This is a genomic window from Streptomyces sp. NPDC048255 (genome assembly GCF_040652415.1).
GTDB lineage: Bacteria > Actinomycetota > Actinomycetes > Streptomycetales > Streptomycetaceae > Streptomyces.
On sequence record NZ_JBEZMA010000018.1, the window covers coordinates 55,073 to 112,090 of the forward strand.

Below are 57,018 nucleotides of genomic sequence, written 5' to 3' on the forward strand. Positions count from 1 at the left end.
CGTGTCCGCCGACGACACCGAGCGGACCAAGCCGCACCCGGACCCGTACCGGACGGCCGCCCGGCGCCTCGGCCTGCCACCCGGCGCCTGCGTGGCGGTGGAGGACTCGCCGGACGGCGCGGCCTCGGCCGAGGCCGCCGGATGCGCCGTACTGGTGGTCCCGTCGCTGCTGGCGGTGCCGGACTCGCCGCCGCGCACCTTCGCCGGGTCCCTGGAGGAGGTCACCCCCGACGTGCTGAGGGCCTGCCTGCTGCCGTGACGCCCGGCCGGACCCGCGCGGAACCGTGCCGTCCGGCGGGGCCGTTCAGGTCCGCAGGCCGAGGATGTCCACGATGCCCTCGGCGTAGGCGGCGGTCACCGATCCCGGGGCGGCCGCGGCCTCCCGGTGGAGCTCCGGCAGGCCCCGGCGGATGAACGCGGAGCACTGCCCGTACAGCCCCGCCTCGTGCGAGGTCCCGTCGTCCTCCGTGCCGAGCAGGGCCAGCAGCGTCCACAGCAGCGCCTCGCGGGTCGACTGGCGCGGCGGGCCCGCCGTCCACACGGCCATCAGCACCCCGGCCACCGCCGGAGCGGGCGGCGCCAGCCGGGTCCCCGCGAAGGCATGCCCCTGCAGCGCCCGGAACGCGGCCGGATGCCCCTCGGCCGCGGCCCACAGGGTCTCCTCCAGATGCAGCGCGGAACGCCCGCAGCCGCACTCGATGCGATCCCAGTCGTGCCGTGCGATCTCCGCCGCCACAGCGTCGGGCACCAACGGGCTGCTGCGCTTGTCCGTCCCTCTCATGGGAGGAGTATGCGATTCGGCCAGGCCGGGGGCCAGCGGCACTCCGCGCGGACCGTTCGCCAGGGCCCGGAACCGGATCCCCCGGGCTCTCGTCTGAGATCCCGTGCGTATGAAACGAAGAGTCCTCGCCCTGCTGTTCGCCCTGCTCGTGACCCAGCTCGGGTCGCTGATCAGCCCCGCGTACGCGTGCGGCTGCGGGGCGATGGTCCCCGACGGCCGGTCCCGGATCGGGGTCGACCGGGAGACGTCCGTCGTGCGCTGGGACGGCCGCACGGAGCGGATCGTGATGCGGTTCACCGTCGGCGGGGACGCCCACCGCGCCGCCTGGATCATGCCCGTGCCCGGGCGGGCCACCGTGGAGCTCGGCGACGGGGAGGTGTTCGACGAACTCGCCCGGATGACCCGGCCCGAGCGCAGGACCCGTAGCTACTTCTGGCCGCGCAGCGGCGACTGGCCCTTCTCCTCCGGCCGCGGCGACGGAGCCGCCGCCGCGCTGCCGGGCAGCGCGGGCAGCGGAGTCGGCGTCGTCGGCCGCGAGCAGCTCGGAGACTTCGACGTGGCCCGCCTCACCGCCACCGACCCCGACGCCCTCAAGAACTGGCTGGAGTCCAACGGCTTCCAACTGCCCGACCGCCTCGCCGCAGAGGTCAAGCCCTACGTCGACCAGAAGTGGGAGTACGTCGCCGTACGCCTCGCCCCGCGCGAGCCGGGCAAGCCGCTGCGGGGCGACCTGGACCCGCTGAGCATCCGCTTCGACAGCGACCGGCTCGTCTACCCGATGCGGTTGTCGCGGATGGCCAGAACCGGCCAGTCGCTCGGCCTGTACGTGCTGGCCGACCACCGGATGGAGCCCGCCTCCCCGATCGGCGGGAACGCACCGAAGGTGACCTTCGCAGGAACCATCGCGCCCGAGAAGGGCCCGCTGTCCGAACTCACCGGCGGCGAGAAGGTGTTCCTGACCGCCATCGACCAGAGCTTCCCCGAGCCGGGCCGCATCGACGGAGACCACGAGCTGCGCGCCACCCCGAAGGACACCCCGTACCGGCGGGTGATCTACCGCAACGAGCTGCTCACGGTGGGGGACGGCATCCCGGTCTGGCTCCTGACGGTGTCGGCAGCCCTGCTGCTCGCGGTGACGGGCACCGCCCTCACCGCCCCCCGCCGCCGTCGCCGCCGCCTGGCCCGGACGCCGTAGGGGGCGTACCCGAAGTCCCGCCCGCCAGGCCCCGGTTCCGGCCGTTCCGCCTCCCGACCCGGCCTGATCGGCCGGACGCACCCTAGGCTGCCTCCACCATGACAGCGGAATCCAGGGGGGATCCGAATGGTACGGAGCTCGATGCGCCACAGGCTCGTGCGCGCCGTCGCGGCGGCGGGACTGCTGGTGGGGCTCGCGGCCGGGGGAGTGGCCGCGGGAGGCACCGCGCAGGCCGCCGCGCAGGCCACCGCCGTGGTGACGGCGCCCGGAACCGGGGAGCGGTCCACCACGGCGGACCACGGCCCGAGGTACGCCCGGGCGGCCGCCGCCGCGGCCGCGGACGACCCGCCGGAGCTGCCCACCATCGAACAGCCCGTCTCCGAAGGAACGTTCACCTTCAGCGGTGACCCCGGTGACGAGGTCACCCAGGGCCGGTCGGAATCCTTCGGCACCCCCGGGCAGAGCTTCCTCGTCTACCGGAGCACCGGCAGCAACATGGCGGAGATCCGGGTCCGGGACGGCGACACCTGGTGGTACGTGGCGTTCGGCGCCCCGGCGGGCCGGCGGCTCACCGCCGGGACCTACGCCGGAGCCACCCTCTTCCCGTTCCACGAGAACGCGCCCGGGATCGACTTCTCCGGCGACGGCCGCTACTGCACCGGCCTCACGGGCAGCTTCACCGTGCACCGGATCGACTGGAGTCCGCAGGGCTGGCTCAACTTCCTCGACGCCGACTTCGAGCAGCGCTGCGAGGGCAGCGCGGCGGCCTCCCGGGGGTCGGTCCGCATCCAGGCCCCGCCCGCCTCGCCGCCGCTGGCGCTGGCGGTGACGGCCGCCCGGATCGGCAGCGTCACCCCCGAGGGCGAGGCCGTGCTCCACGGCACCCTGCGCTGCAACAAGTCCGTGTGGGCCGCGGTGCACGTGTACGTGGTCCAGCAGCAGGGCGGCAGGAAGGTCGGCGGCTGGCTCCGGCAGTCGGTCGACTGCACGGCGGGCGCGGCGGTCGCCTGGCAGGGCAAGGCGACGGCCGACGGTTCCGCCCGCTACCAGGACGGCTGGGCCGACACCGTGGTGGGCGCCTCGGCCCACGACTGGGAGTACATGACCTACACAGAGGCACCGGAGAAGAAGCCGAGGGTCTGCCTCGGCAGGTGCGGCAGCTGACCTGACCTGACCTGACCTGACCTGACCTGACCTGACCTGACCTGACCTGAGCGGACGGCCCGGCGCCGGGCCGTCCGCTGACGTCTGTACGGGCCGGCGTCGGCCCGGGCGACGGGGACAGGCGCGGCGGTCGGGCCCGACGCGCCGCCGCCCCGCGTGCTCAGGCCCTCGTACGGGAGCCCGGCAGGATGATCGTGACGCCGCGCCCCGGGGCCGTGCCCATCGCCGCCAGGGCGGCCGGGGCCGCGTCGAGCGGGATCGTCGAGGTGACGAGCAGGTCCGGGCGCAGCAGACCGCCCCGGACCATCTCCATCATCGGCGGGTACGCGTGCGCGGCCATCCCGTGGCTGCCGAGGATCTCCAGCTCCCAGCCGATCACCCGCTCCATCGGCAGCACGGCCGGGCCGGCCGCCCGGGGCAGCAGCCCGACCTGCATGTGACGCCCGCGCCGGCGCAGCCCGGCCACGGAGGCCGCCGCCGTCGCGGGCGATCCCAGGGCGTCGAGCGAGAGGTGCGCGCCGCCTCCGGTCGCCTCCCGTACGGCCTCGGCCGTATCGGCGCGGTCGGAGGCGTCCACGCAGTGCGCGGCGCCGAACTTCCGCGCCAGCTCCAGCGCGCCGGGCGCGGTGTCGACGGCGACGACCCGGGCCCCGGCCGCTGCCGCGACCATCACGGCGGAGAGCCCCACCCCGCCGCAGCCGTGCACCGCCACCCACTCGCCGGCGGCCACCCGCCCCTGTGCGACCACGGCCCGAAAGGCCGTCGCGAACCGGCAGCCCAGCCCGGCGGCCGTCGCGTACGAGAGCTCCTCGGGCACGGCCACCAGGTTGACGTCGGCGTGGTCCAGGGCCACGTACTCGGCGAAGGAGCCCCAGTGCGTGAAGCCGGGCTGCGTCTGCCGCGAGCACACCTGGTGGTCACCGGCCGCGCAGTCGGGGCAGCTTCCGCAGGCGCAGATGAACGGAGCCGTCACCCGGTCCCCGGGCCGCCAGCGGGTCACGCCCGATCCCACTGCCTCGACCACGCCCGCCAGTTCGTGCCCCGGCACGTGGGGCAGCACGATGTCCGGGTCGTGCCCCATCCAGCCGTGCCAGTCGCTGCGGCACAGTCCGGTGGCCTCCACCCGCACCACCACCCCGCCCGCCGCCGGAACGGGATCCGCCACCTCCGTGACCCCGGCCTGCTCCCCGTACCGTTCGAAGACCACCGCGCGCACGATCCCGCCCTCCGTTCGACTGGCCCCGCACGTTACCCGGACCCGGCCTTGTCCGGCCGGTGTGCCGGTGGCAGGCTGCCGGGCACTGCCGCCTCGGACGGGGCGGGCCCTGGCGGGTCACGGCGCGTCCTCCTCCGCCCGGGCCAGGGCGAGCACCCCGGCGCAGATCAGGGCGATGCCCAGCAGCTGGGGGACCACCCACCAGTGGGCCCGCAGGTGCTCCTCGTAGAGGACCACGCCCAGGGCGACGCTGACGCCCGCGTCGCCGAGGGTCAGCGCGGGCTGCGAGGCGACCAGCGGGCCGCCCTGCATGGCGTGTTCGAGCAGGAGCAGGGCGCAGATGCCGGTCGCGCCGAAGGCGTAGGTCTGCCAGGTGGTCAGGAACGCGCCGAGGCCGCGCTCGTCGAGGATGTGCACGGCGGACTTCATCAGGGCGGCCGTGAGCGCGTAGCAGACGGCCGTGGCGGCGCCGAGGCAGCCGGCCCGGGCACGACCCGGCGGGCGGCTCAGCCCGGCCGCGGCCAGGGCGACGACCGCGGCCGCGCACACGGCCAGGGACAGGCCCCACCGGTCGAGCGGTACGTGCGTACGGTTGCCCTCGGGAGAGGCGGCGAACAGGACGGTCCCCAGCCCGGCCACCACCCCGGCCACGGCGAGCCACAGCGCCCCGGACAGCCGTTGCCGGGCCATCAGCGAGGCGATCAGCAGGGCGAGCGGCAGTTCCAGTACGAACAGCGGCTGTACGAGGGCCAGCGCCCCGGTGGCCAGTGCCAGGGCCTGCCCGACGCCGGCCGCGATCACGGCCAGGATCCCGGCGAGCCACAGCGGCCTGCGCAGCAGGTCGAGGACCAGCCCGATGCGGAAGCCGTCGCTCTGCGGCACGGTGAGCGCGGCCCGCCGCTGGAGCACGGTGGCGAGCGCGTTGCTCAGCGCCGCGAACAGCGCGAAGAGGACCGGCAGGACGACGCCCATGCCCCGATCCTCGCGGCGCCCGCCGCCCGTCGGCGCCGCGACACCGTCCCGGACGCCGGCAGCCCGGGGCCGTTCCCCCGTCCGGTCCCTTCCGGGACCTAAGCGGAGCTGGACACCCCTGACACCCCTGACGCCCCCGACGCCTCGTGCGCGCGGCGCAGTGTCAGGGCCGCCAGGGCCTCCGGGGCGCCGTCCTGGCCGCGGATGCCCGGGAAGGCGTTGACGTCGACGATCAGCGGTGTGCCGTCGCCGGTGTCGAGGATGTCCACGCCGTAGACGTCCAGCGCGAACACCGCGCCCACCTCGCGCACCAGGGCGGCCCAGCCGGCCGGCAGCGCGTCCAGTGGCAGCGGCCGGTTGGGGCCGCGCCCCTGCGGGGACAGCTCCGAACGGCGCGTGGCCGCGAAGACCCGGTCCCCTATCGCCCACAGCTTGTGGTCCCAGCCGCTGTTGGGCGCGAACTCCTGGACCACCACCGGCTCCCGCGACCAGACAGCCGCCAGCCGGGCCAGCTGCCCGGCGTCGTCGACGCGGGCGACGAGGTCGCCCCGGCGGTTGTGCCGGCTCTTGACCACCACGGGGGAGGAGAGCGGGGCCTCGGCGGCCCACGCGGCGAGGGAGCCGAAGGTCCGGGTCGCGGCGAAGGGCAGGCCGGAGCGCCGGGCGAGCTCCGCCATCCGCGTCCGGTCCTGGCACAGCGTGGTTGCCGCCGCGGAGTTCACCACGGTGGCCCCGCGCCGCTCCAGGCGCCGTGCGAGGGCCACCGCGTGCGGCGTCCCCGACTTCAGCAGGTACACGTCGGCCAGCTGCCGCGGCACGTCGGCGGTGACCGGATCGAGCGCCTCGACGGTGTGCTCGCGGGCCAGCAGGCCGGTGGTCGCGGCCAGCAGCGGATGGCCGGGCTCCGGCGTGATCAGGCCGATCCTCACGCGCTGTCACCGGCCCCTGCCGAGGCCTGCGCCGGTATCGGCAGGGGCGGCGAGGCGTGCGGCCGGAGGTACGGGGCGGTGGAGCCGCCCGCCCGGGCCAGCCCCAGGACCGCCCGGGCCACCCGGGCCGCCGCGTCCGGCACCTGACGGAAGCTCGGGAAGTCGTTCACGTCGACGACCACCGGCCCCTCCGGGCCCAGCAGCACGTCCACCCCGTACAGGTCGAGCCCGTACACCGAGCCCACCTGCGCGGCGATCGCCGCGACCTCCGCGGACAGCGGCACGCGGCGCTCGCGCACCGCGGGGTCGGGGTGCAGCGGCGAGCAGCGCTCGGTGGCGAACAGCTCCCCGCCGACCCCGTACACCTTGATGTCGGTCCCCGAGTTGGGCACGTACGGCTGGGCGATGAGCATGCCCTCGCCCGCCAGTCCGGGCAGCATCTCCTCCAGCCGCCCCGGCGAGGGCACCAGGTGCACGGCCCGCCCGGAGCTGCCGTCGGCGGGTTTGACGACCAGGGGGTACTCCGCCGCCGGTATCTCCCGGAGCAGTTCGGGGCGGGCCACCGCGTACGTGGGCGGCAGCGGGAGCCCCCGGCCGCGTCCGATGGCGGCGGCCAGCGCCTTGTCCCGTACGCCGCGGATCGAGCGGGCGTCGTTGACCGTGGTCGTCCCGGCCGCGGCGGCGGCTTCGAGCAGGGTCAGTCCCGGCCCGCCGGAGACCGTTTTGAGCACCCAGGCGTCGTGTGCCCCCGCGTCCACCACCTCGGACATGCGCAGCAGCGAGCCGCCCGGCCGCACCACGTCCACCTGGTGACCCCACGCGGTCAGTTGCCCGATCACCGCGTTCGGCATGCCGTCGTGGCGGTAGTGCTCCTCCACCAGGAAGCAGAGCCTCATCGACCTTCCCCAAATTCCCCGGACGTCCGCCGATTCCGCCCGGCGAGTTGTGACGTCACAGGATGTCATGGACCGCAATGTGATGATCGGTCCGCGTCGGTCCGTGTGGATCCGCGTCGAGGTCGGCGCCGGGGGTCGGTATCGGCCACACCAAACGTTCGTATAGAGATGCAGAGCGTTCTTTATTGGTCACTACGGAACGTGATGAGGGTCAAGAGCTTTCCAAATGGATCAATAACTCTCCTATAGTTGGGCCTCGTTACCCCAGGAAACCATCTCCTCCGTTCCCGCCCGGTATGAGGCCTTGATCGATGACGGTGCCCCGCTCACCTCTCCGCCCCTCCGCGCTCGCCCTGCTGATCACCACAGCGGTCACCGGTGCGGTCTCGACGGCGGCGGTGGCCGCGGCCCCGACGGCCGTCCGCACCCCGCTCGCCTGGTTCTCCGGCGCGGGGGTGGTGCTGCTCGCCGTAGCGGCCTTCGCCGTCGTCTGGTCGACGCGCACGGCCCGGCAGCTGCGCCGCCGGATCTCCGGTCTGGAGGGGGAAGCCGCCGCCCGTGACGCGCACATCGCCCGGCTGACCGCCGACGCCGCGCGCGACGCGGCCGCCCGCACAGCCGAGCGGAACAGGCTGACGCACGCCCACACCGCCGAACTGGACCACCTGACGGCCGCCCACGCCGCGGAGCTCGACGCACTGGCCGCCACCGGCGCGGCCTCCCGCGAGCAACTGGCCGAAGAGCTGCGCCTCGCCCGGTCCGCCCGGGCCGCCGCCATGGCCGCCGCCGCCAACGCGGCCGGCCGGATGCAGGCCTTCGCCACCGGAATGCTCGCCGACCTGCGCGACATGGAGCACCGGCACGCCGACGAGGACGTCCTCGGCGACCTGCTCCACCTCGACCACCGCACCGCCCAGGCGGGCCGCCTCGCCGACTCCATCGCCGTGCTCACCGGGGCCCGCTCGGGCCGCCGCTGGGCCAAGCCGATCGTGATGGAATCGGTGCTGCGCGGCGCGATGGGCCGGATCGGCGGCTACCAGCGGGTCCGGCTGCACTCCACCAGCGAGGCCGCCGTCGCCGGGCACGCCGCGGAGGGCGTCATGCACGCCCTGGCCGAACTCCTCGACAACGCCGCGAACTTCTCCCCGCCGACCGCCGAGGTCCACGTGTACGTGGAGGAGGTGCCGGCCGGGATCGTCATCACCGTCGAGGACAGCGGACTGGTCATGAGCGAGGTTCAGCTGCGCCGCGCCGAACAGGCCGTGAGCGCCGGGTCGCTGGACCTGGCCGGACTCTCCGGCACCCGCCTCGGCCTCGCCGTCGTCGGCCGTCTCGCCCGCAAGCACGGGCTCACCGTGTCCTTCCGGCCCTCGGCCCGCGGCGGTACGGGCGCCCTGATGATGCTGCCGCAGGAGCTGATCAGCCGCACCCCCGCCGAAGCCGCCCCCGCGCCGCGGCCCGCCGCCCTGCTGCAGCCCGCGCCCGCCCCGCAGCCCGCCGCCCCGCGGCAGCCCGTCCCCGCCCCGGCCCCCGGGGCCGCGCCCACCGGCGCCGGCCGCACGGGGGACCGTACGCACGCCCGGGCCGACACCGACCCCACCCCGGACGCCGGAACCCCCGCCCCGCACGGCGAACCCCCCGCCCCGCACACCGGATCCACCGAGCCGGACGCCACCACCGGGACCGGCGGCAGCGGGCTGCCCCAGCGGCGGCGCGGCCGCACCCTGGCCGCCGCCCGGCCCGAAGCCGGGCGCGCCCCCGACACCGCCGGCCCGGAGCCCCGTACGGACGCCGGCCCCGGCGAAGCGCCCCGGCCGGGCACCCGCTTCGGCAGCTTCCGCCAGGCCGTCCGCGGCACCTCGCCGCACCCCAAGAACCCCCAGAACCCGGAAGGCACCGCGCAATGACCGGCTCCACCACCGACGAGACGCTCAGCTGGCTCCTGGAAGGCCTCCTGGAGCGCACCCCCGGCGCCCGGCACGCCCTCGTGCTCTCCCGCGACGGCCTCAAGCTGTGCCGCACCCCGGAGCTCTCCGTCGACCAGGCCGACCAGCTCGCCGCGATCGCCGCCGGCATCCAGAGCCTCTCGCACGGGGCCTCCATCGAGTTCGGCGACGGAACCGGCGGAGTCCGCTCCGCCATGGCCGAGTTCTACGGCGGGATCCTGTTCATCGTCGAGGCCGGCGAGGGGGCGCACCTGGCGCTCGTCGCCTCCGAGGAAGCCGACGCGGGCCTGGCCGGGCACAACATGGCCGAACTGGTCGAGCAGCTCGGCGAGCACCTCGTCGCCCGGCCCCGGGGGTGAGCAGGAGCAGACCGGGCCGGGACGACTCCCCGGACCGGCTCTACACCCTCACCGGCGGCCGCAGCCGCTCCGGCTCCGACGCCTTCGACCTGGTCACGCTGATCGTCTCCGAGTGCGACCCGGTCCCCGGCATGCAGTCGGAGCACGCGGCGATCCTGCGCATGTGCCGTTACCCGACGGCGGTGGTGGAGATCGCGGCCGAGCTGGGCCTGCCGGTGTCCATCGTCCGGATCCTCCTCGCCGACCTGCTCGGTACCGGGCGGATCAGCGCCCGGCACCCCCGTACGACGTACCGCCTTCCCGACCCCGACATCCTGGAGCAGGTGCTCGTTGGACTCCGTAGCCTCTGACGCGGTCCCCGGACCGCGTCGCCGGCCCCTGCACAGCACCGCCGACAACGGCCTGAAGATCGTGATCGTCGGCGGTCTCGGAGTCGGCAAGACCACCCTGGTCCGCTCGGTCAGCGAGATCCGCCCGCTGAACACCGAGGAGACCATGACCCAGGCCGGCGCGGCCGTCGACGACACCGACCAGATCGCCTCGAAGACCACGACGACCGTCGCCTTCGACTTCGGCCGCATCACCCTCGACGCGCACAACGTGCTGTACCTCTTCGGAGCCCCCGGCCAGGAGCGGTTCTGGTTCCTGTGGGACCGGCTGTTCTCCGGCACCCTGGGGGCCGTCGTCCTCGCCGACACGCGCCGCCTCGCCGACTCCTGGTACGCCATCGACCGCCTGGAACACCACGGCACCCCCTTCGTCGTCGCCTGCAACGACTTCGGCGGACCCCGGCACACGCCCGAGCAGGTCCGCGCGGCCCTCGACCTCCCGCCCGGCGTCCCGCTGGTGTTCTGCGACGCCCGCTCCCGGGAGTCCGGCAAGCAGGTCCTCATCTCCCTCGTGCAGCACCTCCAGACGGCCGCCCGGTCGCACCAGCCGAAGACCCCGGAGGCCACCCCGTGACCACCCCCGCCGCACCCGAGCCCCAGCCCGTCCCCCTGAGCGGTCCCCGGTTCCAGACCGACCCCGTCGGGCTGTACCGCGAGATGCGGCGCGACCACGGCGCCGTCGCCCCGGTCGTCCTCGACGGAGACGTACCGGCCTGGCTGGTCCTCGGCTACCGCGAACTCCACCAGGTCACCAGCGACCCCGTGCTCTACTCCCGCGACTCCGAGCTGTGGAACCAGTGGGACCGCATCCCCGCCGACTGGCCGCTGCTCCCGATGATCGGCCGCAAGCAGCCGTCCATCCTCTACACCGTCGGCGAACGCCACCGCGAGCGGGCCGCGGTGATCAGCGACGCGCTGGAGTCCGTGGACCCCTTCGAACTCAGGGGCCACGCCGAGCGGTTCGCGGACGAGCTGATCGACGGCCTGTGCGGCAAGGGCGCCTGCGACATCGTCGGGGAGTACGCGATGCTCCTGCCGCTGCGCGTCCTCGCCCGGATCTACGGCTTCCCCGACGGGCAGGGTCCCGGCCTCGTCACCGCCATGAACGACATGATCAACGGGCGCGAAGGGGCCCTGGAGGGCCAGCGGCACCTCGGCGGCTCGATGTACGCGCTGCTCGCGGCCAAGCAGGCCGAGCCCGGCCCGGACGTGGTCTCCCACATGCTCGCCAACCGGGCGGACTTCACCGTGGACGAGATCGCCCAGGACCTCATGGTGATGATGGCCGCCGGCCACCAGCCCACCGCCGACTGGATCGGCAACTCGCTGCGCCTGATGCTCACCGACCCCCGCTTCGAGGCCTCCCTGGCGGGCGGCCGGCACAGCGTCGGCGAGGCCATGAACGAGGTGCTGTGGGAGGACACCCCCACCCAGAACGTGGCCGGCCGCTGGGCCTCCCGCGACACCCACCTCGCCGGACGCCGCATCGCCCGCGGCGACCTGGTGCTGCTGGGACTCGCCGCCGCCAACGCCGACCCGCGGGTACGTACCGACGCGGGCGCCCTCACCGGCGGCAACAGCGCCTTCCTCTCCTTCGGCCACGGCGAACACCGCTGCCCGTTCCCCGCCCAGGAAGTGGCCGAGATCATCGCGCGCACCGGCATCGAGGTCCTCCTGGACCGGCTGCCCGACGTCGACCTCGCGGTACCCGCCGCGACGCTCTCCCGGCGCCCGTCCCCCTGGCTGCGCGGACTGTCCGCACTGCCGGTGACCTACACCCCGACCCCCGCCCTTGGAGCCACCCGATGACCTGCCCGATCGACCACTGCGGCCCCGGCGATGCCGCGCCCGTCACGCTGGACCCCTTCGTCACCGACCTGGACGCGGAGAGCGCCGTACTGCGCGCCGCGGGCCCGCTCGTACGGGTCGTCCTGCCCGGCGGCGTCGGCGTCTACGCCGTCACGCGCCACGCCGAGGCGCGGGCCCTGCTCACCGACTCCCGGGTGGTCAAGGACATCAACGTCTGGGGTGCCTGGCAGCGCGGCGAGATACCTCCGGACTGGCCGCTGATCGGCCTCGCCAACCCCGGCCGCTCGATGCTCACCGTCGACGGCGACGAGCACCGCAGGCTGCGCACCCTGGTCGCGCAGGCCCTGACCGTACGCCGGGTGGAGAAGCTGCGGGCCGGCATCGAGGCGCTGACCGCCGGCATGCTCGACCGGCTCGCCGCCCTGCCGGCCGGCGAACGCGTCGACCTGAAGGCCGAGTTCGCCTATCCGCTGCCGATGAACGTGATCAGCGAGCTGATGGGCGTGGACGCCGCCGAACACCCCCGCCTGAAGGCGCTCTTCGAGAAGTTCTTCTCCACGCAGACCCGGCCCGAGGAGGTGCCGCAGATGATGGCGGACCTCGGCGCGCTCTTCTCCCGCATCGTGGAGTCCCGGCGCGAGAACCCGGGCGACGACCTGACCAGCGCGCTCATCGCCGCCTCGGAGGACGGGGACCACCTCACCACCGAGGAGATCACCAACACCCTCCAGCTGATGGTCGCCGCCGGCCACGAGACCACGATCAGCCTGATCGTCAACGCGGTCGTCGCCCTGCAGACCCACCCCGAGCAGCGCGCCCGCGTCCTCAAGGGCGAGGTCCCCTGGGAGAACGTGATCGAGGAGACCCTGCGCTGGTCCACCCCGACCTCGCACGTCCTGATACGCTTCGCCACCGAGGACATCGAGGTCGGGGACCGGATCCTGCCGAAGGGCGAGGGCCTCGTCGTCTCCTTCGGCGCCATCGGCCGCGACGAGGAGCAGCACGGCCCCACCGCGGGGGAGTTCGACGTCACCCGCACCCCGAACCGCCACATCTCCTTCGGTCACGGCCCACACGTCTGCCCCGGCGCGGCCCTCTCCCGCCTGGAGGCCCTGGTCGCCCTCCCGGCCCTGTACGCCCGCTTCCCGGACCTGACCCTGGCCGTCGCCCCCGAGGAGCTCCGCCACAAGCCGGTCCTGACCCAGAACGACCTGTTCGACCTGCCGGTCCACCTGGCCTGACCGGCGAAAACCACATGTACGGGCGTCCGGACTCCTGTTAGGTTCATCGTGTGCCGAAGCTGAATCAGATCATCGCAGTGGAAAAGGGCGTCAAGTCCAAGTCCCTCCAGGAGCTCTCGCAGGCTCACCACGACGTCCAGAAGCCCGCCCTGCTGGCCGGCATCTCCCGGACGTACCAGCCCAAGGACGAGGAGGGCGAGCAACTGCCCCCGGAATCCACGCGGGTTCAGGTCAAGGCGGAGGACGTGCTGCGGGCCACGGCGGGGACGCTGACGCGGCTGTTCGACGTGACGGCGACCAAGGACTGGGCGAACCGCTCGGCGGCCGCGGACGTGGTCGTGGACGGCTCGGTGCTGCTGGAGCAGGTGCCCGTGCCCTACCTGCTGTTCCTGGAGAAGCAGCTGACGGACATGCACACCTTCGTACGGAAGCTGCCGGTGCTGGACGCCTCCGAATCCTGGAACCTGGACCCGTCCACGGACTCCTGGAAGACGGACCCGGTCCGCACCATCCGCACCAAGAAGGTGCCGCGCAACCACGTCAAGGCGGAGGCGACGGAGAAGCACCCGGCGCAGGTCGAGGTGTACTACGAAGACGTCCCCGTCGGGTACTGGACGACGGTGAAGTTCTCCGGCGCGCTGCCCGCCCGCAGGGTGAACGAGCTGCTGGACCGGGTGGAACGGCTCCAGCAGGCGGTCAAGTTCGCCCGCGAGGAGGCCAACAGCACCGAGGTCAGCGACCAGCGGGTCGGCGACGCGGTGTTCGGCTACCTGTTCAGGTAGCCCCATGATCGCCCCCCGTTGTGAGCGGGGGGTGCGCGAGAGCGCAAGCTGAAACTGATGTTGAAGCTGAAACAAGGGGTGTCAGTTGGGGGTTCGAATCCCTCCCCCGGCACTGCGTGCCGGGGTGGCCCAAGCCTGGCAGAGGCGGCCCCGATCAAATTCAGATTCTCGCTCCAGTCTCAGTATTCGCCGCCGAACACCGGATCGACCGAGCGTGGACGATCACCGACGGATGGGGGTTCAAGTCCCTCCTGCGCCTCTCTCGTGGCGCGGTAGTTCAAAGGCAGAACACGTCGGTCTCAATATGATCCGCGACTCTTAAACGCCGCCGGTGTGCGCAATTGGGTGGCAAGCAGGAGCCCGGGAGCTGGACATGCTCCCGGGCTCTGTCACGTTCCCGTCCCCACCGCTCGGACGGGGTCCGCTACACCGGTACGGACACGAACGCCCTGCCCGCCTCGTTCTCGACGAGGACCGCCTTTACGTCCGAGGGATCCACGGCCGCCGAGCCGTCCAGCGACGCGCCCTTGCCCTCGCCGTTCTCCTGGCTGCCCACGACCCAGCCGCCGGCGGTGGTACGCGTACCGTCCTTGGCGACCACGACCAGCCGGCACCGCTCGCCCGGGGGAATCCCCGTCACGGCGGCGTTCACCCGCACCCACTGCGTCGCGGGCGTCATCTGTACGGTCATGCGCGCACCCGTGCCCCGGTCGGTGGCCGAGGCCACCTTGGTCCCGGCCGGGAGCGTCGAAGGGGCCGTGGAGACCGACGGGGACGGCTGCGGAGGCAGCGCCCGGGCTTCCGGATCCCCGCCGCCGAGCTGCGCGCCGGCCCAGAACACCGCGGCCATGGAGGCCGCCGCGGCCAGCCCCGCAAGACCCAGCCGGCGGCGCTGCGCACCGGCCCGCTCCCCGCGCATCTGCCGCAGCGTGCGCTGGAGCAGCAGATCCCCGCCCTGGGGCGGTCCGTCCAGAAACGCCTCCTCGGGCACCTCGCCGAGCGCCAGCTCCATCTCGCGCAACGCGGCCACCTCCTCCCGGCACTGCACACATCCGCGCATGTGCTCCTCGACCCGTCGGGTCTCCTCGTCGTCCAGGACGCCGAGCACGTACGGGCCGAGCAGTTCCTCCTCGTGTCGCTGCCGGTTCATGCCACCACCTCACGCAGTCCGGCGGGCTGCTGGGGCGGCCTGCCCGTTCGTTTTCCTGTTCTGGAGCCGTTCTCCCTGGCACCGATGTCCGTGAAGACCTCGCGCAGGGCCTTGAGCGCGTAGTGCGAGCGCGATTTGACCGTGCCCGCGGGGATTCCGAGGCTGTCGGCGGCCTCCGCGACGCTGAGCTGCCGGTAGTACAACTCCTTGAGCACGTCACGGTGTTCCGGCGACAGCTGGTCGAGGGCCCCCAGGACCGTCATCGAGTCCACCACGGAGTCGGCGTGGTCCGCCTCCACCGGGGGAGCGGACGCCTCCCCGGAGACCTCCGCGGGCCGGGCGGCCTTGGCCCGGTACCGGTCGGTGATGATGTTGCGGGCCACGGTGAGCAGCCAGCCGCGCACCGAGCCCTTCCCGTTGACCAGGACCTCGGAATGCCGCCAGGCCCGGATCAGGGTCTCCTGGACCACGTCCTCGGCGGCCGCCCGGTCTCCGGTCAGCCGGGTGGCGTACGCGAGCAGGGCGTGGCCGTGCTCCTCGTACACCGACTTGATCAGTGCCTCATCGGTCCAGCCCCGCCGAGTGCGGGGCCACAGTGGTCCGGCCATCTCACCCTCTCCGTCTTCCTCGCTTACCAGGTGCGGTCGGAACACGCCCTGCGCGCACGGGCGGTTCACGTGACGTACGTCACTCAGGTCCGGCAGGCACGGCCCGTGTTGAGGCAGTCGACCACCGAGGCCATCTGCTCGTCGGTCATCGCGTTCACGAACATCGCATGGTCCGTCTTCGGGCTGTGCCGCTGCTCGGGGAAGGAGTCGAGCGCGACCGGCACGCCCGCGGGGAGCTCGTAGGTGAAGGAGACGCGCAGCTCGGGCACCGGGAAGGTGCCCTGCGGGCAGACGCCGCCCGCCGCCGGGAACCGCAGGTGCGAGCGGTGCCCCGCGCTGGTGGTGTCGATGCCGTTCCAGCAGCTGGGGAAGGCCAGGGTGCGGGTGAGCAGGTCGCCCTCGGGGCAGCGCGGATAGCGGGTGGTGGACCGGTCGGGGGAGCCGGAACAGCCCCAGCGGGCCCGGACGTCGGCGTCGCTGCCCGCCGTGTACGCGACGGCGTCGCCCGTCATGCCGCGCAGGAACCGCGGCATGGGCACCACCTTGCTCGCCGGGTTGCCGCGGAACTCCACCAGGACGGAGGCCTCCGGCACGACCTCACCGGTGTTGCCGTGGCCCGCCGAGGTCTCGTGCGGGCGGGTGCCCGGCCGGTCCAGGCGGCGCAGGACGGGCCAGTAGTACGTGGACCGGTCGCCGCCCGCGCAGCTGGTGGTGGCCGCGTCCAGGGACTCGTCGGTCGACATGGCGTCGGTGGAGAGGTTCCCCACGTACGCGTGCGTGTGGTGGGCCCCGGACCGCAGTCCGGGCGAGACGACCAGGTTGTCCTCGTTGTAGTGGCCCTGCTCGTTGCGGCCGCAGTCCACCGCCACCGAGCCGGTCGAGGCGTCGGGCCCCGGCGCCGGCCCTCGGTCCTGGATGCCCGGAACATCGCGGATGTCCACGTAGTCGGAGGGTGCGGGACCGGCGGCGCCGGCACCGTGCTGCGGACCGGCCGCTCGCGAGGCACCCAGGACGGCGGCGAGCAGCCCGCCGCCCAGGACCAGGCAGATGACGAGAGTGAGCAGTCGGTGTTCGTTCCCCATGGCGGTCACGTTTGCCGGTGGCGCCACCGGCGTCAACCTGGCATCCGCATGGCGAGCGCCGGTCCACCGCTTTCCCGTCAGATCCCGCCATTGCGCCACAAGTCATGTCCTGTACGCATCGCGGGTGGTTGCCGGGCCGGGGACGGACCGAGCACAGTACGCCGTATGACTCCCGCTGAGCTCCTGCACGCGTTCGCCCGCACCCGCGCCTCGCTCGACGGCCGCGAGGTGACCTTCTGGTGGTCCGGCGACGTCCACTCCTGGGCCCCGGGCGAGCCCTACCAGCGCCTCTTCGGCTTCGAAGGGCTCAATGTCGCCCGGCTCGTCACGGACGAGGAGAGCGGCGGCTACCAACTGCTCTCCAGGGAAGCCGCCTTCTACCTGGACCCCCTCACCCGGGAGATCATGGAGATCTGGGAGGACAAGCCGGTGGTCCACGTCTGGAACGACCCGGCCAACCAGAAGTGGCGCCCCTTCCCCGTCCCCCTCACGGACCTCGGCGATCAGGTCTGCTTCAGCCTGGAGATCCCGCTGGCCTACCCCTCCCCGCTGCCCGTCGAGGAGTACCCGGAGAACTCGGCCGACGACACCTACCGGGCGCTGGAGCTCTTCCAGTTCTTCGCGCCCGCGTCCGTCCTCACCACCGGGGCGGCGAGCGTCCCCTCGACCATGTCGTGGACGCGGATGTCCCCGTGGCTCCCCTGGATGGAACGGGGCGGGCGCGCCGGCGGCCTCACCTTCCACTGCCGGGGCCGCAAGCTGGACTCCTACGCCGAGGTCCCGGAACGCACCCGCGCGTACATCGCCGAGCGGCACCCCGAATTCGCCCACGCGCCGGAGAAGTGGAGCGAGCCGAACGAAACCAGCTGGACCTACTTCCGCAAGCTGTCCAGCCCCCGGTAGCAAGCTGTCCGGCCCCCGGTAGCAGGCCTGCGAGGCCCGGCCCCGGCCCGGCCCTCGGGTCCCGCCCGGCCCGGCCCTAGGTCCCGCCCGTTCCGGCCCTCGCGTCCCTCCCGCCCGGGCCCTCGCGTCCCTCCCGCCCGGGCCCTCGCGTCCCTCCCGCCCGGGCCCTCGCGTCCCTCCCGCCCCGGCCTTCGGGTCCCGCCCGCCCCGCCCGGGGGACGCGGGGGGAGCGGCAGGGGCCGGACAAGGGTTTTCCCCGTATCGAGTTCATCCCCGTGTTGCCTACTGTCTGCCCACCGGCGATCTCTCCCCTGCCCGACAGCCCACGCTCCAACCCCACATGGCGCGATGCCGTCGGGACGGGCGGATCGCCGGTCACGCCGTTGCCCGGCCCCACCGCCGTGGACGGGCAGCGTGGCGCGCGGCGGTGGCCGGGGCGGGTTCGACCAGCCCTTCCCGGTCCCGCGGCCGCCGGAACCTCCCACACTGCACCGACCGGCCGTTCCGGCCTGCCCGGAAACGGCCCTCGAAGGGGAACAAGTGCACGCTTCCAGACGTCGGCTCATATCCGTGGTGGCCATGTCCGTCACCCTGCTCGCCGGCTCCGCCACCGCCTCCGTCGCCGTGGCCGTCGAGACCCCCGGCGCGGCCCCGGCCGCCACGGTCGCCGCCACCGCGTCGGTCGAGAACCTCATCGTCGGGTACAAGCCCTCGGCGACCGAGGCCAGCTCGAACACCGCAGCCGCCGACGACGCCACCGCCAAGGGCAAGAAGGCCGGCAAGAAGGCGAAGTTCGACCGCCGCCTCGGCACCGGAGCGGCCCTGGTCAACCTCGGCGGGACCGTGGCTCCGGCCGACGCGGCCGACGTGATGGCCCAGTTCCGCGCCGACCCGGACGTCGCCTACGTCGAGCCGGACACCCGCGCCTACGCCCAGGCCGTCACCCCGAACGACACCGAGTACGCCAAGCAGTGGGACCTCTTCGAGCCCACCGCCGGCATGAACGTCCCCGCCGCCTGGGACAAGACCACCGGCTCCGGCGTCACCGTCGCCGTGATCGACACCGGCTACGTCGCGCACTCGGACCTCGCCGCGAACGTCGTCGCGGGCTACGACTTCATCTCCAGCTCCGCGGATGCCCGAGACGGCAACGGGCGTGACAACAACCCCGCCGACCAGGGCGACTGGAACGCCACCGACGGCGAGTGCGGCCTCGGGTCCAAGGCCAGCAACTCCTCCTGGCACGGCACCCACGTCGCGGGCACCATCGCCGCGGCAACGAGCAACTCCAAGGGCATCGCCGGCATCGCGTACGGTGCGAAGATCCAGCCCGTCCGCGTGCTCGGCAAGTGCGGCGGCGCCACCTCGGACATCGTCGACGCCATCACCTGGGCCTCCGGCGGCTCCGTGGCCGGTGTCCCGGCCAACGCCACCCCGGCCAAGGTCATCAACATGAGCCTCGGCGGCTCGGGCGCCTGCGGCACCAGCTACCAGAACGCCATCAACGCCGCCGTCGCCCGCGGGACGACCGTGGTCGTCGCCGCCGGCAACAGCAACGCGAACGCGGCGAACTTCTCGCCCGCCAGCTGCAACAACGTGATCAACGTCGCCGCGAGCAACCGTGCGGGCGACCGCTCGTACTACTCGAACTTCGGCACGGTCATCGACGTCGCCGCCCCGGGCGGTGAGACCCGCCGCGCCACCGACACGCCCGGCACCGTCACCACCCCCGAGAACGCGATCCTCTCCACCCTGAACGCGGGCACCACCACTCCCGGCGCCGAGAACTACAAGCCCTACCAGGGCACCAGCATGGCCGCCCCGCACGTCGCGGGCCTCGCCGCGCTGCTGAAGTCGGCGAACTCCGCGCTGACCCCGGCCCAGATCGAGTCGGCCGTCAAGGCCAATGCCCGCCCGCTGGCCGGCACCTGCACCGGCGGCTGCGGCTCGGGCCTCGCCGACGCGGCCGCGACCGTCGCGGCCGTGACCTCCGGCCCGGTCACCCCGTCCTTCGAGAACACCGCGGACTTCGCCATCGGTGACAACACCACCGTGGAGAGCCCCCTCACCGTCAGCGGGGTGACCGGCAACGCCCCGGCCACCCTCAAGGTGGGCGTGAACATCGTGCACACCTACACCGGTGACCTCAAGGTCGACCTCGTCGCCCCCGACGGCACCGTCTACACCGTGCACAACCGGACCGGCGGCAGCGCCGACAACATCAACCAGGTCTTCACCGTCAACGCCTCCTCCGAGGTCGCGAACGGCACCTGGAAGCTCCGCGTGAACGACAACGCGGGCGGCGACACCGGCAAGATCGACTCCTGGAGCCTCGGCTTCTGATCCGGCCGACCCGGCCCCGATCCGGCGCCCAACTCCGGCTGACGGGTCGATAGTACGGACCAATCTCCACCCGCGGACCTGCCTATACACCTCGTATCGGCAGGTCCGACGGCTTTTCCCGACGGCTGACTGAATTCTGCGTCACAATCCGGGTCCGCCCGGCATCTGACCTCGTATTGTCGCGTCTCACAGGAAAGGCACAGGAGCTGGGGACCGAGAGGCTGGTGGCTGTGCGTGGTGGCGGCGACGGGGCACGCTGACACGAGCGTCGGACACGATGAACTGATCAAGGCGGTCGACCGCGCGCTGACCACGCACGGCCGGGCCCTCCTGACGGGACCCGCCGGCGCGGGCAAGACCGAGGTGGCGCGCGCCGTCGCGGCCGCCGCGGAATCCCGCCGCGAGACGGTGCTCCGCCTCTCCCCCGAGGCCGCCGACCAGTGGATACCCGAGGCCTCCGCCGCGGCCCTGCTGGCCTCCGTCCCGGGCACCGCCCTGGACCGGCTCTCCGGCCCCCAGCGCACCGCCATCGCCCTGCTGCGCCGGGAGGCCGACGCACCCCGGGCTGGCCGCGACCACGTCGCGCTGCGCCTCGCCGTCGTGGAAGTGCTCCGCACCCTCGCCGCCCGCCAGCCCGTCCTGCTCGTCCTCGACAACGCCCAGTGGCTCGACGCCGAGAGCACCGACCTGCTCCGCTTCGCCCTCCGCCTCACCCCGCCCCGGGTACGGGTCCTCGTGGCCGAGTGCGTCCAGGGCGGAGCCGCGGTCGGCGAGCCCCTCTGCGGCCCCGGCACCCCTGCCATCCCCGTCCCCCCGCTCGGCGCCGACGAGGTCGCGGAACTGCTGGTGCGCCGGGGCCTGCCCGCCCGCCTCGCCGGCCGCATCCACCAGGCCAGCGGCGGAAACCCCCGCCTCGCCCTCGCCCTCGGCCAGTCCCTCGCCGACGCCCGCGACGGCAGCGCCCACCACGCCGACACCCTGCCCGTCTCCGGACCGGCCCGCGAGGTGGCCCGCCGGCTCCTCGCCGCGGCCCCCGCCCGGGCCCGCCGGACCCTGCTGCTCGCCGCCCTCGCGGCCCGCCCCACCACCGCCCTGCTGCGCCGCGCGGGACGGCCCGACGCGGAGGCGGAGCTGGCCGAGGCGGAACGGGCCGCGCTCGTCAGCGTGGGCGAGGACGGCGCCGTGGAGTTCACCGCGGGCGCCCTGCCCACCGTGCTGGCCGCCGACGCGGGCTGGCCCGAACGCGCCGCCGGACACGCCGCCCTGGCCGCCGCCGTGGACGACCCCGTCCAGGCCGTACGCCACCGCGCGCTGGCCGTGGACACCCCCGATCAGTGGCTCGCCGCGGAGATCACCGAAGCCGCCGCCGCCTGCCGCCGCCGCGGCCAGCGTGCCCTCGCCGCCGAACTGGGCCTGCTCGCCGCGGAGCGCACGCCCTCCCAGCTGGCCGGGGAGGAACTGGCCCGGCTCGTCGCCGCCGCCGAGGACGCGGGCTGGGCGGGCCGCGCCGATCTCGCCCGCCGCGCCACCCGCGCCGTACTGGCCCGGGACGCCTCCCCCGCCGACCGGGTACGGGCCCGGCTCGCCGTGATCGACGCTGCCGGGCAGGCCCTCGGCACCCTCGAGGAGACCTTCGCGCACGCCATGGACGACGCCGCCGGCGACCCCGCCCTGCAAGCGGCCGTCCAGCTGCGGATCGCCTGGAAGCACAACCTCAGCGACGGCGACCCCGTCCGCTCCCGCGACGCGGCGGCCGCGGCCGGCGAGCTCGCCGCCCAGGGCGGGGACCAGGTCGCCGAGGCCATGGCCCTGACCGTACGGGCCCGCATGGGCCGCATCCTGGGCGACTGCGACGCCGAGGACATCCTGGCCGAGGCCCTCGCCCTGCCCGCCCCCGAGGTGCCCCTCGGCATGCGCAACGCCCCGCGCTACCTCGCCGTGCGCCACGCCCTCTTCGACGACCGCCTCGCCGACGCCCGGCGCCAGCTGATGGTCCTGCTGCCCGCCGTCCAGCGCACCGGGTCCGCCGAGGACGTCTTCGAGGTCCTGCGCAGCCTCACCGAGGTCGAACTGCGCGGCGGCCGGTGCGAGGCCGCCTCGGCCCACGCCCGGCGCGCCCTGGAACTGACCATCGAGGCGGGCCTGTCACCCGGTCCCGCCTGGTACGTGGCCGCGATGGCCGAGGCCATGGGCGGCGGCTTCGCGCGCGCCGCCGGATATGCCCGGCGCGGTATCCAGGCCTCGGAGGAGGAGCACGACCAGGTGTTCCTCTCGCGCAGCCTGCACGCGCTCGGGCTGGTCGAACTGGCCACGGGCGAGGCGGCCAAGGCGGTGGCCACCCTGCACCGGGTCGCCGCGCTGGAGGGCGCCCAACAGGTGGTGGACCCCTCGATCCTGCGCTGGCACGGGGACCTGGCCGAGGCGCTGGTCGCCGCGGACGCGCCCGAGGAAGCGGCCCGGCTGATCGACTGCGTCCGCGGCGTGGCCCTCCGCCTCGGACGCGCCGGGGTGGTAGCCGCCCTCGACCGCGCCCAGGGCCTGTGCCTGTCGGCGCAGGGCGACGCCGACGCGGCCGTCACCCTGCTGGAGGCCACCGAGCAGCGGTTCGCCGCCCTGCGCCTGCCGCTGGAACGGGGCCGCACGCTGCTGGCCCTCGCCCGGGTGGAACGGCGCCGCCGCCGGCGCGCACCGGCCCGCGCCGCCCTCCTGGCCGCGGCCGGGGAGTTCGAGCGGGCCGGCGCGACCCCCTGGACGGAACTCGCCGGGGAACCGGCCGCCGCCCCGGGTGAGGGGAGCGGCGCGGAACCGGTCGCCTCGCTGACCGAGGCCGAGATCCGCCTCGCCGTCCTCGTCGGCCAGGGGGCCAGCAACCAGGAGGCGGCGGCGAAGCTGTTCCTCAGCGTCAAGACGGTCGAGGCCCGGCTGACCCGCATCTACCAGAAGCTCAACGTACGCTCGCGGGCCCAGCTGGCCACCGCCCTGCACGGCGGCCGCTGAGCCCTGGGCCGGGAGCGGTCAGCAGGTGAGGTTGTTACCGGGCGTCACCCCGAGCAGCTGCGTGAAGCGCTGGTAGGTGGAGACCCGGCTCTGGACCTGGGCCGGGTTGCCGCCGTTGCACTCCAGGGAGCCGTTGATGGAGCGGATGGTCTCGCCGAAGCCCGCGCCGCTCACCATGGCGGTGTGGGCGGTCATCGTGCCCGGCCCGTTCTGCGTGTTCCAGTACCAGAGCGCCGTCTTCATGGCGACGGCCGGGTCCTGCTCGACGATGTAGGGGTTCGCGAGCAGGTTGATGCCGAGGGCGTCACCGGCCGCCTTGTAGTTGAAGTTCCAGCTGAGCTGGATCGGGCCGCGCCCGTAGTACGCGGCCCGGCCGGCCGGGCAGCCGTAGGGCTGGGTCGCGTCGCAGTAGTGCGGGTAGTTGGCGGTGTTCTGTTCGACGATGTGCACCAGGCCGCCCGTCTCGTGGGAGGCGTTCGCGAGGAAGGCGGCGGCCTCGCGGCGCTTCACGGTGTCGTCACCGGTCTGCGCGAAGGCCGGGTACGCCGACAGCGCCGCGACCAGGCCGTTGTAGGTGTAGAAAGAGTTCCGGTTCGGGAACATCTGGTTGAACTGGGCCTCGGAGACCACGAATCCGGACGGGTTGCCGGGGTCGGGGTCCTGGCCCCCTCCGCCACCGCAGGCGCCCTGGTCCGACCAGACGCCCCACTGCCCGGTGGTGCCGGGCGTCTCGCCCTGGGTCCACCACTTGGCCTGCCAGTTGTGTCCGTTGAACGAGGCGCTCATGCCGTTCGTGTAGACGGCGGAGGAGGCCCATGGGGTGACGCAGGCGGCGGCCGCCGCGGCGGGGGAGGAGGGAAGGGTCAGGGCGAGGCCGGCCGTGACGGCCGCGGCGGCGACCAGGGACAGGACACGGCGGCGAAACGCACGTATCACGTAACTTCTCCTTCAGTGGGGGGAGTTGCCGTGGGGGCGGCAACTACGCCACTGAAGCGAAAATGGTCTGGACCTGTCAAGGTCTAGACCAAGGGGATCTCGTGGTGGTCACATGCCGGGGCCCCGGCGTGATGGTCGCGCCGGGGCCTCGGTGGGGCTTCGATGGCAGGTCAGCTGCCGGCGGAGAGGTTGCCCGAGAGGACCGGGATGTTCTCCAGGATGTGCGAGGCCGAGTCGTCGCCCTTGGCCTGGGTGGAGTTCTCGGTGCACTGCTGGTTCTGCGGGTTGGCGAGGACGTTGATGTCCTGGACGCCGATGTTGGCGATGATCGCGAACAGGGACTGGGCGTTGACCTTGGCCGGCAGGCCGATGCAGAGCTTGTTCAGGGAGCCCTGGACCGCGCTGAGCTGCGGGCTCATCTTGCCGTGGGTCTCCTGGTTGCCGTAGATCTGCGCGGCACCGTTGCCGTTCACGGTGTTGACGCCCTGGTCGTTGCCGATGGCCATGGCCGGGGTGGCTACGGCGGCGCCCGCGCCCAGCACGGAGGCGGTGACCGCGGCGGTGGCCATGAACTTCTTGAACATGTGGGGGATCCTTCTGTCGCACTGTCGCATGAGATAGCTGCCCTCGGCGGGACGCGCTGATCAACTGCTGTAGGCGCTCATGGTTATCCCCACTCACCCGGGTGGCTCATTTGGCACACTGCCCGCCCCGGGGTCCGGCGGGTGGCCCGGTCCCGCCGCCGTGGCGGCGAGACTGAGCTCCTCGGGTCCGAGGGTCAGCCGGTCTTGCGGCGGACCTTCTTGTTCTTGCCGCCGGGGCCGCTGCTGGAACCCTGGACCTTCGCCCGGCTCTGGTGTGCCTGCTGGGACTGGGCATTCGCCGCGTTGCGCTCCAGCGCCTCCCGGAACTTGCGCTTGGCCTCCTCGGCCGGCGATTCGTCCTGCGGGGTGTCTGTTTCGTCTGCCATTCGTCCTCCTGGGGTGATCAAACCGTTTCAGTCTGTCAGCTTGTGTGCCTGCTGACCAGCGAGTTCCCCCGGGGCGGCGCTCTGCGGCCGGGGCCCGCCTCCGGCGGGACGCGACCGGAACCCGAGACTCCAAGGATGGCTTGGGGGTGTCATAAGTTTTAATTATGAGGCCATAACCTGCCACCGGGTGCTGGATTAGGGTTACCTCAGTTTAAGGTCTTCCTTGATCCAGCTTGTAGTCGCTCGAAGGGAACTTCGTCATGCCTCGCCCCCTGCGGGTAGCAATCGTCGGTGCCGGTCCCGCAGGGATCTACGCGGCGGACGCGCTGCTGAAGTCCGAGACCGCCGCCGAGCCAGGCGTGTCCATCGACCTCTTCGAGAAGATGCCCGCGCCCTTCGGCCTGATCCGCTACGGCGTCGCCCCCGACCACCCGCGGATCAAGGGCATCATCACCGCCCTGCACCAGGTGCTCGACAAGCCGCAGGTCCGCCTCTTCGGGAACGTCGACTACCCGAACGACATCGGCCTCGACGAGCTGCGCTCCTTCTACGACGCCGTGATCTTCTCCACGGGCGCCACCGCCGACCGCGAGCTGAGCATCCCGGGCGTCGAGCTGGCGGGCTCCTACGGCGCCGCCGACTTCGTCTCCTGGTACGACGGCCACCCGGACGTCCCCCGCACCTGGCCGCTGGAGGCGGAGAAGGTCGCGGTGCTGGGCGTCGGCAACGTCGCACTCGACGTCGCGCGCATCCTCGCGAAGACGGCCGACGAGCTGCTGTCGACCGAGATACCGCCGAACGTCTACGAAGGCCTCAAGGCCAACAAGGCGCTCGAGGTGCACGTCTTCGGGCGCCGCGGTCCGGCCCAGGCCAAGTTCAGCCCCATGGAGCTGCGCGAACTGGACCACTCGCCCACCATCGAGGTCATCGTCAACCCCGAGGACATCGACTACGACGAGGGTTCGATCGCCACCCGCCGCGCCAACAAGCAGGCGGACATGGTCGCCAAGACCCTGGAGAACTGGGCGATCCGGGACATCGGCGACCGCCCCCACAAGCTGTTCCTGCACTTCTTCGAATCCCCCTCCGAGGTGCTCGGCGAGGACGGCAGGGTCGTCGGCCTGCGCACCGAGCGCACCGAGCTCGACGGCACCGGCAACGTGAAGGGCACCGGCCAGTTCACCGACTGGGACGTCCAGTCCGTCTACCGGGCCGTGGGCTACCTCTCGGACGAGCTCCCGAAGCTTCCCTGGGACGTGGAGTCCGGCACGGTCCCCGACGAGGGCGGCCGCGTGATCGAGGCCGGGGGACACCTGCAGTCGACGTACGTCACCGGCTGGATCCGGCGCGGTCCGGTCGGCCTGATCGGCCACACCAAGGGCGACGCCAACGAAACCGTCGCGAACCTCCTCGCCGACCACGCCGAGGGCCGCCTGCACAGCCCGGCCGCGCCCGCGCCGGAGGCCGTCGAGGCCTTCCTCGCCGAGCGGAGCGTGCGCTACACCACGTGGGAGGGCTGGTACCGCCTGGACGCCGCGGAGAAGGCCCTCGGCGAGCCCCAGGGTCGCGAGCGCGTGAAGATCGTCGAGCGCGAGGACATGCTGGACGCGAGCGGAGCCTGACCGGAGGGAGGGGGCCGGGACCCGGCCGGGTCCCGGCCCCCTCGACGCGGACGGCGGTGAAGGCCCGGGCGAAGGCCGGGCGCGGACCGGAGTGCGGACCCGGTCCGTGCGCCGGTGCGGGGGATCAGTCCGTGACGGACACGATCTTCCGGGTGGCGAGGTCCGCCTGGACGAACACCTCGGTCGTGTCGCTGCCGCCCCAGGCCAGCGTGACCGTGGCATTGGCCTTGCCCAGTATTTACGGCGCTGGAGCCGCCAGGCAGGTGAGGGCCGCCGCCGTCAGCGCCCGCACGCCCGCCGGGAGCGCCGTGCGCGCGTCCGGCGCGAAATCAGGCGCGTGGTTGGCGGGCAGCGCCGCGAGTTTCTGCGCCGCGGTCGCCCCCGGCGCCGCCGACCAGGCCGCGGGTCCGACCACTCCGAGCATCCAGTAGGCGAGCCGGACCCCTTCCGCGCCGTGCAGGTCGCGCCCCGCGTCGCCGAACAGCCCGAAATCCTCCGTCGCCAGGGACGGAGGCCACATGGCCACCCGCTCGGGGCCGAATTCCGCCACATGGGCCTCCCGTACCGCGGCCGTCGTCGCCGGGTCGGGATGGGTGACGGGAGACTCGGACTCGCGGACGACCTCCGGCTCCCGGGGGCAGTCCGCCGCCGCGCACTCGGCGCGGACGATCCGCTCCACCGCCGCGGCCGCGCGCGTGAGCGCCGCCTCACCGGCCGCCCGTACGGTGACGGCCAGTTCGGCCCGGTCGGGCACGATGTTCGCCCGGTCGCCCGCGTGGAACGAGCCGACCGTGACGGCGACCTGTTCCGAGGGGGCGGCCTCCCGGGCCACCACCGTCTGCAGCCGGGTCACCACATGAGCCGCCGCCACCACCGGGTCCACGGTCAGGTGCGGGGCCCCCGCGTGCCCGCCGCGGCCGTGCAGCACGATCCGGAAGGTGACGCTCCCGGCGGTCATCGGCCCGTACCCGTGCGCCACCATCCCGGCGGGCAGCGGGGCCGCGTGCTGCGCCAGCACGGCGTCGGGCCGGCCCGTCCGCTCGTACAGGCCGTCCGCCAGCATCGCCCGGGCCCCCTCCAGGGTCTCCTCCGCCGGCTGGCCCACCACGATCAGCGTGCCCCGCCGGGCCCGCGGCGAGCGGGCCAGCAGCGAGGCCGCCCCCGCCGCCGCGGCCAGGTGGAGGTCGTGCCCGCAGGCGTGCGCCGCCTCGCCCTGGCTCGCGTAGGCCAGGCCGGTCGTCTCCCGTACCGGCAGGGCGTCCAGTTCCGCCCGCAGCATCACGGTCGGCCCCTCGCTGCCCCGCAGCACCCCGGCCACGCCGTGCCCGCCGATCCCGCGCGTGGTCTCGTACCCGGCGGCCTCCAGCCAGTCGGCGAACCGGCCCGCCGTGCGCTCCTCGGCGCCCGAGAGCTCGGGATGCCGGTGCAGGTCCAGGTAGAGGGTGGTGAGCGGCCGCACGATTCCGGCCAGTCCGGGAAGTTCGGCGAGTTCGGTCATGCGCCCATGATCGGGCAGCGGTTCCGGGCGGGGGACGCCAGGGCGCTGACACTTTCTGTCAGTGAGGTGTCAGCGGTACGCCGGGTCAGGTGCAGGTGCGACCGGTTCTGATGGAAAGGCACCACCCCGCATCACCGCACCACCCACCGACCGCACCAGCTGAAGGAGTCACCATGGAGAAGTCGCCTCTCGCCTCGCTCGCCGACGAGATCCTCGAGCTCGAGTCCGAGACCTTCGAGATCTCCGACTACTCGGACGCCAGCGAGGTCGTGCTCGCCGGTTCCACGAGCTGCAGCTCGACCTCGACCTGTTCCTCGACCACCAGCACGACCTCCTGCAGCGCCTGACCCTTCAGGGCGTACGCACACCGGTGCCCCGGCCCCCGCGCGAGCGGGAGCCGGGGCACCGGCCGTACCGCCTGGACCCCGGCTTCCGGACCGCGCCCGGGCGGCGGGGATCAGGGGAAGGGGTGGGGGACCAGCCGGACCTCCGCCTCGTCCAGGTCCGTCCCGCGCAGCCCCGCCCGGCGGGGCGCGGTGCGCAGCCGCGGCATGAACGGCGCCCGCTGCCGCGACCAGCCGAAGTCGATCGGCAGCAGCCCCGGCACGACCGCGCACACCGTGCGCAGCCCGATCCGCCGCTGCTCCGGCGTCGTCTGGTCGACGACGATCACGTCGTGCCCGGACTGCGTCAGCTCCTCCACGCAGTACATGAGGTCGTCGCGCAGGTCCGCGGTGCGCGGCCGGCCCTCCGCGTTCCACGTCCGGTAGACCTCGGCCATCGGCCGCACGGACACCGGCTCCAGGTAGGGCCGCACGTACGGGGCCATCACCGGCAGCCCGTACAGCTGGGCGTGGTCCTTCAGATGCCGTACCTGCCGGAAGTCACCGGCCATCGCCTCCAGTTCGGTCCGTCGCTCCGCCACCTGCCGGGGCAGGTGCGGAATGTAGGTGAGGACCTCCGACAGCGCGGCCTCGGCGGCGACCGCCGGATCCAGCGCCGCGCCCGCCCCGAAGGAGAACAGCCCGGGTCCTCCGTCGCGGCGCACCGCGAGCGCCGTCACCACCGGCACCGACAGGTCGATCCGGTTGTCGAAGACGTGCACGTCGTAGCCCTGAAGTGCCGCCCGGTCGGCCATCATCCGCACGGCCGGCCCCGGTACGGAGGCCAAGTCGATCTCCGTCAGGGGCAGTCCGGCGTACCAGGCCACCAGGAAGGCGTCCCGCTCGATCAGTTCCAGCAGTGCGCCGAGCAGCGCCTCCTCGGTGCAGCTGCCGATCGCGCAGCCGTTGGAGCACTCGAAGACGAAGTTGTCGGCGGCCAGCCCCGCGCTGTAGTGCACCAGCCGCGCCGGGACCAGCACCGGCCGGTCGTCGCGCAGCGAGTGCCCGTACACCCAGGGGATCGGCCGGTCCGGGTCGAAGGGGGACACCATCGGGTCGTCGCGGTAGGTCTCGGGCGGGTAGAAACCGCACAGCGCCGGATCCAGGGCCCGCTCGCCCAGCTCCGCGTACGAGGCCGTGAGCAGCGAGCTCCCGGTGCGCCGGTGGGTGCCCGCGTACCGCTCCAGGCCCTCCAGGTACGCCAGGTCCCGGCTCGCCGAGAAGCTGTTGGCCTGCCCGCTCCAGGTGACGTCGGTCAGCCCCGCGTAGCCGCGCATGAACACGCTGCCCGCGACGGGAGCGGTCGTCGGCGAGGTGACGTTGATCCATGTGCCCCCGCCGAGCACCCCGGTCTCGGGATTGGCCAGCGCCGCGTGCGGCACGGGGTACGAGGACGCCGTCCGCAGGCGTTGCGCGCCCGGCGAGGGCGTCGGCCGGGGGACCGGGACGAAGGGAGCCGGGGCGTCGGTCCCGCGCGGCCCGCAGTCGGGGCAGAGCGGATCGGCCGCCAGCGGGTAGGTCCGCACCTGGAGGGTCTCCAGGTCCAGCCGGGAGACCTGGGGCAGGGCCCGGTCCGCCGCCGTGGGCCCGGGGGCGGCCGCGGAGCCCTCGAACACCGCGCCGTGCAGCGCCCGTACGGCGTCCAGCAGGTACGGGGTCAGCCGCGGCCAGTCCCCGGCCACCGGGGTGACGGTCCCGGTGCCGGTCTCCAGGGCGTCCCGTTCGCTCCGGCTGCGCAGCCGCTGCCGGCGCATCGCCAGGCACTGGCCGCAGGCGGCCGAGGTCCCGTCGCCGCCCCAGGGGCCGACCAGGACGGCGCGGGCGCCGAGATGGACGGTCGCGGCCGCCCGTACCGCGGCGAACGGGTCGGCGGCGCGCGGCCCCAGCGCGTCGTGCACACCGAGGGTGACCACGTACGCGCCGAGGTCCTCCAGGGCCCCGGCCAGCTGGCGCCGCGCCGCCTCCAGCGCGGTGCCGTCCGGGGCCTGGACGGGGCGCGTACGCACGGAAGTCGGGGTCATGTCCGGTTGCTCCAGCGGAAGGTCTTGAGCCCGATCCCGCCGAACAGCACGGCGAAGCCGAGGAGCACCGCGCACCCGGTGCCGATGGCGGACAGCGAGCCCGAACCGGTCAGCGCCCCGGTCGCGGCGTCGTTGAGGTAGCGCAGCGGCAGGACGCGGGAGACCGACTGGAGCCACGACGGCATCATGTCCAGCGGCAGGAAGGAGCCGGACAGGAACGCCATCGGCACCATCATGCAGTTGGCGATCGCCGCGACGGCCTCCGGCGTGTTCGCGTAGGTGCCGACGATCACGCCGATCGCCATGAACGCGGTGATCCCGAGGACCAGCGCGGGCAGCACCAGCGGCCAGCGCCCGTCCAGCACCAGCCCGAACCCGGGCAGCATCGCCACCGCCACGAACACCGCGGCCTGGACGCCGCCGACCACGAGCGCCAGCACGTACCGCGAGGCCAGTACGGTCGTCAGCGGCGTCGGCGTCAGCCGGATCAGCCGCAGCAGGTCGTCGCGGCGCCACTGCATCAGCGTGAACGCGATGCCGAACACGGCGGCGTTGGCCACGCCCCACGACATCACGCCGGGAGCGATGTACGAGATGTAGGGACGGCCGCTCTCCTCCACCTCCTGTCCGCTGAAGATCAGCCCGAAGACGACGAGGAAGAGCAGCGGGAAGGCGAAGGTGAAGAAGAGGGTGGCCTTATCCCGGACCTGCGCCCGGTAGCCGGCTGCGGTCAGGGCCGTGTACGCGCTCATGCCTGGGACTCCGTGGGGTGGGTGGTGGCGTGGCCGGCGGCCGTACCGGTCAGTTCGAGGTAGACGTCCTCCAGCGTGGCCGTACGGGTCATCACCCCGTCGAGCCCGGTGAGCGCGTCGACGGCCTGGAGGACCTTGCCCGGGGAGGCGGTCTCCAGGACCAGCGAGCCGCCCTGGAGGCTGGCCCGGTCCACGCCCGGCAGGGCGGCCGCGTCGTCGAGCGCGATCCGGCCGGCGGGCAGCAGCAGCCGGGCGGGGGCGCCGGCGGCGGTGACGAGCCGGTGCGGGGAGTCGAGGGCGGCTATCGTCCCGCCGACGAGGATGGCCACCCGGTCGCACAGGGCCTCGGCCTCGTCGAGGTGGTGGGTGGTGTAGACGATGGTGCGGCCCTCGCTCTTGAGCGTGCGCAACACCTGCCACAGATCGCGGCGGGCCTGCGGGTCGAGGGCCGCGGTCGGCTCGTCCAGGAAGATCAGCTCGGGGCTGTGGACCAGGGCGGAGGCGATGGCGAGGCGCTGGCGCTGGCCGCCGGACAGGTTCTCGACGAGCACGTCGCGCTGTTCGGTCAGGCCCACGGTCTCCAGGGTGCGGTCCGCCGCGCCCCGTTCGGCGCGGTAGAGCCCGGCGACGGTCAGGAGGTGCTCGCGCGCGGTCTGCCGGACGAAGAACGCGGACGCCTGCGTCTGTACGCCGATCCGCGGCAGCAGCGCGGTGTTGCGCGGCCAGGGGCTCTGGCCGAGCACGCGGACGGTTCCGGAGTCGGCCTGCCGCAGACCCTCCATGATCTCGACGAGGGTGGTCTTGCCCGCCCCGTTGGGGCCGAGGAGGCCGAAGAACTCGCCGCGGCGGACGTCGAGGGAGACCCCGTCCACCGCGGTGCGGTCGCCGTAGCGCTTGCGGATCTCCGACACGGTGACGGCGGCCTCGGGGCCGCTGCCGGGGGGCTGGGTGGTGCGGTCAGTGCTCATGGGGAGTGCGGTTCCCTCGTTCTCGGTGGTGGTGGGGGGACGGGTGTCGGGGAATCGGGAGGCGGCGGACGGATCGGGTGACGGGGTTTCAGGAGGCCCGGGCCACGGCGTACCAGAGGGTGCCCGCCGCAGCCGCGACGAGCAGCACGACCAGCAGGGCGGAGCCCGCACCGTACGCCAGGTAGAGCCTGCGGGCCCGGGCCGGGTAGGCGCCGGCCGCCGCCCGGTCGCGCAGCCGCAGCCGCAGGTAGGCGGAGCTCGCGGGCGCGAGCCGGGTGACCCGCAGGGCGTGGCCGAGCATCGTGTAGCCGTCGAGCGGCGGCAGCGGCAGGAGGTTGACCAAGGCCTGCGCGCTGCCGAGCAGCAGCAGCGCGCCCAGCACCCGGCCGGTCGCGTCGGCCTCGGGCAGGGCCGCCCACCAGCCGAAGAAGGGGAGGAGGAAGAGGAGGTTGGCGAAGGCCCCGGCCGCGGCGACGGCCAGCTGGTCGCGACGGCGGCCCAGATAACGGTAGTTGTCCACGGTGCAGTACATGATGGCCACCGGCAGCCGCCAGCGCAGCCCGATCTCCCCGACCGTTCCCCCGACATGACGGGCGGCGACCCCGTGCGCGAACTCGTGCAGCGCCGTGCTGAGCCACAGCAGCGTGGCCACCGCCAGCAGCGGCACCGGATGCGACAGCAGCCACCACAGATCGCGTACGAGGCCCCCCGCGGCGGCGGCCAACACCCCCTCCATCGCCAGGCACACCAGGAGGAGCGCGCCCAGCACCACGGGACGCAGCGCGGGCCGCAGGAGGCGGTGCAGCCGGGCCGTCGCGGCGTCGGCGTCGGCGACCAGGCGCAGCGTGCCGCGCAGCAGGGTCCCGCTGCGCGGCGGACCCGGCGGGCCCGGAGCCTCGGGAGCGGGCCCGCCCGCGAGCAGCCGGCGGCTGCCGAGGAGGGCCAGCAACTGCTGCCAGTTGCCCTCGCCGAGCCTGCGGCCGAAGGCCTCCCCGTACGCGGCGCCGATCTCGGCGAGGCTGCGGGAGCCGTCGAGACGCGAGACGAGGAAGAACTCCTTCGGGCCGATCTCGAAGGAGGCCCCGGAGACCGGGTCCTTGACGAGGTGGACGACGGCCGGACCGTTCAGCAGCGGCGGGGACAGCAGGATGCCCGGCCGCAGGGCGGGCCGGTGCGCCAGCAGCCCGGTGGGGCCGCTCACGGGCGCACCGGCTCGGCCCCGGCGCCCTCGCGCAGCACCCGTCCGAGCAGGTGTGCTAGGTAGGCCTCGTCGCGGATCGTCACATGGAGCCGGTTGTTGGTCATGTGCATGTACGGGGAGAGCAGCAGCGGAAGCGCCACGGCCGGATCGGTGACCTGCTCGTCCCGCGTGCCGTCCCAGGAACGGAAGACCAGGTCACCCGCGACCGCCAGGGCTTCGGCCCGCCCGCGCAGCTCACGGCAGTGCTCCGCCCACCCGGCCAGGAAGGCGGGCAGCCGGCCCGTCTCGCCGGAGGCCAGCGCCTCGCGGACGGCGGCGAACCGCCGGGCGAGCCCCGGGCCGGTCTGCTCGAAGGTGCGGTCGTATTCCGCCGAACCGATGAAGCCCGTCCCGGGGAAGGCCGTGTGCCAGAACTCGTAGTAGCGGTCGAGATAGCCGCCGAGCTCCTCCCGGTCGGGCAGGAACACCCCCGCCATCACCATCATCAACTGCGCCGAGGTGCCCAGCAGTACGGTGCGCAGGTGCAGGTTCATCCGGCCCAGGGCGTCCATGACCAGATCGCTGGAACGGGAGAAATGCCATTCGGCGAGTTCGATTCCGGCCGGGCCGCCGTACTTTCCGAATTCCGGCTCGTAGGGCTCGTACGCGTAACTGTTGTTGGGCCGCAGGTTCATCCGGCCGTCGGCACCCATGAAGGCCGCCCGGTCGCCTTCGGGGAACTCGATGTCGAAGAGGGTGTTGTAGAACTCGTTGAGGAATCCCGAATCCACCTCGTAGAGGGCCGGCCGGGCCTTCAGGAAGGCCGAGACGGCCTCCTCGGCGCGTCTGCGCACCTCGGGGGCGGCCGCCTCGCTCGACGGCCGCAGCCGCAGCCGCACGTGCGGGCCCTCCAGCCAGTAGTTGATGAAGAAGTGCCCGGCGAGCAGCCCGTCCGCGGTCAGCGAGGCGATCAGCGGACGTACGCAGTGCACCAGCAAGGGCTGCGGATTGGCGGCGTAGAAGATGTGCATGGCCTGCCATGCGCCGCGCCGGTCCGTGCCGGGGTCGGTCAGCTCTGACATCGGGGTCCGCCTTCCGGGCGTCGCGGGGTGGGGGTGCGGGTGGTGAAGGTCTCGACGGCGAGCTCCGCGACATGGGCGCCGCGTGCGGAGACTGCGTGCAGGGCGTCCGGGGCGGGCAGCATCTCTCGGAACACGACCCGGTGGCCGGGCTCGCGCAGCAGCGACTCGAAGGACGCCAGCGAGAGCAGGCTCTCGAAGTCGACGTACTGAGGTTTCGCGCCCAGGGCCGACGGCCCCGCGGACACGGTCGCGAAGACCTGGCCGGGCAGTCCGTGCGCGCGGCGCCACCGCTGCCAGTCCAGGAAGTGCCCGGCCTCCAGCGCCCCCGCCACCGGCAGCTCGGCCGCCTTGGTCGTCCAGCTCCGGCGGCTGAGCACGACGTCCCCGTGCACCACCCGCGGCCGCGAGGTCACCCCGCCGTGCGGGGCGCCCTCCGGCACGCCCGCCCAGACGTCCAGCGGCGACATCGAGGACGGGGAGAGCAGCAGCAGCGTGCGCGGGATCGCGGGCAGCGCCAGCGGTACCAGATAGCCCAGGTAGACCGGGATGACCTCCAGGCCGAGGCGGCGCGAGCGCAGTACCACCCGCCCGGACTCCGCCACGTGCTCGGCGTACAGGTCGTCCAGCCGCAGCCGGCGGTCCTCGGCCAGGGTGCCGCTCTCGCCCGGACAGACGATCTCGTAGTCCGTCAGCTGTCCGTGCAGATTGAGGTTGGTGGTGACCGGACCGCCGGTCACCTCGGCGAACACGGCCCCCTCGGGGGTGACCCGGGCGGCGGTCCCGCGCAGCTCCTCGGCGAGGCCGCCCGGCGCGTGCGGCCCGTCCTGTGCGTCCGGCCCGTCCGGCTCCTCGTAGACGTGCGTGAACCGGCTGAAGGGGAAGGACAGGCCGCCGTAGGACCGGTTCAGCACCGTCAGCGGCTCGCCGCCGTCCGGGTCACGGGCCAGCTGCACGTGGTGGCAGCGCGGCGCGAACCCCGGTACGACCGGTTCGAGTTCCCCGGCCACCGCGTCGATGTCGGCCTCCGTGAGCCGGAGTTCGCCGTCGGCGCCCCGCTCCTCGTACGCCGACCAGTGCGCCCGCATCCGGCCGATGAAGGCCCGCCGCGCCGCGTCCAGGGCGCGGATGCCCGGCAGCCCCAGCCAGTTCTCCTCGGGCACGTACTCCCCGCGCGCGTCGAAGGGCGTACGCCGGGCGGTGAAGGACAAGTACTGGTCGAAGAAGTCCTCGTGGAAGTCGTGGACCAGGCCGAGCAGGTCGTCGCAGCGGCCGCCGGAGCCGTAGCGGGCGGTGAAGAACCCCTCGAAGGTGATCCGCTGGGCGAGGGTGAGGTCGAAGGCCGGCAGGATCCGCTCGACCTCGCGCAGCGCGCCGCCCCCGGCCGCCGCCCAGGCGGGCGCCGCGGCGCGGACGTCACGGCCCGCGCTCACGTCCTCGTACAGCAGGGTCTGGGGCAGCGCCGCCCCCCGCTCGCCCAGCTCCTCCTGAGCCGCCCGCAGCCCGGAGCGCAGCGCGCGCAGCAGCTCCGCCCGCTCGCTCTGCCCGGCCGCCGGATAGCGCTCCAGCGCCTCGGCGGGCCCGTCGAGGAGCGCGCCGAGGGTGTGGGCCCAGGGGCGGTCCAGTGCGGCCAGGGACCGCTGGAAGGCCCGCAGCGGATCGCCGTCGTGGACCTCGGTGTCCAGGCACGGCACCCGGACCATGCCCAGCTGGAGCAGGGCGCCGACGTACGCCTCGCATTCGGCGGGCGGGGCTCCGTGCTCCGCCGCCAGCCAGTCGGCCAGCTCCTGGTGGCGCAGCTCGGGCCGTTCGCCGAAGAGCGCGAGGAGGCGGTCCAGGGTGCCGCTGCGCCGCAGGAAGAACAGCCGGTCCTTGACCGCGTCGAAGGTGACGGCGGCCGAGTCGTCGCCGGCCGTGACCGAGCGGCGGACGTAGCGGATGCGGTCCTCGTCGCGGCCCCAGCCGGAGGCGAGCCGCAGCGGCAGGTCACGCCGCCGGACCGGGTCCGCGAGGATCAGCTCGGCCAGGCGGGCCAGTACGACGACATTGAGCCGGACATGGCTGCTCCAGGTGTCCGCGACCCGGATCACGCCCGCGTCCTGCGGGTCCGCGTCCTGCCGGTCCGCGCCGTCCGTGCCCGCGCCTCCCGCGTCCGCGCCGTCCGCACCGGTGAAGCGGCCCGTGGCCACCCCCGTGAAGGTGGAGAACGGGCTGGTCTTGCACGCCGTGCGGTAGAGGTACGAGAGGACCGAGCGCTCGGCCTTGCGGGCCCGGCCCGTCGGGGCGCCGGTCTCCGCGGTGGCCTTGGCGTAGGCGTCGAGCTGCCCCTCCAGGACCGGCGAGGCCAGCAGCAGGCCGTGGCGCAGCCGATCGTCCCCCAGCAGGTGGCGCAGGGCCGCGCGACCGCGGCCGAGGTCGGCCGCGAGCAGCGGCGCGCCCTCGGCGAGCAGCCGTTCCATCCGGCGGCGCCGGCTCAGCCAGGCGGCCAGCTGCTCGCCCGCCCCGGGGACGGCGGCGAGGGCCCGCACGACCGTGTCGGGGGGCTCGGGCAGCCGGTTGTTGTGGATCTGGCGGCGCAGGCGCAGCAGTTCACGGCGCAGGGCCGCGCCCGGCCCGTCCGCGGCGGGGTCGGTCGCCGCCACGGCCCGGTGCAGCAGCTCGCTCAGCCGCTCCCCGTCGGCGCGCAGCGCCTCCTCGCCGGCGAGCACGTCCTCGGCCCAGCGACGGGTGTCCGGGCAGCGCAGCGCCTCGACCGCGGACAGGGGCAGGCCGGCCACGCGCAGCATGAAGCGGTCGCCCGCGTGCCATTCGGTGGTGGTGTTCATCGGGATCGTCCTGGTTCTCTCGTCGGCCCGGTCAGGCGATCTCGTGGCGGAAGTCGGCGGGCTCCGGCCGCTCGTGGCCCAGCAGCATGATCAGCAGCGGCGCCTCACCGGTGCCCGTGAGGCCCAGCTCCTCGATGTACGAGACGTTGTCGAAGCCGAGGGCCACGCCCGCGCCGAGCCCGTGCGCGGCGGCGGTGGTGTAGAAGGTCTGCGCCACGGCGCCGACGGTCGCGTTCACCAGGCGGTAGCCGCGGTCGCCCACCGCGTCGAGCACCGCGGTGGTCCGTACGGTCGGCACGACGACCACGCCCGCCTGCTCCAGGTTGTAGTTGGACAGGAAGTAGTTGCGCTGGAGGAACGGGCCGGGCGCTCCGGGAACCACCGGGCGCAGGGCGTGGGCCGCCGGATCGTAGGCGTACGCACCGGGGGCGACGCCCTCCACGTGGTTGACGAAGGCGTACAGGGCGGTCAGCCGGGGCCCGCCCGGACGCTCCGCCTCGCTGCCGACCGAGGCGGCGGCGCAGTCGGCCAGGGCCGCGGCCAGCTGCTCCGCCGTCACCGCACGGCTCGCGTCGAAGCGGCCGAAGCTGCTGCGCCGGGCGCGCAGGGCCCCGTCCACCCCGAGCGGGGCGGCGGCGGGCGGGGGCAGCGGCACCGGGTCGCCGCCGCGCGGCGGGAAGGCGGCGGCCGCGTCGAGCGCGCCGGGGGCCGGGCGGTCGGCGGCGAGGCCCAGGGTGGCCTCGTGGATGCGCTCCAGGGTCTCGAACTCCAGCACGGCGCGGGAGCGCTCGGAGTCCCGGCGCCGCACGGCGGCGCCGGTCCCCGGCTCGCGCCCGGCAGGACCGGAGCCCCCCTCGCCCTCGGCGCGGCCGGCCTCCGGGGTGCGCCCGGGGCTCGCGGACTCCTGGGCTCCGCCCGCCCACTCCAGCGGGACGACCGCGAAGATCCCCTCCTCCCGCGACGCCACCCCCAGCAGCCGCGCCAGCCGCTCCTCGTCGAACCAGAGCGCGGGCGCGACCCGCAGCCCCCGCGGCGCCGCCCACAGCCGCCAGGTCTGGAGCAGCGCCCCGACGTCCATGCTCACGGCGTGGAAGGAGAAGCTGTTGTACTTGAAGGAGTTCTGCCAGTACTTGACCCCCAGGACCAGGTATTGGGTACAGCCCGCGGCGGCAGCGCCGTCCGCGCCCTCAGCCCCCAGCGCTTGCCGCACCTCACCGGTGACATCGCCCGTCAGCAGCCTCCGTACGCCGTGCTGGTGCGGCGCGTAGTGGTACAGGCCGGGGGTGAGCGGGCCGCCCGCGCCCGCCGCCCAGTAGACGCTGACCGGGTAGAGCCCGCCGCCCGAGGCGGTGCCCCGCGACCAGTTGGCCTGCGTGTAGTGGGGGAGCGCGGCCAGGTCGGTGTTGGCCTGGACGCCCAGCCGGCGGCCGGTCAGCCCGTACGAGTCCTGGAGCATCCCGGAGAGCAGCGGCAGGGTGAACTCCGGCCCGGCCCCGGCCCCCGTGGCGGGCGCGGCCGGCTCCGGCAGCGGCAGGGTCTCCGCGCCGGGGTAGAACTTCGCCTTCCGCGGGCGGTCCACCCAGTCGGGCACGAAATCGACCGGCTCCATCGGTGTCCGGCCTCGGTGCAAGATGGCGTCGGCGTAGTCATGGGCGTAGCCCACGGGGTCCTCCTACGGTCGGTCGCGGGCGGTCAGGGGAAGGGGTGGGGCGCCGGGTTGAGGTCGCCGGGCTCCAGGTCGCGCTCGCGCAGACCCGCCGCGCGCAGCGCCGTACGCAGCCGCGGCATGCCCAGCGCGCGCTGGCGCGACCACCCGAAGTCGATCGGGAGCAGCCCGGGCACCAGCACGCTCACGGTGTGCAGCCCCAGGGCGCGCTGCTCGGGCAAGGTCTGGTCGACCACCACCACGTCGAAACCCTCGGCGGCGACGGCGGACACGCAGCGCTCCAGGTCGTCGAGCACGTCGTCCGAGGAGTCGGAGCCCCACCCGTCGGGCCACCGCAGCGCGTCGACCGGCCCCGGGGCCGCACGCACCGCCCCGGCCGGGGGCCGCAGCAGGAAGTCCGCGTGGCGGCCCATCTCCGGGACCCCGTACACCAGCGGATGGTCGTGCAGCGCGGTGACCAGGTCGAAGTCCTCGGCCATCGCACGCAGCCGGGCCTCGTCCCGCTCGGTGCGGCCCGGGAGGTTGACGGCGTCCGTCGCGATCTCGCACAGGGCCGAGTCCAGCGCCGACTCCGGGTCGAGGCCGGCGCCCGCACCGAAGCACATCCGGCCCGGGCCGCCGTCGAACCGCTCGGCGACGGCGGTGACCACCGGGATCGGGAAGGTGATCCGCGTGTCGAAGAAGCGGGCGCGGTAGCCGTACAGGGCGAGCCGGTCCACCATCGCCCGGGTCGAGGCCCGGGAGCTGGTGGCCGGATCGATCTCGGGCAACGGCTGCTGCCCGTACCAGGTCAGCAGGAAGGCGTCCCGTTCGACGACCTCCATCAGCCCGAAGTACGCTGCCTCGGCCAGACTCCCGCCCGAGGCACAGCCGTTGGAGCTCTCCTGCACGAACCGGTTCTCCAGCCCCGGCGCGTGGTAGTAGGTGAGGACCTCGGGAACCAGCCGCGGCGTCCGGTCGCGCAGCGACCAGCCCCATACCCACGGGATCTCCCGGCCGGGGTCGAAGGGCCGCACCCGCGGGTTGTCCCGGTAGAACTCCGCGCTGTACAGGCCGACTTCGCGCGGATCGACGGCGTCCTTGCCGAACCGCTCCAGCGATCCCGTGACGCTGGTGGTCCGGGCCCGGGCCCGCATGCCGGCGTACCGCTCCAGTCCCTCCAGCACGCCCACGCGCGCACTGTGGTCGAAGGAGTTGGTGTGGCCGCCCCAGAACGTCTCGCGCAGGTACTCGCCCGCACGCATCGAGAAGCACCCGATGGTCGCGGAGGTGGACGTGGAGGAGACGTCCTGGACGACCGACGGCCCCAGCGCTCCGGCCAGCGGATTGGCGTAGGCCGCGATCTCGATGCCGTACGACCCGATGGGCCGGGTGCGGAACACCCCCGGCCGGTACTTGGGCGAGGGCAGCAGTTCGAGCGGCCCGGCGGTGTCCGCGTACGGGGCTCCGCACCGCGGGCACTCCGGGTCGGGCACCAGCGGATACCGCCGGACGGTGCCACCGCGCAGGTCGAGCAGCCGCACCTCGGGGTACGGCCCGGCCGCCGCGGGCCGGGCGTGGACCGCGGCGACGAGTGCGGCCAGGGCGTCGGCGGCGAAGGCGTGGGCGTACGGCCAGTCGCCCGCGGCCCGGGTGGGCCCGCCGAGCTCCAGCGCGTCCCGCAGCGCGACGGACCGTACGGCCTGCCAGCGCCGCCGAAGGCAGTGCGCGCACCCCGGATCCCCGGCGGTGACGACCGGACCGACCACGGCCTGGTGGCCGTACAGGTGCACCGGCACGCCCGGCTCCGCCTCCTCCCCGGCCTCCCCGGCCCCGCCCGGCTCGGCGAAGGCGTCGCCCAGGCCGAGGACGGACAGGGCCACGCCCGGTCCTCCGACGGCGGCCAGCGAGTCCTCCAGCAGGGCGGCGAACCGCTCGGCCGCCCCGGCCCCGAGCCCGTCCGCGCGGGCCACCGTGACCCGGCTACGCGTCATCGCCCGGCTCCCCGACGGCCGAGGTGAGGAGCACCCGGACGGTGTGGAAGCCGGCCGAGGCGAGGTCGGGGGAGCCCGTCGGGACCACATAGGCCTCGCGGCCCGCCGAGGCCAGGCGGGCCAGCACCTCGGCCCAGCCGGGAGCGGGTCCGTCCGCGAGCGGTGCGCCCGCGCCGGACACCGTCAGCGCGCGGGCGTCCAGGTCCCGCAGCAGCGGGTCCCCGGTGTCCGCCGGGCCGGCGCCCGCCTCGTCCTGCTCGTACTGCACCGCACCGAGCAGCTCCCGCAGGGCCGCCACCGCCGCCGCCCGCCGGTCCAGCTCGCTGCCGACCGCCCAGCGCTCCCCGGACCGGGCGAGCAGCACCTGAACGCCGCTGCGCGCGCCCTCGCCGAGGTCCAGCAGCTCGACCGGCACGCCCAGCCGGTCCGCCGAGCGCACGAGGAAGAGGAGTTCGGGATCGGCTCCCGCCGCGGTGCTGACGGCGGGCGAGGGCAGCGGCACCGGGGCCGCCGCCGCGCCCCGTACGGTCCGCGTCAGCGCGTCGTGCGCGAGCGCCGAGAGCAGCCCCGCGGCGGCGGCGTCCGCCGGGGCCGGACCCGCGCCCGCTCCCGCCCGGGTGCGCTCGAAGAGCCCGTCGGCGTTGTGCGGACCGAAGGGGCGCACGGCGCCCGCCGGGACCAGCACGGGCTCCTTCGTCAGGAGCGAGACGGCCTGCTGGTGGACGGCGGCCTCGCCCGGCAGCCCGGAGGCCGTGGTCAGCGCACCCGCTGCCCCCCGCTCCCCGGCTCCGGTGACGAGCGCGCCGGCCGGCACCACGTGCTCGGCGTACACGAGCGCCGCCGCGTCCAGGGCGCGCATCCGGGCCCCGGCGACGTGGTGGACGTCGGAGGCGACGACGGAGCGCGCGCCCGAGTGTCCGATGCCCAGCTCGACCACACCCAGCTTGAGGGGGATCTGCGTCAGCGGCTCGTCCGCGAACCGGGTGAACACCCCGGCGTACGGGCGCACCAGCGCGGACCGGCGGTTCAACTCCTCGACCAGGGCGTCCGCTTCACGTGCCGTCTCCAGCGTCGGCAGCCCGGGCGTGCCCGACGTGCCCGCCGCCGCGAGGTCCACCGGCGCGGGCTCGGTCCCGCCGTCCGCGCAGAACGGGCAGCGGGGGTGCGGGAGCAGCGGCTCGGCGGTGACGTCGAGCGACTCCATGTCCTGCACGATCAGCCGGCCGGCCGTCTCGGCGGGCAGCGCGCCCGAGGTGGCGCGGAACACCTCGTAGCCGAGCAGGTTGCCGATCATCGCGGCCAGCGGCCGGCCCGGCACCGGGCCGGCGCTCCCGGGGCCGACGCCCAGGGCCAGCGCGCTCCACAGGTCGGCGGCCGCGCCCGCGCCGCCCTGCGCACCCGTACCCGTGCCCGCCCCGGCTCCGCCGCGGTCCGTGCCGAGCCGCAGCGCCGCACAGGCCCAGCAGCCCGCCCCGCCGTGCGTCATCAGCGGGCCGATCACGGCGTCGGACCCGTAGGACCAGGCCGGGAGCAGGGTGCGGCCCTCGGGTATCCCGGCGCGCAGCAGGGGCAGCACCACCGCGGGGGCGCCGCGTCCGCCGGTCACCACGACGGTGCTGTAGTCGGCGAGTTCGGCCCATCCCAGGCCCGCCGCCCCGGCCGCCAGGGTGCGGATCTCCACCGGTGCCCCGTCGGCCACCGCCTCCGCGACGTCGGCGTCGAGGGCGGTGCGGTCCAGTCCCGCCAGGACGCCGATGACCGCGCAGCCGTTGCGCACCAGGCTCGCGGCGCACCAGCGCGCCACGGCGTCGTCGCCGAGTACGGCGACCCGGGAGGACCGGAAGCGCTGGAAGCGGGCCTCGGCGTCGTCCGCGTAGTGGTCGACGTAGGCGATCTGGGGGGCGAACCGGCGGGCCACGTCGGGCGGGAGCGCCGTGCCCGGCTCGGCCTGCGCCGGGGCGGCGGCGCGGGCGAAGTCCCGTTCGTAGAGCGTTCTGACGAGTTCGCCGACCATCGCCCGCTGCGCGTCGCCCAGTCCCCGGCAGAGCTGCTCGACCGTGTGCTCGCCGGTCAGGTGCGGGACGATCAGGGTGGCGAAACGATACGCCGCCTTGGCGGTGAGGCGGAACCCGCCGTCGGAGTTGTGGAAGAGCACGCCGTCGGGCGTCTCGGTGAAGAGCACGTCCCGGCGGATCCGGGGCCGGGTCGTCGCGACGGACGTGTAGCTGGCTTGGGACATGGGACACCCCTGGGTGCGGTCTGGGCGGGATGGAGCGGGAGAGGTGTGGTGCGGGTTACCGGCGCGGTGCGGCGGCTGCCGCGGTCTCGAGGCGTCCGCCGGAGAACCAACGCGCGTAGATGCGAAGGAAATCGTGCATGCGGTAAGGCGTCGTGGGCGGCCCGTCCTCCAACAGCCCCGCGTCCACGAGCTGTTCGAGGACGCCGGCGCCGCCCGCCTCCGTGAGCGGGGCCAGCGGGTCGAGCGCGCCCAGCCGGAGGAACGCGGCCCGGGACTCCGGGCCGAGCGCGTCCAGGGCCTGCCCGAAGACCTCGGGTACGGAGAGCCGCGGATCCTCGGCGAGGGCCAGCCGGGCGGGCGGCTCCTGCGCCAGCCAGGCCGCGCAGTCGGCGACGGACAGCCCCGGCCGGGTGAGCAGCCGGCCCGCCGCGATGCGCAGCGCCAGCGGGAAGTGTCCGCAGACGCGGGCGAGCCGGGCCGCGGCCGGCGCCTCGGCCCCGATCCGTTCCTCGCCGACGAGCCCGGCGAGCAGCCCGTAGGCCTCGGCGGGTCCCAGTACGTCCAGCCGGTGCACCGTGCCGCCGTGGGTGGCGACGACGGCGGCGAGCCCGCGCCTGCTGGTCACCAGCACGGACGCGTCCCCCGTGGCGGGGAGCAGTGCGAGCACCTGACCGGCGCCGGCCGCGTCGTCGAGGATCACCAGCCGCCGCCCGGCACCGGGCCCGGGCAGCTGTCGCAGGGCCTCCTCGGTGCTCACGGCCGCGCCGTCGGGGCGGGCCAGGGCGACGCTGAACACGCCGCCGGGAAAGGCCCCTTGGACCTCGTACGCGCACTGGTGCGCCAGCGCCGACTTGCCGATGCCGGGCGCGCCGGAGACGACGGTCAGCCGAGGCCCGCCGGTGGCGGCGAGCCGCGCGGCCAGCGCCGTACGGTCGGACTCGCGCCCCGCGAACCCGGGTACGGGGAGCAGCCGCGCTCCGTGCGGAGGCGGCCCGGAGGGCAGTCCGTAGGGCAGTGCGGGCGGCTCGTGCGCGGTGGGCAGCGCCGGGGCGGCCGGGGCCTGGGCGGTGGCGGCCCGGCCGGTCAGGGCCAGGGCGCGCGCGGGCGGCGACCCCAGGTCCTCGGCCCGCAGGATCGCCAGCTCCAGGCGGCGCAGGCCGGCGCCCGGGTCGACGCCGAGCTCGTCGCGCAGCCGTTCGCGGACGGTCCGGTATTCGGCCAGGGCCTCCGCCTGCCGTCCGGTGCGGTAGAGGGCCTCGATGAGCTGCTCGGTGAAGCGTTCGCGCACGGGATGCCGACGGGCGCTCTCGTACAGGTCGACCAGGACCTGATGGCAGTTCCCGGCGGCGAGTTCGAGATCGCAGACCCGCTCCAGCACGCGCAGACGCTCTTGTTCGAGGACCGGTACCGCGTCGCGCTGGAGCATCCGCGAGGCCACGTTGGCCAGCGGAGTGCCGTGCCACAGCGACAGTGCCTCCCTGAGCCGGTACAGCTCCTCCGGCCGTTCCGAGGCGAGGGCCCCGGCTTCCTTCGCCCGGGTGACCAGGGAGCGGAACAGGACGAGGTCGAGGGTCGAGGTGTCGTTGTGCATGCGGTATCCGCCCGGCACGGCCTCAATGGTGGTCGCGGATATGCCGTACTTCGCGAATAACCGGCGCAGGCGGAGAACGCATGTCTGTAGTGCGGCGCGGGCGGTGGCGGGCGGCTCCTCGTCCCACACGGCGCGCAGCAGATAGTCGGTCGACACCACCCCACCGGGGTGAAGGAGAAGCGCGGCGAGAAGGCTGGTCGGCTTGGATGGTTTCAGAACTACGGTTTCGGGGCCGTGTGCAATGCTCAAGGGCCCCAAAAGCTGGAACCGCATGACTGGTCCCCCGTGTCGGGTCACGTATTTCGCGATGCAGCATGGCGGGGGCGCTGGTCGGTCGAGGTGTTATCCAGACGTACTCCAGAAAAACTTCTGAAATAGTCCAGACCAAACCTATGGCCGTACTCCGCCCCTCGTTGGGCGATGATGGGAACCATACATAACGGATCTTGTGAAAGTCGAGTCGCGGAGTGTCCTGATTTCGTCACCCCGTCAATAATGTTCAGGGCTAAACGAATTGCGGGTGCGGGCGCCATCCAAGCATGGAGCGATGATCGATTTAAGGTCTATATCCCGCCACTGCCATGGCCGGATCCCCGTGTGTGCGGCGGATGTTCGGCCCGGCGGGGCCGGACCGGCCGGATCCGTCGATCGGGTGAGGCATCGATTCCGCCGGAATGCATTGCGGCCCAAGGGAGTTCGTACCGGAGCCATACCCGACCCGTAGGCACATGGGAGAGCTCATGAAGATCGGCATCATCGGCGCGGGCAACATCGGCGGCAACCTCACCCGCCGCCTCACGGCCCTCGGGCACGAAGTGTCCGTGGCCAACTCGCGCGGACCGCAGACCCTGTCCGCCCTCGCCGAGGAGACGGGCGCGACCCCCGTCACCGTCGGGGAGGCGGCGCGCGGCGCCGAGATCGTCGTGGTCACCGTCCCCCTGAAGAACGTGCCGGACCTGCCGCCGGGGCTCTTCGGCGAAGCTGCCGAGGGCTTCGCCCTCATCGACACCTGCAACTACTACCCGCAGCAGCGCGACGGCAGGATCGCCGGCATCGAGGACGAGGGCCTGACCGAGAGCCGCTGGACCGAACGGCAGCTCGGCCACCCGGTGGTCAAGGCCTTCAACGGCACCTTCGCCCAGGACATCCTCGAACGGCACCGCCCGGCCGGCGCTCCCGACCGGATGGCCCTGCCCGTCGCGGGCGACGACGAGGCGGCCAAGAAGGCCGTCCGCGCCCTCATCGACGAACTCGGCTTCGACACCGTGGACTCCGGCGGTCTCGACGATTCCTGGCGCCAGCAGCCCGGCACCCCCGTCTACGGACTCCGCGAGGGCGTCGAGGCCGTCACCCGGGCCCTCGCCGAGGCCTCCCCGGTCCGCACGGAGGCCTTCCAGGGCTGACGGCCGCGCACCGGCGCACCCGCACCGGCGCACGCGCGCGGCGCCGCCTGGTGGAGCGGCCTCGCGGGGCGCACCCGCGGCGCCGTCTCGCGGGGCGGGCGGCGCCGGGCCGGACCGCGCGGACGCGCACCCGGCCCCCGGGTTGCGCCTACCGCCGCTCCAGCAGGCCCCGTACGAAGGCCGCCTGGCCGGCGTGCTGGAGATCGTCGCCCAGGACGCTGACCAGGCGGACCCCGAGCGTCACCGGCGGGTCCCAGCTCTCGTCGACCACGCGGTCCAGGTCGGCCGCGGCGAGCCCCCGGACGAAGCGCAGCGTCTCCTCGTGGACGGCGTCGAAGTACTCCAGCAGCAGCTCGCCGGAGTCGACCCGGACCGCGCCGGCCTGGCGTGCGGTGTGCGCGTACCCGGTGGAACCGGCGGGCAGCGACAGGGCGAACCGGGCCTCGAACTCCTGGGCCTGCCAGACCTGTTCCTGTCCCGCCGCGTCCGCCACGTGGTCGTCCTGGATCCGGGTCAGGTGCCAGACCAGCCAGGTGACGGAGTTCGCCGCCGGGTCGATGCGCGCGTTGAGTTCCTCTTCCGAGAGCCCTTCGACGACCTCGTGCACGATCTCGTGGATGCGTCCGAACCCGTCGGCGATGACGTCCGTAGCCTTCATGCCACCACCATGCAAGGCGTGGCGCTCCGCCGGCCGCGAGCGACACGCGGCGGGCGGAGCGCGATCCGCGGGTCAGCCGGCGGAGACGGCCTTCCCGGCCAGGGCGGCCGTGTCGGCCGTGTCGGTACGCGCCGTCTCCCCGGACACCGCGGGCTCTCCGGATGCGGCGGCCACGGTCCCGGGGCCGCCCCGCAGGCCGAGCCAGCTGATCACCGCGACCAGTGCGAAGGCGACGGCGCCGATCGCGAAGGTGAGGGTGAAGCCGGATTCGGCCGGCAGCGGGGGCACTCCCGCCGGCAGGTGCTCGATGGTCGTGGACGCCAGGATCGTGGTGACGATCGCGCTGCCGATGGCGCTGCCCGTGGAGCGCGAGATCGAGTTGATGCCGTTGGCGATGCCGCTCTGGTGGTGCGGGACGCTGGCCATGATCACTGCGGGCATGGCGGCGTAACCGAAGCTGACGGCCGCGCCGACGACGAGTCCGGCGCCGATCACCGAGGCGCTGTGGCCGTGGTCCAGGGCCAGCCAGCCGAAGCCGACCGCGCCGAGGCCGGCGGCCAGCGCGAGGGCCACGCGCGGTCCCCGGTGGCGTACGAGCTGCCCGCCGACGGGCGAGGCCAGCAGCGAGACGATCGCGCCGGGCAGCAGGAACTGGACGGAGGCCCGCAGGATGGAGGCGTCGAAGCCGTAGCCGGTGAGCGCCTGGGGCATCTGGACGAGGTACGAGACGCCCAGGAAGTTGGCGAACATCCCGAAGCCGACCAGGATGCCGGCCAGGTTGGCCATGAGCACCGGACGGTGGACGAACATGCGCATGTCGACGAGCGGCTCGCGGACCTTGAGCTCGGTCATCACCCAGACGGCGGTCATGACGGCGGCGCCGGCGAAACTGCCCAGCGTACGGCCGGAGGCCCAGCCCCACTCGTGGCCCTGGGAGATCGGCAGCAGGAGCAGCAGGAGGGCGATGCCGAGGGTCAGCGCGCCGAGGAAGTCGGTGCGCCCGCCCGTCTTGTGCCGGGTCGCGGGCACCAGGGCCAGGACCGCCAGCAGCGCGAGCACCGCGAAGCCGGTCGCCATCCAGAAGGCGTTGCGGTAGTCCGCGTCGGGCCCGGAGGTGAGCAGGCCGGTGGCGACGAGCGCCAGGCCGCTGCCGAAGGCGAGGGTGCCGCTGACCAGCGCCATGGCGCCGGGCAGCTTCTCGGGGCGTACCTCCTCGCGCAGCACGGACAGGGCCAGCGGGAAGATCGCGGTGGCGGCCCCCTGGAGCACCCGGCCCAGGATCAGCAGCGGCAGCGAGGACGCCAGCGCGGCGATGACGGAACCCGCGACCATGACGCCGAGGACGGCCACCAAGGTCGGCTTCTTGCCGTGCTGGTCGCCGAAGCGGCCGAGGAGCGGGGTGAAGACGGCCGCCGACAGCAGCGTGGCGGTGGTCACCCAGCTCACGTCGGCGGTCGAGGTGCCCAGGTCGTCGCGGATCAGGCCCAGGATGGGGACCGGCAGGGTCTGCATCATCGACACGACCATGGCGGCGAGGCTCAGGGCGAAGACGATGACCGTCTCGTTCCTGTACCCGGGGGCCGGAGGGGCGGCGGGGGAGGGGGTGCTCATGGCGAGGAGGACCTTCTTCGTGCTTCAGAACTTCAGAACTTCAGAACGCGGATGTTTGACGTCATCAAGTAACTCCGTCGACGGTAGACGTGGATAGTTAAGGTGGTCAAGTAAACAATTGATAATGTCAATCATCTTGAGTACGCTCCAGCCATGAGCGACACCGCCCAGCGCACCCCCGCCAAGCTCCAGCTGCTGGAGCTGCTCGCCGCCATCGGCACCGCCCAGTGGCGCGATTTCGCGGCCGCCGCAGCCCACCACGGACTCACCTCCACGCAGGCCCGGGTCCTCGCCCAGCTCGACGGCCCCCTGCCGATGCGCGGACTGGCCGCCCTGCTGGTGTGCGACGCGTCCAACGTCACCGGGATCGTCGACCGGCTGGAGGCCCGCGACCTGGTCCGCCGTGAGCCGGACCCCGCCGACCGCCGCGTCAAGAACGTCGTCGCGACGGACGCCGGCCGCGAGGTCATCCGCCGCGTACGGGAGGAGATGCAAGCCACCCACGGCGCCCTCGACACCCTCGACGAGACCGAGAGCGCCACGCTCTACGCCCTGCTGGAGCGCCTGCGCCCCACGATGGAGAAGGACGCCTGACGGGCATGGCCGGTGACAGCGGGCTCAGCATCCTGCGGGCGGCGGACCGCCGCGCGGACGCCTGGAAGAACGGCGGCGGGGTCACCCGGGAGATCGCGGCCTGGCCCGAGGACGCGGGGACGGGCGATTTCGCCTGGCGGGTGAGCCTCGCCGACGTGGCCGCCGACGGCCCCTTCTCGGCCTTCCCCGAGGTCGACCGCACCCTGACCCTGGTCGAGGGCGCGGGCATGGACCTGACGGTGGCCGGTGCGCACCGCCGGGTGGCCGAGCGCTACGCGCCGCAGGACTTCGCCGGCGACGAGCCGACCGACTGCCTGCTCCTCGACGGTCCGGTCCGGAACTTCAACGTGATGTACCGCCGGGGGACGGTGCGGGCGCGGACCGCCGTCGTACGGGGCCGGCTCGCCCTCGCGACCGCTCCGGACGAGACGCTGCTGCTGGTCGCCCTGGCGGGCCCGGCCGTCCTCGAACCGTCCCGGGGCCCGGCCGTCCCGCTGGGCCAGTACGACGCCGTGCTGGCGACGGGCCCCCTCACCGGCCTCATCAGCACCTCCGGACACGTGGCCGTGGTGTCGTTCGGCCAGGCCCCGTCCTAGACGGTGCGCGATGTCACCGGCTCAGGCGAACGCCGGAGGGACGTCGTAGGCTCCGCAGGTGACCGTCAGCGACCGGCCCCTTCGCAGCGTTGCCACCACTGGTACCCCCGACCACCAGGTGGTGTTGCACGGCACTGACTGGGCGGCACTCGACACCGCCTTCGGAACGGGTGAGGGCTTGCCGGCCGCCCTGGCCGGTCTCCTCGACCCTGACCCCGCCGTGCAGGCCGACGCCCTCGGCGCGCTCGGCTCGGTACGCCACCAGAACAGCTTCTACGAGGGCACCGTGCCGGTGGCGCTGTTCGTCGCGGCGGTCCTCAGCCACCCTGCCACCGACACCACCGGGCCCGGCCGCACCGGTGACGGGACGCGCACCCGCCCGACGCGAGCCCTGATCCTGGAGTGGCTCGCGGACCTCGCCCGAGACGGCGACGACGAGTCCGCGCGCATCGACGGCAACGAGGAGATGGGCGCCTTCCGGGACCTCCGCCCCGTGTTCTACGGCGCCGTCGCCCCGTTCCTCGGTCACGGCGAAGCAGCGGTAGGCGACGCCGCCCTCATCGCCGCTCTCTCCCTGACTGAGCACCCCGAGCTGGCCGGACACCGGCACGAGCTGGTCCGGCACACCCGCCGCCTGCTGGCCACCAGTACGGACCGTCTCCACCGCAACGCGGCTCTCGCCGCCCTGAGGGCCTGGGGTCAGGACACCAGCGGCCTGGAAACCGCCGACGACATCACGGCCCGCAACAGATACGCCGCCTGGCGCGCCGCCGCCTCGAACGGCGAGAGCCGGTACTGCGACGAGCCGCCCTTCTAGGATCGTCCGAGCGTCCGGACGCTCGGACCCTCGGACGGCCGGCCGGTCAGCGGGCGCCCAGCTTCACCCACTTCGCCTTACTGGGGACCCCCTTCGCGTCGAGGAGGAACAGCATGTAGTAGCCGGGCGGGGCGTCGGCCGCGCTCGGCGGTGTGCGCAGCCCGATGGTGTCGCCGTCGGTCCCGGTGAAGCGGAGCTCCAGATGGCGCTGGCTGGTGTTCACGGAGTGCGTGACGGTCGTCGGCGCCAGCAGCACGGCCCGCTTGACGGCCTTCGGGGTCGAGCTCCGGACCTGGAAGGGCGTGTCGTACCCGAGTTCGCCCGCGGGCGCCCGGTCGAGCGCGGGCCTGCTGCCCCGGTGCAGGTAGGCGGGCTCGTACAGCTCGATGCTGCCGTCCATGCCGTCCCGGATGTCGGGGTCGTTGGCGATCTGCTGGAGCTCGTCGCCGGTGACCATCATCCGGCCGTCGGGCATGATCAGGGCGTTGGAGTGGTAGCCGCGGGGCAGCCGTTGGGCCGGCCCGAGCTTCCAGCGGCCCCGCGCGTCGCGCAGCTCGATCTGCCGGTACTTGGGGTCGGCCTTCGGGTTGAACGGCCCGTTCCCGTAGTCCCGGGTGTCCAGGGCGCCGTTGACGGTGAGCAGCGTCCCGTCCGGCAGGATCAGGGTGTCGTCCTGGGTGCGGCCGAAGGCCCTCGGCTCCTCGGTGGTCCAGCGTCCGCCGGACAGCCGGTACGTGTGCGGGTCGCGCGGGTCGCCGCCGAGCACCAGGACGGAGTCGGGGCCGCGGAACCCGGCGGGCAGCGGCACGGCCGAGCCGTAGCCGCGGAAGTCGGCCGGGCGCCGGGGCAGGTCGGTGCGCACGTCCTTGACCGGATCGAAGGCCCACTGCTGGTCGGCGTCCCGGCCGAGCCCGTAGATCAGGCCGTCCCGCATCGAGAAGAGGTGCGGATAGTCGTTGCGGAAGGGGGCCTGCGACCGCAGCCGCTGCGAGGGGACGTCCAGGGGGATGTCGTACGGCCGCCAGGGCACGGGGTGTCCGAGGGCCGGGAAGCGCTCCACCACCGGGGTGGGCGTGCCCGTGCCCCGCTCGGACTGGCCGGACATGATGATCTGCCGGCCGTCCGGGCCGGTCACGGCCGAGGGGTACCAACGGCCCACGGCCATGTCGCGGTTGCGGTACCAGGTCTCCGTCCACGGGTCGAACACGAAGGACAGCTTGGCGCCGCTGCCGCCCTTCCCCCCGACGTTGCCGCCGAAGACGGCCACCATCCCGTTGGGGAGGTAGGCGTGCCCGGCGCAGAAGAACGGCGCCGGGCGCGGGGCATGGGTGCCGTCGGGCATCAGCACGACCGGGGGCGCGACCTTCTTGAAGGCCCGGGCCCCGGTCCCGCGGGCCGGGTCCCAGAGGTAGGCGCGGCCCGCGTTCGTCCGTCCGACCGTGTTCGTGGGGCCGGTCTCCTTGGTGGGGTCGGCCTCCACGCGTTCGAAGGAGAAGAGCAGGACCTTGCCCGTCACCAGCTGGGCGACGTGGACGCCGAAGTCGGGCGAGGGGAAGAACTCTGTGAAGCGTCCGAACTCCGCCGCGCCGAACCGGGCGTTGGCCTGCCGCTGGGAGTCCCGCAGCGAGGTCAGGCTCGCGGTCCTGGTCTGCTGGGGATAGCCCTCGGTGTTCTTGACGGCCAGCCGGAGCCGGGCGTGTGCCCGTGCGTGCTCCGTACCCAGTACGGCGGCCTCGTCGGACCTCACCACGGCCGCCGCGGCGGCGGCGCCGTCGTGGCCGTGGCCGTTGCCGTGGGCGGAGACCGGAGCGGCCCACGCCGTGGTCACGGCCAGGGCGGAGATGATCACACATGCCGACAAAGTGGCGGACCGTTGCACGCGGGACATGGAACTCCTCAGGTTCGGACCCCGCCGATACTAGGAGAAATCGGGCGTATTGCCCGTGTGGCTCGACCGGTTCCGCCGTCAGGCCGACCCGCGGCGCACCAAGGACGTCGCGGTCACCACCGAACCGGGCGCCTCGCCGCCGCCGTCGGACCGGGCCGCGTCCAGGGTGCCCAGCAGCAGTCGGACCATCAGCCGGCCCATGCCCTCGATGTCCTGGCGTACGGTCGTCAGTGGGGGATCGGCGCTCTGCGCCACCTGCTCGGCGTCGTCGAAGCCGACCAGCGCCACGTCCCCGGGCACCGTGCGGCCGCGCTCCCGCAGTATCCGCAGCGCACCCGTGGCCATCAGGTCGTTCGCGGCGAACACCGCGTCGATCGGGCCTCCCCGGTCCAGCAGCTCGGCCATCGCGCGGGCCCCGCCCGCCACCGTGAAGTCCCCCTCGGCGACCAGCGCGGGGTCGGCGTCCGGCAGCACGTCCCGGTAGCCGCTCAGCCGGTCGGCCGCCGAGGTCTGGTCCAGCGGGCCGGCGATGTGCGCGATCCGCTGCCGGCCCCCGTCCAGCAGGTACCGTACGGCCTCGCGCGCACCCCCGCGGTTGTCGGCGTCCACGTAGGTCACCTCGCTGTGGTCCCCGGGCCCGGCGGTCCAGCCCGGGCGGCCGCCGTAGACCGTGGGCATGCCGATGCGCCGGGCGATCGCGGGCAGCGGGTCGTCGGTGTGCAGCGAGAACGCGAGCGCCCCGTCGACGTGGCCGCCCGCCAGGTAACGCTCGATCCGGTCGTAGTCGCCGCGGTCCTCCACCAGCAGCAGGACCAACTGGGTGTCGTGCGCAGTCAGCTCCTTGCTGATGCCGCGCACCTGGCGGGAGAAGAAGGGATCGGAGAAGATCCGGATCTCCGGCTCGGCGATGATCACCGCGACGGCTCCGGTGCGCCGGGTGACCAGGGTGCGGGCCGCGGGGTTGGGTACGTAGCCGAGGTCCCGGACCGCCTCGCGCACCCGGTCCACCAGGTGCGTGCGGACGCCGTCGCCGCCGTTGACCACGCGGGACGCGGTGGCCCGGGACACCCCGGCGCGCGCCGCCACCGCCTCCAGGGTGGGGCGGTCCCCAGGGCGCTGTCCGGGCACGGGTTCTCCTCATGCGGGTCCACGGGCGGGCGCCTCGCCGCACAGCAGGGTAACCGCTGCGGCCGGGAAGGCGGAGAGCGCTCCGTTGACCCGTATCCGGCCCGGACCGTGCTCGGCTCCGACCGGGGACGGATACCAACTCAAGTGCCTTCCTGCCTGGTTCAGGGCCATGGGTCGGCTGTGCAGCGACGTGCACGGGGGACTCGGGGCGCGGAAGGAGGGCTGATAAGTTCTACATTCGTACGAACCATGCGCACCCGGCCGGGCTGCGGTGATCAGGGGGGACGACTGCCATGGCCGACACCGACACGGACGCCGCTCCAGGAGCGCGGACGGAGTCCCGGAGTACCCGCAAGGTACGCCGGAAGGCGCGCAACCGCAGACGCCTGGGCGCGGGCATCGCCGTGATCGCCCTGGGCGGGGCCGCCGCGGCCGCGTACGCATTCACCCTGGGTGGCTCCTCGGGTACCGCCCAGCGCGACGCGAAGCTCGCCGCCCCGGGCGGTGCGGCCGACGAAGCCGCCGCCGCGAAGGACGGGAAGGACGCGGAGGAGCCCTGGGACGGCAAGGTCAAGGTGCTGGGAGACGGCTCCACCTCCTACACCGGGCCGCAGCCGGGACAGCTGAAGCCCGAGCGGCTGAAGCCCGGCGAGAAGCCGCCGCAGTTCGTGGTGTTCTCCTGGGACGGCGCGCTGGAAGGCGAGGACCACCTCTTCTCGCACTTCCGTCAGGTGGCCCGGGAGAGCAAGGCCCACATGACCTTCTTCCTCACGGGCATCTACCTGCTGCCGGAGAACAAGAAGACGCTCTACCGTCCGCCGCAGCACGGTCAGGGCGCGGCCGCCATCTCGTACCCGACCGTTCCTCACGTGAAGTCCACGCTCGGGCAGCTGCGCGGCGCCTGGACCGACGGCAACGAAATCGGTTCGCACTTCAACGGGCACTTCTGCGGGCCCAAGGGCGGCGGGGACTGGAGCCCCGACGAATGGAAGAGCGAGATAGACCAGACGTACTCCTTCATCAAGAACTGGAAGACCAACACCGGTTTCACGAAGGAGGCGCCCCTGCCTTTCGACCCGGACCGGGAAGTGGTCGGCGGCCGCGCGCCCTGCCTGGAGGGCCAGAAGAACCTCCTGACCGCGATCAAGCCGTACGGCTGGCGTTATGACGCGAGTTCCTCGGGAGAGTTCCAGCTGTGGCCGTCCAAGCAGGACGACATATGGAATTTCCCCCTCCAGCTGCTGCCTCTGCACGGCAAAGAGGTGCAGGTCCTCTCCATGGACTTCAACTTCCTTTACAACCAGTCGGGCGACAGCACCCAGGGCGACCCGGCGAAGTTCGCCGCGTGGCAGACGCAGACCCGGATGTCGTACCTGAACGGCTTCAACCGTGTGTACAACGGCAGCCGGGCGCCCATGTTCATCGGCAACCACTTCGAGGACTGGAACGGCGGCATCTACATGAAGGCCGTCGAGGACGTGATGAGGGACGTCTGCCCGCGCCAGGACGTCCGCTGCGTGTCGTTCAGGGAGCTGGCGGACTGGCTCGACGTACAGGACCCGAAGGTCCTGGCCCAACTCCGCCTGCTCGACCCGGCGCAGGCGCCGGACTGGACCGCGCTGATCAAGTAGCCGGGCCGGCCGGCGCGCCGGGGCGTCGCAGCCCCCGCGCGCCGCCCCCCCGCCGACATACCCCCCGGGGGGGGGGCCCCCCCCCCCCCCCCCCCCCCCCCCCGGGGGGGGGCGGGGGGGGGGGGGCCCCCCCCCCCCCGCAGCGGCAGCGGGACCAGGTCGGTCAGCGACATCCGGTAGACCACCACCGCCGTGGACTCCTGCCCGGTGCTGGCCACGAACCAGCCGGCCGTGTTCGCCGCGGTCGTCCCGGTCTTGCCCGCCGTGCCCGGGTGCGCCTTGCCCAGCGCCTTCGCCGACCCTTCGGTGACGGTGGCCCGCAGGGCGTCGGTCACCGCGCGGGCGGCCTCGGCCGTCACGGCCCGGGTCGGCTTCGGCGCGTCGAGCGGCAGCGCGGCGCCGTTGCGGGTGACCGAGAGCACCGAGTAGGGGTCGGTGTGCATGCCGTCCGCGGCGAAGGTCTCGTAGGCGCCGGCCATGCGGATCGCGCTGGGGGTCGAGTTCTCCCCGAGCGCGAACGTGGGAATCCGCGGCCCGAGGCTCGATCGGAGCAGTCCCGAGCGCTCGGCGAACGTCCCCACCCGGTCGAGCCCGACATCGAGGCCGAGCTGCAGCATGGGGGTGTTGACGGAGTTGGCGACGGCCTGGCGCAAGGTCACCTGACCCCAGCTGCGGCCACCGTCGTTCTGCCCCTTCACCACCTTGCCGCTGCGGTCCCAGTACGGGCCGTCGGGAGTCTGCACGGTCACCTGGTCATTGCCGTCGTACGTGGTGGCAGGGGAGACGGGCGTACGGTCCTTGCCGCGCGTGCGCAGCACCCCTTCGTCGAGCGCGGCGGCATAGACGAACGGGGTGAACGCGGTGCCGGCCGGGATCGTCGTCGCGTTCGACTCGTTGAAGCCCTGCTTCAGGAAGTCGGGACCTCCGTACACGGCCAGCAGCCGCCCGTCGGGGGCGACGCTCGCCGCGCCGATCTTCGCGTGCTTGTCGGTGTCGGGACGCCGCTCGGCGTCGAAGTCCTTCTGCGCCTGCTGGACGGCGGCGGTCAGGGCCGTCATGCGGGCCCGGTCGAAGGTCGTGTAGATCTGGTAGCCGCCGAGGTCGAACTCGGAGTCCGTGATGCCGCCGGCTTTGACCGCGTAGGCCTTGGCCAGTTCGACCAGGTAGCCGGTCTGCGCGCCGGGGGCGCCGCCGAGGGACGTGCCCGAGGGCTCGGGGAACTGCGTGTAGGTGTCGCGCTCGGCGCGCGAGAGCTGGCCGGTCTCGACCATGCGGTCCAGGATCCAGGACCAGCGTTCGACGGCCCGCTCGTGGTTCTCCTTGCTGAGGGCGGGGTCGTAGAGCCCGGCGCCCTTGAGGAGGGAGGCCAGGAAGGCGCCCTCGCTGGCATCGAGCTGTGAGACGTCCTTGCCGTAGTACGCCTGGGACGCGCGCTGGATGCCGTAGGTGCCGCGCCCGAACCAGCTGGTGTTGAGGTAGTCCTGGAGGATCTCCTTCTTGCCCCGCTGGTTGTCCAGCTTGATGGCGAGCAGGAGCTCGGTGAACTTCCGGGAGAGGGTGCGGTCCTGGTTCAGATAGGCGTTCTTCACGTACTGCTGCGTGATGGTGGACCCGCCCTGGGTCTCGCCGCCCGTCGCCGCGGCACTCAGGGCGCGCAGGACACCCGAAGGTGAGACTCCGGGATCCGAGTAGAAGCCCGCGTTCTCGGCCGCGAGCACTGCTCCCTGGACCTTGGCGGGCACCTTGTCCAGCGGCATCTCCTGCCGGCTGACCCAGCCCGTCCGGGCCATCGTCGAGCCGTCGGCCCAGTAATAGACGTTGTCCTGTTGTGTGGCGAACGAGTTGAGGTCGTCCGGAATGTCCGTGGTCGCGTACGCGTACGTGACCACGCCCGTCAGGCCTATGAACGCGTACAGGCAGACGCCGAGCCACTGGCGCCACGAGGGTATCCACCGGCGCCAGCCGCTGCGCCCCGGCCGGGGGAAGGCGGGCCGCAGGCGCCGCAGTTGCGTACGCGCCGCGGCGGCGGCCGGTGCGAGGGCGCCGAGCCGGCCGGCCCCCGCCCGCGGACGGCGGCGCGCCCCGGACTTCCCGCGGCGTCCGGACCGTGCTCCGCCGCTGCTCTCCGGGGCCGCCCGCCTGCCCCGAGATCGTCCTCTTGCGGCTGTATCCTTCCTGCCCACTCCGAATGCCCCCCTGTGCTGTGCTTTCCCGCCCACCCTAAAGG

General features: G+C 73.6%; 46 protein-coding genes and 1 pseudogene (1 of these 47 running past the window's edge). 20 read left to right on the forward strand and 27 right to left on the reverse strand.

The features are described 5' to 3' along the window. Positions 1–259 carry the end of an HAD family phosphatase gene (locus AB0D94_RS16995; RefSeq protein WP_362051983.1) on the forward strand. 395 nt of this gene lie to the left of the window's left edge, so only the last 259 of its 654 coding nucleotides appear in the window; its start codon lies off the left edge, out of view; it ends in the stop codon at positions 257–259. A gap of 45 nt (positions 260–304) precedes the next feature. Here AB0D94_RS16995 and AB0D94_RS17000 read toward each other — a convergent pair whose 3' ends face one another. Next, entirely contained in the window at positions 305–781 is a 477-nt protein-coding gene (locus AB0D94_RS17000) for a hypothetical protein (RefSeq protein ID WP_362051985.1), read from the reverse strand. 109 nt (positions 782–890) lie between these two features. On the opposite strand from AB0D94_RS17000, the gene AB0D94_RS17005 reads away from it, so the two are divergent. Together AB0D94_RS17005 and AB0D94_RS17010 are read left to right on the forward strand one after the other, a co-directional pair. Further along, positions 891–1,976 carry a DUF2330 domain-containing protein gene (locus tag AB0D94_RS17005; protein WP_362051987.1) on the forward strand — a complete coding sequence of 362 codons (1,086 nt, stop codon included), beginning with the start codon at positions 891–893 and terminating at the stop codon, positions 1,974–1,976. A gap of 141 nt (positions 1,977–2,117) precedes the next feature. Beyond that, entirely contained in the window at positions 2,118–3,140 is a 1,023-nt protein-coding gene (locus tag AB0D94_RS17010) for a hypothetical protein (protein WP_362051989.1), read from the forward strand. Positions 3,141–3,300: 160 nt separating this feature from the next. Here AB0D94_RS17010 and AB0D94_RS17015 read toward each other — a convergent pair whose 3' ends face one another. The 4 genes from AB0D94_RS17015 to AB0D94_RS17030 form a co-directional block, all read right to left on the reverse strand. Next, entirely contained in the window at positions 3,301–4,356 is a 1,056-nt protein-coding gene (locus tag AB0D94_RS17015) for a zinc-dependent alcohol dehydrogenase family protein (RefSeq protein WP_362051991.1), read from the reverse strand. A 117-nt stretch (positions 4,357–4,473) separates the two neighbouring features. Further along, complete coding sequence (locus tag AB0D94_RS17020) at positions 4,474–5,328, reverse strand: DMT family transporter (RefSeq protein WP_362051993.1); 855 nt, start codon at positions 5,326–5,328, stop codon at positions 4,474–4,476. Between the two features lie 98 nt (positions 5,329–5,426). Then, positions 5,427–6,257 carry an alpha-L-glutamate ligase gene (locus tag AB0D94_RS17025; RefSeq protein WP_362051995.1) on the reverse strand — a complete coding sequence of 277 codons (831 nt, stop codon included), beginning with the start codon at positions 6,255–6,257 and terminating at the stop codon, positions 5,427–5,429. Next, a complete protein-coding gene (locus AB0D94_RS17030; protein WP_362051997.1) occupies positions 6,254–7,153 on the reverse strand; it encodes a hypothetical protein in 900 nt (299 codons plus the stop codon). Before AB0D94_RS17030 ends, AB0D94_RS17025 begins: the two co-directional genes overlap by 4 nt. Positions 7,154–7,464: 311 nt before the next feature. Here AB0D94_RS17030 and AB0D94_RS17035 point away from each other — a divergent pair, with 311 nt between their 5' ends. The 7 genes from AB0D94_RS17035 to AB0D94_RS17065 are packed head-to-tail and all read left to right on the forward strand — an operon-like array spanning position 7,465 to position 13,679. Next, a complete protein-coding gene (locus AB0D94_RS17035; protein WP_362051999.1) occupies positions 7,465–9,060 on the forward strand; it encodes an ATP-binding protein in 1,596 nt (531 codons plus the stop codon). Continuing rightward, positions 9,057–9,458: a roadblock/LC7 domain-containing protein gene (locus tag AB0D94_RS17040; protein ID WP_362052001.1), complete on the forward strand. Its 402-nt coding sequence runs from the start codon at positions 9,057–9,059 to the stop codon at positions 9,456–9,458. The genes AB0D94_RS17035 and AB0D94_RS17040 overlap by 4 nt, the downstream gene beginning before the upstream one ends. Next, positions 9,455–9,808 carry a DUF742 domain-containing protein gene (locus AB0D94_RS17045; RefSeq protein WP_362052003.1) on the forward strand — a complete coding sequence of 118 codons (354 nt, stop codon included), beginning with the start codon at positions 9,455–9,457 and terminating at the stop codon, positions 9,806–9,808. Before AB0D94_RS17040 ends, AB0D94_RS17045 begins: the two co-directional genes overlap by 4 nt. After that, a complete protein-coding gene (locus AB0D94_RS17050) occupies positions 9,789–10,421 on the forward strand; it encodes an ATP/GTP-binding protein (RefSeq protein ID WP_362052005.1) in 633 nt (210 codons plus the stop codon). Before AB0D94_RS17045 ends, AB0D94_RS17050 begins: the two co-directional genes overlap by 20 nt. Continuing rightward, entirely contained in the window at positions 10,418–11,656 is a 1,239-nt protein-coding gene (locus AB0D94_RS17055) for a cytochrome P450 (RefSeq protein ID WP_362052007.1), read from the forward strand. Before AB0D94_RS17050 ends, AB0D94_RS17055 begins: the two co-directional genes overlap by 4 nt. Then, complete coding sequence (locus AB0D94_RS17060; RefSeq protein WP_362052009.1) at positions 11,653–12,897, forward strand: cytochrome P450; 1,245 nt, start codon at positions 11,653–11,655, stop codon at positions 12,895–12,897. The genes AB0D94_RS17055 and AB0D94_RS17060 overlap by 4 nt, the downstream gene beginning before the upstream one ends. A 50-nt stretch (positions 12,898–12,947) precedes the next feature. Then, positions 12,948–13,679, forward strand: coding sequence for a hypothetical protein (locus tag AB0D94_RS17065; protein ID WP_362052011.1), 732 nt, complete (start codon positions 12,948–12,950; stop codon positions 13,677–13,679). Between the two features lie 424 nt (positions 13,680–14,103). On the opposite strand, the gene AB0D94_RS17070 is transcribed toward AB0D94_RS17065, so the two are convergent. The 3 genes from AB0D94_RS17070 to AB0D94_RS17080 all read right to left on the reverse strand — a co-directional run bounded on the left by AB0D94_RS17070 (position 14,104) and on the right by AB0D94_RS17080 (position 16,519). Continuing rightward, positions 14,104–14,829: a zf-HC2 domain-containing protein gene (locus AB0D94_RS17070; RefSeq protein ID WP_362052013.1), complete on the reverse strand. Its 726-nt coding sequence runs from the start codon at positions 14,827–14,829 to the stop codon at positions 14,104–14,106. Beyond that, positions 14,826–15,437: a sigma-70 family RNA polymerase sigma factor gene (locus tag AB0D94_RS17075; RefSeq protein ID WP_362052015.1), complete on the reverse strand. Its 612-nt coding sequence runs from the start codon at positions 15,435–15,437 to the stop codon at positions 14,826–14,828. The genes AB0D94_RS17070 and AB0D94_RS17075 overlap by 4 nt, the downstream gene beginning before the upstream one ends. A gap of 83 nt (positions 15,438–15,520) precedes the next feature. Next, the gene (locus AB0D94_RS17080; RefSeq protein ID WP_362052017.1) at positions 15,521–16,519 is read right to left on the reverse strand and encodes a DUF1996 domain-containing protein; all 999 of its coding nucleotides are present in this window, start codon (positions 16,517–16,519) and stop codon (positions 15,521–15,523) included. A gap of 165 nt (positions 16,520–16,684) precedes the next feature. Between AB0D94_RS17080 and AB0D94_RS17085 the strand changes: the two genes are divergently transcribed. From AB0D94_RS17085 to AB0D94_RS17095, 3 genes are all read left to right on the forward strand, one after another. Further along, on the forward strand, positions 16,685–17,422 hold the full coding sequence (locus AB0D94_RS17085) for a DUF1838 family protein (protein WP_362052019.1): 738 nt from the start codon (positions 16,685–16,687) through the stop codon (positions 17,420–17,422). Between the two features lie 579 nt (positions 17,423–18,001). Next, a complete protein-coding gene (locus AB0D94_RS17090; protein WP_362052116.1) occupies positions 18,002–19,765 on the forward strand; it encodes a S8 family serine peptidase in 1,764 nt (587 codons plus the stop codon). A 234-nt stretch (positions 19,766–19,999) separates the two neighbouring features. Beyond that, complete coding sequence (locus AB0D94_RS17095; protein ID WP_362052022.1) at positions 20,000–22,762, forward strand: LuxR family transcriptional regulator; 2,763 nt, start codon at positions 20,000–20,002, stop codon at positions 22,760–22,762. A gap of 18 nt (positions 22,763–22,780) precedes the next feature. On the opposite strand, the gene AB0D94_RS17100 is transcribed toward AB0D94_RS17095, so the two are convergent. From AB0D94_RS17100 to AB0D94_RS17110, 3 genes are all read right to left on the reverse strand, one after another. Next, positions 22,781–23,698 (reverse strand): glycoside hydrolase family 19 protein, encoded by a 918-nt coding sequence (locus AB0D94_RS17100; protein ID WP_362052024.1) that lies wholly within the window; start codon positions 23,696–23,698, stop codon positions 22,781–22,783. Between the two features lie 170 nt (positions 23,699–23,868). After that, positions 23,869–24,282 carry a rodlin gene (locus tag AB0D94_RS17105; RefSeq protein ID WP_362052026.1) on the reverse strand — a complete coding sequence of 138 codons (414 nt, stop codon included), beginning with the start codon at positions 24,280–24,282 and terminating at the stop codon, positions 23,869–23,871. 194 nt (positions 24,283–24,476) lie between these two features. Continuing rightward, positions 24,477–24,668 (reverse strand): DUF5302 domain-containing protein, encoded by a 192-nt coding sequence (locus AB0D94_RS17110; RefSeq protein WP_214942692.1) that lies wholly within the window; start codon positions 24,666–24,668, stop codon positions 24,477–24,479. Positions 24,669–24,928: 260 nt separating this feature from the next. Between AB0D94_RS17110 and AB0D94_RS17115 the strand changes: the two genes are divergently transcribed. After that, complete coding sequence (locus tag AB0D94_RS17115) at positions 24,929–26,290, forward strand: FAD-dependent oxidoreductase (protein ID WP_362052028.1); 1,362 nt, start codon at positions 24,929–24,931, stop codon at positions 26,288–26,290. Positions 26,291–26,528: 238 nt separating this feature from the next. Here AB0D94_RS17115 and AB0D94_RS17120 read toward each other — a convergent pair whose 3' ends face one another. Next, entirely contained in the window at positions 26,529–27,788 is a 1,260-nt protein-coding gene (locus AB0D94_RS17120; protein WP_362052030.1) for an amidohydrolase, read from the reverse strand. A gap of 173 nt (positions 27,789–27,961) precedes the next feature. Between AB0D94_RS17120 and AB0D94_RS17125 the strand changes: the two genes are divergently transcribed. Further along, positions 27,962–28,135: a thiazolylpeptide-type bacteriocin gene (locus AB0D94_RS17125; protein WP_007268044.1), complete on the forward strand. Its 174-nt coding sequence runs from the start codon at positions 27,962–27,964 to the stop codon at positions 28,133–28,135. Positions 28,136–28,245: 110 nt separating this feature from the next. Here the strand turns inward: AB0D94_RS17125 and AB0D94_RS17130 are convergent, their stop codons facing one another. From AB0D94_RS17130 to AB0D94_RS17175, 10 genes are all read right to left on the reverse strand, one after another. Next, on the reverse strand, positions 28,246–30,192 hold the full coding sequence (locus AB0D94_RS17130; RefSeq protein WP_362052033.1) for a TOMM precursor leader peptide-binding protein: 1,947 nt from the start codon (positions 30,190–30,192) through the stop codon (positions 28,246–28,248). Continuing rightward, positions 30,189–30,944: an ABC transporter permease gene (locus AB0D94_RS17135; protein ID WP_362052035.1), complete on the reverse strand. Its 756-nt coding sequence runs from the start codon at positions 30,942–30,944 to the stop codon at positions 30,189–30,191. The genes AB0D94_RS17130 and AB0D94_RS17135 overlap by 4 nt, the downstream gene beginning before the upstream one ends. Then, a complete protein-coding gene (locus tag AB0D94_RS17140; RefSeq protein WP_362052037.1) occupies positions 30,941–31,912 on the reverse strand; it encodes an ABC transporter ATP-binding protein in 972 nt (323 codons plus the stop codon). The genes AB0D94_RS17135 and AB0D94_RS17140 overlap by 4 nt, the downstream gene beginning before the upstream one ends. 88 nt (positions 31,913–32,000) lie before the next feature. Next, a complete protein-coding gene (locus AB0D94_RS17145) occupies positions 32,001–33,113 on the reverse strand; it encodes a peptidase M50 (RefSeq protein WP_362052039.1) in 1,113 nt (370 codons plus the stop codon). Further along, positions 33,110–34,174 carry a lantibiotic dehydratase C-terminal domain-containing protein gene (locus AB0D94_RS17150; RefSeq protein ID WP_362052041.1) on the reverse strand — a complete coding sequence of 355 codons (1,065 nt, stop codon included), beginning with the start codon at positions 34,172–34,174 and terminating at the stop codon, positions 33,110–33,112. The genes AB0D94_RS17145 and AB0D94_RS17150 overlap by 4 nt, the downstream gene beginning before the upstream one ends. Beyond that, on the reverse strand, positions 34,162–36,996 hold the full coding sequence (locus AB0D94_RS17155) for a lantibiotic dehydratase (RefSeq protein ID WP_362052042.1): 2,835 nt from the start codon (positions 36,994–36,996) through the stop codon (positions 34,162–34,164). The genes AB0D94_RS17150 and AB0D94_RS17155 overlap by 13 nt, the downstream gene beginning before the upstream one ends. A gap of 31 nt (positions 36,997–37,027) precedes the next feature. Further along, on the reverse strand, positions 37,028–38,659 hold the full coding sequence (locus tag AB0D94_RS17160) for a SagB family peptide dehydrogenase (protein ID WP_362052044.1): 1,632 nt from the start codon (positions 38,657–38,659) through the stop codon (positions 37,028–37,030). Positions 38,660–38,688: 29 nt separating this feature from the next. After that, complete coding sequence (locus AB0D94_RS17165) at positions 38,689–40,635, reverse strand: TOMM precursor leader peptide-binding protein (RefSeq protein ID WP_362052046.1); 1,947 nt, start codon at positions 40,633–40,635, stop codon at positions 38,689–38,691. Continuing rightward, a complete protein-coding gene (locus tag AB0D94_RS17170; RefSeq protein ID WP_362052048.1) occupies positions 40,625–42,874 on the reverse strand; it encodes a TOMM precursor leader peptide-binding protein in 2,250 nt (749 codons plus the stop codon). The genes AB0D94_RS17165 and AB0D94_RS17170 overlap by 11 nt, the downstream gene beginning before the upstream one ends. Positions 42,875–42,929: 55 nt before the next feature. Continuing rightward, entirely contained in the window at positions 42,930–44,621 is a 1,692-nt protein-coding gene (locus tag AB0D94_RS17175; RefSeq protein ID WP_362052050.1) for an AfsR/SARP family transcriptional regulator, read from the reverse strand. 584 nt (positions 44,622–45,205) lie between these two features. Here AB0D94_RS17175 and AB0D94_RS17180 point away from each other — a divergent pair. Beyond that, the gene (locus tag AB0D94_RS17180) at positions 45,206–45,868 is read left to right on the forward strand and encodes an NAD(P)-binding domain-containing protein (protein WP_362052052.1); all 663 of its coding nucleotides are present in this window, start codon (positions 45,206–45,208) and stop codon (positions 45,866–45,868) included. 148 nt (positions 45,869–46,016) lie between these two features. On the opposite strand, the gene AB0D94_RS17185 is transcribed toward AB0D94_RS17180, so the two are convergent. Then, complete coding sequence (locus AB0D94_RS17185; protein WP_362052054.1) at positions 46,017–46,526, reverse strand: DUF664 domain-containing protein; 510 nt, start codon at positions 46,524–46,526, stop codon at positions 46,017–46,019. Positions 46,527–46,598: 72 nt separating this feature from the next. Then, positions 46,599–48,137: an MFS transporter gene (locus AB0D94_RS17190; RefSeq protein ID WP_362052056.1), complete on the reverse strand. Its 1,539-nt coding sequence runs from the start codon at positions 48,135–48,137 to the stop codon at positions 46,599–46,601. Positions 48,138–48,290: 153 nt separating this feature from the next. On the opposite strand from AB0D94_RS17190, the gene AB0D94_RS17195 reads away from it, so the two are divergent. From AB0D94_RS17195 to AB0D94_RS17205, 3 genes are read left to right on the forward strand one after another with little or no spacing between them, the layout of a single operon-like run. After that, positions 48,291–48,731, forward strand: a complete 441-nt coding sequence (locus tag AB0D94_RS17195) for a MarR family transcriptional regulator (RefSeq protein WP_362052058.1) — start codon at positions 48,291–48,293, stop codon at positions 48,729–48,731. A 5-nt stretch (positions 48,732–48,736) separates the two neighbouring features. Then, positions 48,737–49,327 (forward strand): HutD family protein, encoded by a 591-nt coding sequence (locus AB0D94_RS17200; protein WP_362052060.1) that lies wholly within the window; start codon positions 48,737–48,739, stop codon positions 49,325–49,327. A 58-nt stretch (positions 49,328–49,385) separates the two neighbouring features. Continuing rightward, positions 49,386–50,144: a hypothetical protein gene (locus tag AB0D94_RS17205; RefSeq protein ID WP_362052062.1), complete on the forward strand. Its 759-nt coding sequence runs from the start codon at positions 49,386–49,388 to the stop codon at positions 50,142–50,144. Positions 50,145–50,190: 46 nt separating this feature from the next. Here the strand turns inward: AB0D94_RS17205 and AB0D94_RS17210 are convergent, their stop codons facing one another. Continuing rightward, complete coding sequence (locus AB0D94_RS17210; RefSeq protein WP_362052064.1) at positions 50,191–51,993, reverse strand: galactose oxidase-like domain-containing protein; 1,803 nt, start codon at positions 51,991–51,993, stop codon at positions 50,191–50,193. Positions 51,994–52,110: 117 nt separating this feature from the next. Then, positions 52,111–53,160 (reverse strand): LacI family DNA-binding transcriptional regulator, encoded by a 1,050-nt coding sequence (locus AB0D94_RS17215; RefSeq protein WP_362052066.1) that lies wholly within the window; start codon positions 53,158–53,160, stop codon positions 52,111–52,113. A 293-nt stretch (positions 53,161–53,453) separates the two neighbouring features. Here AB0D94_RS17215 and AB0D94_RS17220 point away from each other — a divergent pair, with 293 nt between their 5' ends. Then, a complete protein-coding gene (locus tag AB0D94_RS17220) occupies positions 53,454–54,791 on the forward strand; it encodes a hypothetical protein (RefSeq protein WP_362052068.1) in 1,338 nt (445 codons plus the stop codon). Between the two features lie 134 nt (positions 54,792–54,925). Here the strand turns inward: AB0D94_RS17220 and AB0D94_RS17225 are convergent. After that, a pseudogene (locus AB0D94_RS17225) lies at positions 54,926–57,010 on the reverse strand (transglycosylase domain-containing protein); the annotation flags it as partial. Positions 57,011–57,018: the final 8 nt, after the last annotated feature.

What these genes read in the sequence shown, in the direction of transcription:
- AB0D94_RS17000 (WP_362051985.1), bottom strand. Translation starts at nt 781, where the DNA reads ATGAGAGGGACGGACAAGCGCAGCAGCCCGTTGGTGCCCGACGCTGTG.
- AB0D94_RS17005 (WP_362051987.1), top strand. Translation starts at nt 891, where the DNA reads ATGAAACGAAGAGTCCTCGCCCTGCTGTTCGCCCTGCTCGTGACCCAG.
- AB0D94_RS17010 (WP_362051989.1), top strand. Translation starts at nt 2,118, where the DNA reads ATGCGCCACAGGCTCGTGCGCGCCGTCGCGGCGGCGGGACTGCTGGTG.
- AB0D94_RS17020 (WP_362051993.1), bottom strand. Translation starts at nt 5,328, where the DNA reads ATGGGCGTCGTCCTGCCGGTCCTCTTCGCGCTGTTCGCGGCGCTGAGC.
- AB0D94_RS17030 (WP_362051997.1), bottom strand. Translation starts at nt 7,153, where the DNA reads ATGAGGCTCTGCTTCCTGGTGGAGGAGCACTACCGCCACGACGGCATG.
- AB0D94_RS17035 (WP_362051999.1), top strand. Translation starts at nt 7,465, where the DNA reads ATGACGGTGCCCCGCTCACCTCTCCGCCCCTCCGCGCTCGCCCTGCTG.
- AB0D94_RS17040 (WP_362052001.1), top strand. Translation starts at nt 9,057, where the DNA reads ATGACCGGCTCCACCACCGACGAGACGCTCAGCTGGCTCCTGGAAGGC.
- AB0D94_RS17060 (WP_362052009.1), top strand. Translation starts at nt 11,653, where the DNA reads ATGACCTGCCCGATCGACCACTGCGGCCCCGGCGATGCCGCGCCCGTC.
- AB0D94_RS17070 (WP_362052013.1), bottom strand. Translation starts at nt 14,829, where the DNA reads ATGAACCGGCAGCGACACGAGGAGGAACTGCTCGGCCCGTACGTGCTC.
- AB0D94_RS17075 (WP_362052015.1), bottom strand. Translation starts at nt 15,437, where the DNA reads ATGGCCGGACCACTGTGGCCCCGCACTCGGCGGGGCTGGACCGATGAG.
- AB0D94_RS17080 (WP_362052017.1), bottom strand. Translation starts at nt 16,519, where the DNA reads ATGGGGAACGAACACCGACTGCTCACTCTCGTCATCTGCCTGGTCCTG.
- AB0D94_RS17085 (WP_362052019.1), top strand. Translation starts at nt 16,685, where the DNA reads ATGACTCCCGCTGAGCTCCTGCACGCGTTCGCCCGCACCCGCGCCTCG.
- AB0D94_RS17090 (WP_362052116.1), top strand. Translation starts at nt 18,002, where the DNA reads ATGTCCGTCACCCTGCTCGCCGGCTCCGCCACCGCCTCCGTCGCCGTG.
- AB0D94_RS17105 (WP_362052026.1), bottom strand. Translation starts at nt 24,282, where the DNA reads ATGTTCAAGAAGTTCATGGCCACCGCCGCGGTCACCGCCTCCGTGCTG.
- AB0D94_RS17110 (WP_214942692.1), bottom strand. Translation starts at nt 24,668, where the DNA reads ATGGCAGACGAAACAGACACCCCGCAGGACGAATCGCCGGCCGAGGAG.
- AB0D94_RS17115 (WP_362052028.1), top strand. Translation starts at nt 24,929, where the DNA reads ATGCCTCGCCCCCTGCGGGTAGCAATCGTCGGTGCCGGTCCCGCAGGG.
- AB0D94_RS17120 (WP_362052030.1), bottom strand. Translation starts at nt 27,788, where the DNA reads ATGACCGAACTCGCCGAACTTCCCGGACTGGCCGGAATCGTGCGGCCG.
- AB0D94_RS17125 (WP_007268044.1), top strand. Translation starts at nt 27,962, where the DNA reads ATGGAGAAGTCGCCTCTCGCCTCGCTCGCCGACGAGATCCTCGAGCTC.
- AB0D94_RS17130 (WP_362052033.1), bottom strand. Translation starts at nt 30,192, where the DNA reads ATGACCCCGACTTCCGTGCGTACGCGCCCCGTCCAGGCCCCGGACGGC.
- AB0D94_RS17135 (WP_362052035.1), bottom strand. Translation starts at nt 30,944, where the DNA reads ATGAGCGCGTACACGGCCCTGACCGCAGCCGGCTACCGGGCGCAGGTC.
- AB0D94_RS17140 (WP_362052037.1), bottom strand. Translation starts at nt 31,912, where the DNA reads ATGAGCACTGACCGCACCACCCAGCCCCCCGGCAGCGGCCCCGAGGCC.
- AB0D94_RS17150 (WP_362052041.1), bottom strand. Translation starts at nt 34,174, where the DNA reads ATGTCAGAGCTGACCGACCCCGGCACGGACCGGCGCGGCGCATGGCAG.
- AB0D94_RS17155 (WP_362052042.1), bottom strand. Translation starts at nt 36,996, where the DNA reads ATGAACACCACCACCGAATGGCACGCGGGCGACCGCTTCATGCTGCGC.
- AB0D94_RS17165 (WP_362052046.1), bottom strand. Translation starts at nt 40,635, where the DNA reads ATGACGCGTAGCCGGGTCACGGTGGCCCGCGCGGACGGGCTCGGGGCC.
- AB0D94_RS17170 (WP_362052048.1), bottom strand. Translation starts at nt 42,874, where the DNA reads ATGTCCCAAGCCAGCTACACGTCCGTCGCGACGACCCGGCCCCGGATC.
- AB0D94_RS17180 (WP_362052052.1), top strand. Translation starts at nt 45,206, where the DNA reads ATGAAGATCGGCATCATCGGCGCGGGCAACATCGGCGGCAACCTCACC.
- AB0D94_RS17185 (WP_362052054.1), bottom strand. Translation starts at nt 46,526, where the DNA reads ATGAAGGCTACGGACGTCATCGCCGACGGGTTCGGACGCATCCACGAG.
- AB0D94_RS17190 (WP_362052056.1), bottom strand. Translation starts at nt 48,137, where the DNA reads ATGAGCACCCCCTCCCCCGCCGCCCCTCCGGCCCCCGGGTACAGGAAC.
- AB0D94_RS17195 (WP_362052058.1), top strand. Translation starts at nt 48,291, where the DNA reads ATGAGCGACACCGCCCAGCGCACCCCCGCCAAGCTCCAGCTGCTGGAG.
- AB0D94_RS17200 (WP_362052060.1), top strand. Translation starts at nt 48,737, where the DNA reads ATGGCCGGTGACAGCGGGCTCAGCATCCTGCGGGCGGCGGACCGCCGC.
- AB0D94_RS17220 (WP_362052068.1), top strand. Translation starts at nt 53,454, where the DNA reads ATGGCCGACACCGACACGGACGCCGCTCCAGGAGCGCGGACGGAGTCC.